General features: G+C 67.6%; 51 protein-coding genes, 2 tRNA genes and 3 pseudogenes (1 of these 56 cut by a window edge). 26 read left to right on the top strand and 30 right to left on the bottom strand.

All coding sequences use genetic code 11. From position 1 onward, the window contains the following. On the bottom strand, positions 1-1,020 hold the 5' portion of the coding sequence (locus tag ACTWPT_RS44760; RefSeq protein WP_443183633.1) for an AbfB domain-containing protein. Its footprint begins 921 nt before the window's first position; 1,020 of the gene's 1,941 nt are visible here — the first part of the coding sequence; its start codon is at positions 1,018-1,020; the stop codon falls past the left edge of the window. 85 nt (positions 1,021-1,105) lie between these two features. Here ACTWPT_RS44760 and ACTWPT_RS44755 point away from each other — a divergent pair, with 85 nt between their 5' ends. Then, on the top strand, positions 1,106-1,255 hold the full coding sequence (locus ACTWPT_RS44755; RefSeq protein ID WP_443183632.1) for a hypothetical protein: 150 nt from the start codon (positions 1,106-1,108) through the stop codon (positions 1,253-1,255). Here ACTWPT_RS44755 and ACTWPT_RS44750 read toward each other — a convergent pair. Together ACTWPT_RS44750 and ACTWPT_RS44745 are read right to left on the bottom strand one after the other, a co-directional pair. Beyond that, complete coding sequence (locus tag ACTWPT_RS44750) at positions 1,252-1,542, bottom strand: FAD-dependent monooxygenase (protein ID WP_443183631.1); 291 nt, start codon at positions 1,540-1,542, stop codon at positions 1,252-1,254. The two genes, ACTWPT_RS44755 and ACTWPT_RS44750, sit on opposite strands and share 4 nt — an antisense overlap. Before the next feature lie 31 nt (positions 1,543-1,573). Next, positions 1,574-2,287, bottom strand: a pseudogene (locus tag ACTWPT_RS44745) (MFS transporter); the annotation flags it as partial. A gap of 102 nt (positions 2,288-2,389) precedes the next feature. On the opposite strand from ACTWPT_RS44745, the gene ACTWPT_RS44740 reads away from it, so the two are divergent. Next, the gene (locus tag ACTWPT_RS44740; RefSeq protein ID WP_443183630.1) at positions 2,390-2,971 is read left to right on the top strand and encodes a tyrosine-type recombinase/integrase; all 582 of its coding nucleotides are present in this window, start codon (positions 2,390-2,392) and stop codon (positions 2,969-2,971) included. Positions 2,972-3,011: 40 nt separating this feature from the next. Here the strand turns inward: ACTWPT_RS44740 and ACTWPT_RS44735 are convergent, their stop codons facing one another. Then, positions 3,012-3,554: an SMI1/KNR4 family protein gene (locus ACTWPT_RS44735; RefSeq protein WP_443183629.1), complete on the bottom strand. Its 543-nt coding sequence runs from the start codon at positions 3,552-3,554 to the stop codon at positions 3,012-3,014. A gap of 54 nt (positions 3,555-3,608) precedes the next feature. Between ACTWPT_RS44735 and ACTWPT_RS44730 the strand changes: the two genes are divergently transcribed. Continuing rightward, the gene (locus tag ACTWPT_RS44730; protein ID WP_443183628.1) at positions 3,609-3,965 is read left to right on the top strand and encodes a hypothetical protein; all 357 of its coding nucleotides are present in this window, start codon (positions 3,609-3,611) and stop codon (positions 3,963-3,965) included. A 3-nt stretch (positions 3,966-3,968) separates the two neighbouring features. Further along, positions 3,969-4,835, top strand: a complete 867-nt coding sequence (locus ACTWPT_RS44725) for an alpha/beta fold hydrolase (protein WP_443183627.1) — start codon at positions 3,969-3,971, stop codon at positions 4,833-4,835. Positions 4,836-4,843: 8 nt separating this feature from the next. Here ACTWPT_RS44725 and ACTWPT_RS44720 read toward each other — a convergent pair whose 3' ends face one another. From ACTWPT_RS44720 to ACTWPT_RS44705, 4 genes are read right to left on the bottom strand one after another with little or no spacing between them, the layout of a single operon-like run. After that, positions 4,844-5,905: an amidohydrolase family protein gene (locus ACTWPT_RS44720; RefSeq protein ID WP_443183626.1), complete on the bottom strand. Its 1,062-nt coding sequence runs from the start codon at positions 5,903-5,905 to the stop codon at positions 4,844-4,846. Continuing rightward, entirely contained in the window at positions 5,902-7,413 is a 1,512-nt protein-coding gene (locus ACTWPT_RS44715; protein ID WP_443183625.1) for an aldehyde dehydrogenase family protein, read from the bottom strand. Before ACTWPT_RS44715 ends, ACTWPT_RS44720 begins: the two co-directional genes overlap by 4 nt. Continuing rightward, complete coding sequence (locus ACTWPT_RS44710) at positions 7,413-8,105, bottom strand: nuclear transport factor 2 family protein (protein ID WP_443183624.1); 693 nt, start codon at positions 8,103-8,105, stop codon at positions 7,413-7,415. Before ACTWPT_RS44710 ends, ACTWPT_RS44715 begins: the two co-directional genes overlap by 1 nt. 15 nt (positions 8,106-8,120) lie before the next feature. Next, a complete protein-coding gene (locus ACTWPT_RS44705) occupies positions 8,121-9,569 on the bottom strand; it encodes a carotenoid oxygenase family protein (protein ID WP_443183623.1) in 1,449 nt (482 codons plus the stop codon). A gap of 187 nt (positions 9,570-9,756) precedes the next feature. Between ACTWPT_RS44705 and ACTWPT_RS44700 the strand changes: the two genes are divergently transcribed. Next, positions 9,757-10,320, top strand: a complete 564-nt coding sequence (locus ACTWPT_RS44700) for a nuclear transport factor 2 family protein (protein WP_443183622.1) — start codon at positions 9,757-9,759, stop codon at positions 10,318-10,320. Between the two features lie 114 nt (positions 10,321-10,434). After that, on the top strand, positions 10,435-11,214 hold the full coding sequence (locus ACTWPT_RS44695; protein ID WP_443183621.1) for an IclR family transcriptional regulator: 780 nt from the start codon (positions 10,435-10,437) through the stop codon (positions 11,212-11,214). An 8-nt stretch (positions 11,215-11,222) separates the two neighbouring features. Here ACTWPT_RS44695 and ACTWPT_RS44690 read toward each other — a convergent pair whose 3' ends face one another. Genes ACTWPT_RS44690 through ACTWPT_RS44675 form a run of 4 tightly spaced genes read right to left on the bottom strand, consistent with a single transcriptional unit; the run spans position 11,223 to position 14,750 of the window. Beyond that, positions 11,223-12,062, bottom strand: a complete 840-nt coding sequence (locus tag ACTWPT_RS44690; protein WP_443183620.1) for an ABC transporter ATP-binding protein — start codon at positions 12,060-12,062, stop codon at positions 11,223-11,225. Beyond that, positions 12,059-12,904, bottom strand: coding sequence for an ABC transporter ATP-binding protein (locus ACTWPT_RS44685; protein ID WP_443183619.1), 846 nt, complete (start codon positions 12,902-12,904; stop codon positions 12,059-12,061). Before ACTWPT_RS44685 ends, ACTWPT_RS44690 begins: the two co-directional genes overlap by 4 nt. Further along, the gene (locus ACTWPT_RS44680; protein ID WP_443183618.1) at positions 12,901-13,752 is read right to left on the bottom strand and encodes an ABC transporter permease; all 852 of its coding nucleotides are present in this window, start codon (positions 13,750-13,752) and stop codon (positions 12,901-12,903) included. Before ACTWPT_RS44680 ends, ACTWPT_RS44685 begins: the two co-directional genes overlap by 4 nt. Beyond that, entirely contained in the window at positions 13,749-14,750 is a 1,002-nt protein-coding gene (locus tag ACTWPT_RS44675; protein ID WP_443183617.1) for an ABC transporter permease, read from the bottom strand. Before ACTWPT_RS44675 ends, ACTWPT_RS44680 begins: the two co-directional genes overlap by 4 nt. 182 nt (positions 14,751-14,932) lie before the next feature. Here ACTWPT_RS44675 and ACTWPT_RS44670 point away from each other — a divergent pair, with 182 nt between their 5' ends. Beyond that, positions 14,933-16,582 (top strand): ABC transporter substrate-binding protein, encoded by a 1,650-nt coding sequence (locus ACTWPT_RS44670; RefSeq protein WP_443183616.1) that lies wholly within the window; start codon positions 14,933-14,935, stop codon positions 16,580-16,582. A 34-nt stretch (positions 16,583-16,616) separates the two neighbouring features. Here ACTWPT_RS44670 and ACTWPT_RS44665 read toward each other — a convergent pair whose 3' ends face one another. After that, on the bottom strand, positions 16,617-18,050 hold the full coding sequence (locus ACTWPT_RS44665; protein ID WP_443183615.1) for an alpha/beta hydrolase domain-containing protein: 1,434 nt from the start codon (positions 18,048-18,050) through the stop codon (positions 16,617-16,619). A gap of 142 nt (positions 18,051-18,192) precedes the next feature. On the opposite strand from ACTWPT_RS44665, the gene ACTWPT_RS44660 reads away from it, so the two are divergent. After that, positions 18,193-19,668, top strand: a complete 1,476-nt coding sequence (locus ACTWPT_RS44660) for an amidase family protein (protein ID WP_443183614.1) — start codon at positions 18,193-18,195, stop codon at positions 19,666-19,668. Between the two features lie 25 nt (positions 19,669-19,693). Here ACTWPT_RS44660 and ACTWPT_RS44655 read toward each other — a convergent pair whose 3' ends face one another. Beyond that, on the bottom strand, positions 19,694-21,337 hold the full coding sequence (locus ACTWPT_RS44655; RefSeq protein ID WP_443183613.1) for an amidohydrolase: 1,644 nt from the start codon (positions 21,335-21,337) through the stop codon (positions 19,694-19,696). Continuing rightward, on the bottom strand, positions 21,324-21,707 hold the full coding sequence (locus ACTWPT_RS44650; protein ID WP_443183612.1) for a nuclear transport factor 2 family protein: 384 nt from the start codon (positions 21,705-21,707) through the stop codon (positions 21,324-21,326). The genes ACTWPT_RS44655 and ACTWPT_RS44650 overlap by 14 nt, the downstream gene beginning before the upstream one ends. 498 nt (positions 21,708-22,205) lie before the next feature. Here ACTWPT_RS44650 and ACTWPT_RS44645 point away from each other — a divergent pair, with 498 nt between their 5' ends. After that, on the top strand, positions 22,206-23,243 hold the full coding sequence (locus ACTWPT_RS44645; RefSeq protein WP_443183611.1) for a Gfo/Idh/MocA family protein: 1,038 nt from the start codon (positions 22,206-22,208) through the stop codon (positions 23,241-23,243). 384 nt (positions 23,244-23,627) lie between these two features. Here ACTWPT_RS44645 and ACTWPT_RS44640 read toward each other — a convergent pair whose 3' ends face one another. Continuing rightward, positions 23,628-24,269 (bottom strand): TetR/AcrR family transcriptional regulator, encoded by a 642-nt coding sequence (locus ACTWPT_RS44640; RefSeq protein ID WP_443183610.1) that lies wholly within the window; start codon positions 24,267-24,269, stop codon positions 23,628-23,630. Between the two features lie 229 nt (positions 24,270-24,498). On the opposite strand from ACTWPT_RS44640, the gene ACTWPT_RS44635 reads away from it, so the two are divergent. The 4 genes from ACTWPT_RS44635 to ACTWPT_RS44620 all read left to right on the top strand — a co-directional run bounded on the left by ACTWPT_RS44635 (position 24,499) and on the right by ACTWPT_RS44620 (position 26,564). After that, positions 24,499-25,107 carry a saccharopine dehydrogenase NADP-binding domain-containing protein gene (locus ACTWPT_RS44635; protein WP_443183609.1) on the top strand — a complete coding sequence of 203 codons (609 nt, stop codon included), beginning with the start codon at positions 24,499-24,501 and terminating at the stop codon, positions 25,105-25,107. Further along, positions 25,098-25,886: an MBL fold metallo-hydrolase gene (locus ACTWPT_RS44630; protein WP_443183608.1), complete on the top strand. Its 789-nt coding sequence runs from the start codon at positions 25,098-25,100 to the stop codon at positions 25,884-25,886. Before ACTWPT_RS44635 ends, ACTWPT_RS44630 begins: the two co-directional genes overlap by 10 nt. 213 nt (positions 25,887-26,099) lie before the next feature. Beyond that, a complete protein-coding gene (locus ACTWPT_RS44625; protein ID WP_443183607.1) occupies positions 26,100-26,300 on the top strand; it encodes a hypothetical protein in 201 nt (66 codons plus the stop codon). Positions 26,301-26,372: 72 nt separating this feature from the next. Then, on the top strand, positions 26,373-26,564 hold the full coding sequence (locus ACTWPT_RS44620) for a hypothetical protein (RefSeq protein ID WP_443183680.1): 192 nt from the start codon (positions 26,373-26,375) through the stop codon (positions 26,562-26,564). Here ACTWPT_RS44620 and ACTWPT_RS44615 read toward each other — a convergent pair. Genes ACTWPT_RS44615 through ACTWPT_RS44605 form a run of 3 tightly spaced genes read right to left on the bottom strand, consistent with a single transcriptional unit; the run spans position 26,503 to position 29,038 of the window. Further along, positions 26,503-27,174: a hypothetical protein gene (locus tag ACTWPT_RS44615; RefSeq protein ID WP_443183606.1), complete on the bottom strand. Its 672-nt coding sequence runs from the start codon at positions 27,172-27,174 to the stop codon at positions 26,503-26,505. The genes ACTWPT_RS44620 and ACTWPT_RS44615 overlap by 62 nt on opposite strands. Further along, on the bottom strand, positions 27,171-28,688 hold the full coding sequence (locus ACTWPT_RS44610) for a WXG100-like domain-containing protein (RefSeq protein ID WP_443183605.1): 1,518 nt from the start codon (positions 28,686-28,688) through the stop codon (positions 27,171-27,173). The genes ACTWPT_RS44615 and ACTWPT_RS44610 overlap by 4 nt, the downstream gene beginning before the upstream one ends. A 20-nt stretch (positions 28,689-28,708) precedes the next feature. Beyond that, complete coding sequence (locus ACTWPT_RS44605) at positions 28,709-29,038, bottom strand: hypothetical protein (protein WP_443183604.1); 330 nt, start codon at positions 29,036-29,038, stop codon at positions 28,709-28,711. A 934-nt stretch (positions 29,039-29,972) separates the two neighbouring features. On the opposite strand from ACTWPT_RS44605, the gene ACTWPT_RS44600 reads away from it, so the two are divergent. Next, positions 29,973-33,434, top strand: a complete 3,462-nt coding sequence (locus ACTWPT_RS44600; protein ID WP_443183603.1) for a protein kinase domain-containing protein — start codon at positions 29,973-29,975, stop codon at positions 33,432-33,434. Between the two features lie 15 nt (positions 33,435-33,449). After that, positions 33,450-33,966, top strand: a pseudogene (locus ACTWPT_RS44595) (aminoglycoside phosphotransferase family protein); the annotation flags it as partial. Positions 33,967-34,110: 144 nt separating this feature from the next. On the opposite strand, the gene ACTWPT_RS44590 reads toward ACTWPT_RS44595, so the two are convergent. Further along, complete coding sequence (locus ACTWPT_RS44590) at positions 34,111-34,359, bottom strand: GntR family transcriptional regulator (RefSeq protein WP_443183602.1); 249 nt, start codon at positions 34,357-34,359, stop codon at positions 34,111-34,113. 84 nt (positions 34,360-34,443) lie between these two features. Between ACTWPT_RS44590 and ACTWPT_RS44585 the strand changes: the two genes are divergently transcribed. The 4 genes and pseudogenes from ACTWPT_RS44585 (at position 34,444) to ACTWPT_RS44570 (ending at position 35,815) form a co-directional block, all read left to right on the top strand. Beyond that, positions 34,444-34,602 carry a hypothetical protein gene (locus ACTWPT_RS44585; RefSeq protein WP_443183601.1) on the top strand — a complete coding sequence of 53 codons (159 nt, stop codon included), beginning with the start codon at positions 34,444-34,446 and terminating at the stop codon, positions 34,600-34,602. 195 nt (positions 34,603-34,797) lie between these two features. Next, the gene (locus tag ACTWPT_RS44580; RefSeq protein WP_443183600.1) at positions 34,798-34,998 is read left to right on the top strand and encodes a hypothetical protein; all 201 of its coding nucleotides are present in this window, start codon (positions 34,798-34,800) and stop codon (positions 34,996-34,998) included. After that, positions 34,998-35,213: pseudogene (locus ACTWPT_RS44575) on the top strand (GntR family transcriptional regulator); the annotation flags it as partial. The gene ACTWPT_RS44580 and the pseudogene ACTWPT_RS44575, both read left to right, overlap by 1 nt. Then, on the top strand, positions 35,150-35,815 hold the full coding sequence (locus ACTWPT_RS44570; RefSeq protein ID WP_443183679.1) for a site-specific integrase: 666 nt from the start codon (positions 35,150-35,152) through the stop codon (positions 35,813-35,815). The pseudogene ACTWPT_RS44575 and the gene ACTWPT_RS44570, both read left to right, overlap by 64 nt. A gap of 103 nt (positions 35,816-35,918) precedes the next feature. Here ACTWPT_RS44570 and ACTWPT_RS44565 read toward each other — a convergent pair. The 7 genes from ACTWPT_RS44565 to galU all read right to left on the bottom strand — a co-directional run bounded on the left by ACTWPT_RS44565 (position 35,919) and on the right by galU (position 40,497). After that, positions 35,919-35,995: transfer RNA gene (locus ACTWPT_RS44565), tRNA-Ala, on the bottom strand. 49 nt (positions 35,996-36,044) lie between these two features. Beyond that, positions 36,045-36,641: a divisome protein SepX/GlpR gene (sepX, locus tag ACTWPT_RS44560; RefSeq protein ID WP_443183599.1), complete on the bottom strand. Its 597-nt coding sequence runs from the start codon at positions 36,639-36,641 to the stop codon at positions 36,045-36,047. Between the two features lie 123 nt (positions 36,642-36,764). Beyond that, entirely contained in the window at positions 36,765-37,418 is a 654-nt protein-coding gene (locus ACTWPT_RS44555) for a GNAT family N-acetyltransferase (protein ID WP_443183598.1), read from the bottom strand. A gap of 47 nt (positions 37,419-37,465) precedes the next feature. Then, positions 37,466-37,945, bottom strand: a complete 480-nt coding sequence (locus ACTWPT_RS44550; RefSeq protein WP_443183597.1) for a MogA/MoaB family molybdenum cofactor biosynthesis protein — start codon at positions 37,943-37,945, stop codon at positions 37,466-37,468. After that, a complete protein-coding gene (gene moaC / locus ACTWPT_RS44545; RefSeq protein ID WP_443183596.1) occupies positions 37,945-38,424 on the bottom strand; it encodes a cyclic pyranopterin monophosphate synthase MoaC in 480 nt (159 codons plus the stop codon). The genes ACTWPT_RS44550 and moaC overlap by 1 nt, the downstream gene beginning before the upstream one ends. Next, on the bottom strand, positions 38,421-39,608 hold the full coding sequence (gene glp, locus ACTWPT_RS44540) for a molybdotransferase-like divisome protein Glp (protein WP_443183595.1): 1,188 nt from the start codon (positions 39,606-39,608) through the stop codon (positions 38,421-38,423). The genes moaC and glp overlap by 4 nt, the downstream gene beginning before the upstream one ends. Then, entirely contained in the window at positions 39,595-40,497 is a 903-nt protein-coding gene (gene galU, locus ACTWPT_RS44535) for a UTP--glucose-1-phosphate uridylyltransferase GalU (RefSeq protein ID WP_443183594.1), read from the bottom strand. Before galU ends, glp begins: the two co-directional genes overlap by 14 nt. A gap of 24 nt (positions 40,498-40,521) precedes the next feature. Here galU and ACTWPT_RS44530 point away from each other — a divergent pair, with 24 nt between their 5' ends. From ACTWPT_RS44530 to ACTWPT_RS44505, 6 genes are all read left to right on the top strand, one after another. Next, on the top strand, positions 40,522-41,091 hold the full coding sequence (locus ACTWPT_RS44530; RefSeq protein WP_443183593.1) for a 5-formyltetrahydrofolate cyclo-ligase: 570 nt from the start codon (positions 40,522-40,524) through the stop codon (positions 41,089-41,091). A gap of 23 nt (positions 41,092-41,114) precedes the next feature. After that, positions 41,115-42,620, top strand: a complete 1,506-nt coding sequence (locus tag ACTWPT_RS44525; RefSeq protein WP_443183592.1) for a potassium/proton antiporter — start codon at positions 41,115-41,117, stop codon at positions 42,618-42,620. 69 nt (positions 42,621-42,689) lie between these two features. Next, the gene (locus ACTWPT_RS44520; protein ID WP_443183591.1) at positions 42,690-43,001 is read left to right on the top strand and encodes an FmdB family zinc ribbon protein; all 312 of its coding nucleotides are present in this window, start codon (positions 42,690-42,692) and stop codon (positions 42,999-43,001) included. 16 nt (positions 43,002-43,017) lie between these two features. Further along, positions 43,018-43,572, top strand: coding sequence for a hypothetical protein (locus ACTWPT_RS44515; protein WP_443183590.1), 555 nt, complete (start codon positions 43,018-43,020; stop codon positions 43,570-43,572). A 193-nt stretch (positions 43,573-43,765) separates the two neighbouring features. Beyond that, a complete protein-coding gene (locus ACTWPT_RS44510; RefSeq protein ID WP_443183589.1) occupies positions 43,766-44,572 on the top strand; it encodes an S-methyl-5'-thioadenosine phosphorylase in 807 nt (268 codons plus the stop codon). After that, the gene (locus ACTWPT_RS44505; RefSeq protein WP_443183588.1) at positions 44,569-45,162 is read left to right on the top strand and encodes an RcpC/CpaB family pilus assembly protein; all 594 of its coding nucleotides are present in this window, start codon (positions 44,569-44,571) and stop codon (positions 45,160-45,162) included. The genes ACTWPT_RS44510 and ACTWPT_RS44505 overlap by 4 nt, the downstream gene beginning before the upstream one ends. A 32-nt stretch (positions 45,163-45,194) precedes the next feature. Here ACTWPT_RS44505 and ACTWPT_RS44500 read toward each other — a convergent pair whose 3' ends face one another. Next, positions 45,195-46,262: a D-alanyl-D-alanine carboxypeptidase family protein gene (locus ACTWPT_RS44500; RefSeq protein ID WP_443183587.1), complete on the bottom strand. Its 1,068-nt coding sequence runs from the start codon at positions 46,260-46,262 to the stop codon at positions 45,195-45,197. Positions 46,263-47,234: 972 nt separating this feature from the next. Between ACTWPT_RS44500 and ACTWPT_RS44495 the strand changes: the two genes are divergently transcribed. Next, positions 47,235-47,307: transfer RNA gene (locus ACTWPT_RS44495), tRNA-Arg, on the top strand. A 630-nt stretch (positions 47,308-47,937) separates the two neighbouring features. Here the strand turns inward: ACTWPT_RS44495 and ACTWPT_RS44490 are convergent. Both ACTWPT_RS44490 and ACTWPT_RS44485 read right to left on the bottom strand, forming a co-directional pair. Further along, positions 47,938-48,981 (bottom strand): hypothetical protein, encoded by a 1,044-nt coding sequence (locus ACTWPT_RS44490; RefSeq protein WP_443183586.1) that lies wholly within the window; start codon positions 48,979-48,981, stop codon positions 47,938-47,940. 81 nt (positions 48,982-49,062) lie between these two features. Then, positions 49,063-54,840, bottom strand: a complete 5,778-nt coding sequence (locus tag ACTWPT_RS44485) for a DNRLRE domain-containing protein (protein WP_443183585.1) — start codon at positions 54,838-54,840, stop codon at positions 49,063-49,065. Positions 54,841-56,425 lie beyond the last annotated feature (1,585 nt).

Below are 56,425 nucleotides of genomic sequence, written 5' to 3'. Positions count from 1 at the left end.
GGCGTCACCGTTGAGATCGAAGCAGTTGATGCCCATGTAGCGGAGCTTGGGAAGGTTGACCGCTTTCAGCACGTGGCTATCGTTCAACCCGTTCCTGCCGATCGACTCCAGCTCAGGCGCGTTGAAGTAGCGCAGGCGGGAAGCGTCGTCGAACGCGAAGTCGTCAATGGTCCGCACCCGCGGGAGGTTGACCTTCGTCAGGTACTGGTTGCGGCGGAACGCGTTCGCGCCGATCTCCGTGACGCTCGGCAGGTAGAGCACGCTGAGCTTGGCGTACGGCCCGTGCCCGAACGCCATCGCGCCGACGGTGCGGGCGGCCTTGAAGCTGACCGAGGCGAAGTTGTGGTTGCTGAAGGAGCCGGGTTTGATGTCCTGCAGATCGTCCAGCACCAGGTGCCTGACCCACGACCCCCACCAGCCGTTGTGCCACAGGTACGGCGAGCGTCCGCCGCGTGCGATCTGCCCGGCGCAGGCCAGCCCGGAGTCGGGGGTGCATTCGGTCCCGCCCTGGAGGGATCGCAGGTTGTAGATGTGCAGCCGGTTCAGCTTGGTCAGCCCGAGCCCGCCCGCGCTCTCGGCGTTGCCCACGGTCTGCACCGCCGTCAGGTCGGCGTCGTTCAGCGCGGTCCCGCCGGTGAGGTAGAGCGCGATGCCGGTGCTGCGCGCGAGCTCCGCCCGCGCTTTGACGAGCTGCGCCTTCAGGGGACGCTGTGCGGCTTGGGAGACGTCGTAGCGCAGTGTGAACGTGTCCGGTGGCAAGGCGTGGTCGCCCGGCTCGGAGGGCCGGTAGGTGTAGGTCTCCTTCCTGTTCAGTTCTCCGTCAGAGGAGAAGACGGGATCGACCCCCGGATCCTTGGCCGGATCGGCCAGGCCGGTGCCGCCGTGCAGCGCCACCGAGGTGCCGGTGCGCACGGCTGCGGCGGCCGCCGGCCCTTGCGCGCCGTAGACGGCGGCCGCCGTCGCGAGCGCGGCGAGGGCCAGGTGGCGGGCTGGGGGTTTTCCGAAACCCTTGTCGCTCATTGCTGCCTTACTGTCGCCGCCCCCCGTGTGGAGGCTCTCGTGAGAGGTGACGCTACAGGTGGGCGCGGATAACAGAAATGTTCGTGTGCCGCGCCACGCTGTCTCGGGCACGGTCCTGGCTCGCCAGGTGGGTCTCCTCGCCGATGACGGCGACGAGCTCGACCTCCGGGTCCGCCTTACGTGCGGCGGCGAGGTGTCGGGAGGCAGGCTCGATTTCCTGGACGTGGACGTTTAGAAGTCGCCCGGGGTGCGGCCGAGGGCGTCCGTCGGGTCCGCTGGGTTGGCGCCTTCGACGGGGCCGACGTACAGCTCGAGCTGGCTGCGGAAGCGTTCCACGGCGGCGCGATCGAGGCCGCGCCTATCGAGACTCTGCGCGGTACGCGCGTGCAGCGTCCCCGCCTTGGATGCCCCCGACGGCACCGCCAGCCGTTCGAGCACGAGCGGCCGGACGCCCTGCAGCCCAAGCTCAGCGGCCAGCAGCGTGCCCACAGGTCCGCCGCCCACGATCGTGACGTCGCACATCACAGCTCCTCCCAGACACAACCAACGGGTTTCAGGCCAGCGTCGGCTGGGCGATTCGCTTCCCGGCGAAGGTGAGCGCGACCGCGGTGCCGAGCAGCATGCCTGCCGCGGCGATGAACACCGCCGTACGCAGGCCGGTTGCGAGCGCCGCGCCGGTCGCCTCGCCCAATCCGCTGGCGGCCACCAGCACGGCCAGGCCCAGCGCCGAGCCGACCTGCAGCGCCGTGGAGGCCAACCCGGAGCCCACGCCTTGCTCGCGGCCGGCGATGCCGGTCGCGGAGGCGATCCACATGCCGGTCCAAGTGAGGCCTTGGCTGATCCCCATGATCACGATCCCGGGCAGGACGTTCACGTATGAGCCATCGGCGCTGACGCCGAAGGCCACCAGCGCGGTGCCCGCGGCCCCTCCGATGGTGCCGATGAGCAGGGTCAAGCGCATCCCGATCCGGCCTGCCAGCCGCCCGCCCAGTTGGGTGCCGAGCGCGATCAGCAGCGCGGGAACCAGGAAGGCCAGCCCGGTCGCCACCGCACCGTAGCCGAGGACGGTTTGGAAGTAGACGGTCAGGAAGTACGGCAGCGCGTTGAGCGTGACGCCGAAGACCAGGATGACGGCGATGGCCGAGCTCAGGCTGCGGTTGCCGAGCAGACGCAGCGGCATGAGCGCATCGCCGCTGCCCTTTTCGACCGAGACGAACGCGGCCAACAGCACGGCGGCCAGCACGACGCTGCTGAGGATTGACGGCGAGGTCCACCCGGATTCAAGGCCCGATGAGCGCGAAGGCCAGCAGACTCACCCGGCCGTGGCCAGCACAGCGCCCGGCACGTCGAAGCGGCGGACGCGTCGAACGTGCGACGGGCATCCCGAAAGATCACCAAGCAAGCGGGACTCGGAACCGCCTGGAGTCCCCGCGAACTGCGTCACTCGTTCGTCTCCATCATGAGTGACCAGGGCGTACCCATCGAGACCATCGCCGATCTCGTCGGGCACGCGGGCACCAGCGTCACGGAAGCGGTCTACCGGCACCAGCTCAGGCCAGTGGATCACCAAAGGTGCCCAGACCATGAACACCATCTTCGGCGACAGCCGACACGGGTAGAGAGTCCGAGTGAGATGGCTCCCCGATTGGCTCCCATCGACTCCCAGACAAGGGAAAAGGGGCTCCGGATGAACTCCGAAACCCCTTGTTACCTGCAACTTCCTGGTGGAGATGAGGGGATTCGAACCCCTGAACCCTTCGATGCGAACTATGCGCAGTTCCTCGGCCTTTGCTGTGTTCATCTAGGTCAGGCGTGTGCTAGTGGCTGTGAGTGTGTGCCGGTGTGTGGATGCGTTGCTGTATTTCTCTGCTGTACAGCACGACGGCTGTCGGGCCTGGCCGTGGGGCATCCTTCGGCAGGGCCGCGGCTGGCCGTGGATCGCCTGGCTTGACATGCACGGCATCTGCGTGCGCCCGCCGCGCGGACTTCACTTACCGGCACATCGCGTCGATGAACTCCGAGAAGCCCGGGAACTCCTCTCGCGCCCCCGCCACGATCTCCGCCGCGGAACGGCGCCTCCCCGGCGCGTACCGCTCTGCGATCGCCTGGAATGCCTCGTTCGGCTGCGTCTCACGACCTGGGTCGGCGAATGCCTCTGCCGGGCCCAAACCCTCCGCAAACAACCAGAGCAGATCACCGAGATCGCGAGCTACCACGCCGCATTCACCCTCGGAACCGAGGTAGACGACAGGCTGCTCGATGATTGACATACCAGGTCGAACCAGCCAGAAACCGATATAGTCGCCTGCCCCGGTAGTGCCGAAAAAGCGGAATTCGCTGCCATCGACCTCGTCGTTACCGGTCCACAGGCGAAACCACCACGCGGTCCTCTCCGGCGCCTCGAACCGCTCGTACAGCCCGAAATCACAACCGCGGGCCTCGTCGGCTTCTTCGTCCCGCTCCCACTCAAAACCAACCTCGGCCACCTCGGCCAGGGCTACGGGTAGGGCCAGATGCTCAGTTGTCTCCGTCATCCCGAGTGACTAAGCCACTCCACATCCGGTAGCCGATCTGAGTGCGTTGCTGCAGTGGAGGATCATCATGGGTCATGGGAGGGCGCGAGCGAGGCGCGGTTCAGCGCCACCGTCCCGATCTCCGAGGTCGCCAAGACCGCCACGTACACCCGCGCGTACGCCGAAGCCAACGGCTTCCTCACGCTGCTCAGCGACGGCCGCGTGCTCACCGGCGCCTACGCCCTCGGCCCCGAGGCGGGCGAATGGCTGCAGCAGGCGACCGTGGCGATTCGCGCCCGGATCCCGCTCGACGTGCTGCGCGACACCATCCAGCCGTTCCCCACCTTCTCGGAGATCTACATCGCCGCGCTCAAGGGTATGTACGACCAGATCGCGGCGACCGGGCGACCGGTCCGGCAGGCAGCGTCTTGAAACATGCGGGGGAAAACAATGGTGCGTTACCGCACGCTGACGGTCGACGGCCTCGACATCTTCTACCGCGAGGCCGGGCCGGCCGACGCGCCCGTCCTGCTCCTGCTGCACGGCTTTCCATCCTCGTCGCGCATGTACGAGCCGCTGTTGCGGCGCCTGGGCGGCCGGTGGCGGCTGATCGCGCCCGACTATCCGGGGTTCGGGCACAGCAGCGCTCCCGCGCCGGCCGACTTCGCCTACACCTTCGACCACCTGGCCGAGGTGATGAACCGCTTCGTGGATGCGCTCGGCATCGACCGCTATGTGCTTTACATGCAGGATTACGGCGGCCCTGTCGGGTTCCGCATGGCCATGGCGCGGCCCGAATGCCTGGACGCGCTCGTCGTCCAGAACGCCGTGGCCCACGACAGCGGGCTGGGGCCGCTGTGGCAGGCCCGGCGCGCGTTCTGGGCCCACCGCGCCGCGAACGAACCGGCACTGCGCGAGAACTTCCTCTCCCTTGCCGCCACCCGGGCGCGGCACCTCGGCTCCGATCCTGCGATCGACCGCTATGACCCGGATCTATGGACTGACGAGTACGCCTTCCTGACCCGGCCAGGACAGGCCGAGATCCAGCTGGAGCTGTTCTACGACTACCGCACCAACGTGGCCGCCTACCCCGTCTGGCAGCGGTGGCTGCGCGAGCACCGCCCCCGCACGCTGGTGCTCTGGGGACGTTACGACGAGTCGTTCCAGGTGCAGGAGGCCGACAACTACCGAGCCGACCTCCCGGAGGCGCAGGTGCACCTGCTCGACGGCGGCCACTTCGTCCTCGACACCTGTGCCGACGAGGCGGCCGAGCGCATCAGAGCTTTCCTGGACAAGCAGTGACGGTCGTCTCAGCTTCGGCCCCGGCCGCAGGGGCCTTGGCTCGGCACGTCGAGTCCGAACAGGTCGACGGCGTTCGTCTGGTAGAAGCGGCGCAGCTCGTCGGGGCTGATCGGCAGCGCGTCCTGAGCGACGACTTCCTCGGGTGCGTATTGGTAGGGGTAGTCCATCGCGTACATCACTCGGTCCGCGCCGACGACCTCCCGGCAGAACATGATCGCCGGAGCCCACGCCATCCCACTGGTGGTGAGCCAGATGTTGCGCCTGAAGTACTCGCTCGGCTTCAGCTCCAAGGGTCTGGAGCCGGCGTACCGCTTGGCCCGGACCTGGACACCGTGCATGTAGTCCAGGCGGTAGAGCCAGTACGGCAGCGCCTCGCCGAGATGGCCGACCACGACTTTGAGCCCGGGAAAGCGGTCGAACACGCCGCGTACGATCAGCCGGAGCAGGTGCATGCCGGTCTCGACGCCGAAGCCGAAGATCGCCCCGTCGAGACCCGCGTCGAGCAGTGGCTTGATCATGGCCGGGGGCGGCGTCTGCGGATGCAGGTAGATCGGCGCCCCGAGTGCCTCCGCCGCTTCCAGGATGGGGAAGAACCGCTCCTCGTCCAGGTAGTGGCCCTTGATGTGGGAGTTGCAGATCAGCCCCTTGAGCCCGAGCTCCTTGACGCCGCGTTCCAGCTCGGCGACGGCCGACGGCGCGTCCTCGAACCCGACCGCGGCCAGCCCGGAGAACCGGTCGGGGCGCCGGCGGCAGGCCTCGGCGATCCGCTCGTTGGCGATGACGGCGATCTCCCTGGCCCTGGCCGGGTCCAGGATCTGGGTACCCGGCGTGGTCAGCGACAGGACGGCGTGCCCCACCCCGGCCGCGTCCATGTCGGCCAGCCGTTCCTCCCCCAGGTCCTGGAGGCGACGGCGGACGGTCCGCGGCTTCTCGGCCTCGCTGCGCAGGTAGAAGCCCATGAGGCTCTCGAAACCGGGATCCACGCCCGGCTGGTCGAGGAGCTCGAGGTACATCGCCACCATCTCGGGCGGCGCGTACGCCTCCTCGGTCGCGACGCGCACGTAACTCATTCAGCCGTTCCTTCCGTGGTGAGGTTCATCCAGCGGCCGATCCCGGGCAGCTCGTCACCGACGAGGTGGACGATCGCATGCTCTTCCGTGCACGCGGCCAGCGAGTGCTCACCGTGATTGCGGCCGAGACCGGACTGCTTCATCCCGCCGAACGGGACGGAGGCCACCGAGGCGCCGACCCGGTGCGTGTTGATGAAGGTGTTGCCTGCCTCGATCCGCCGGGCGACCGTCTCGGCGTGCGCGGGATCGTCGCTCCAGACCGACGAGCCGAGCCCGTATTCCGTGCGGTTCGCCTCGGCGACCGCCTCTTCGTCGGTGTCGAAGGGCAGCACCGGCAGGATCGGCGCGAACTGCTCCTCGACCACCAACTCGGCGTCCCGCGGCAGCCCGGTGACGAGGTGTGGGTCGACGTAGTAGCCCGCGTCCCATTTGGCGGACGCCGCCCTGGTGCCGGTCCTGTGCACCTGTGCGCCCGACCGCTCGCTGTCCGCCAGGAGCCGCAGGGCGCGCTCGTATCCGGCGCCCGTGGTCACCGGGCCCATGTGCGCGCCGGAGTCGAACGGGTCGCCCACGACCAGCCCGGCCGTCATCGCGCGCAGGCCCTCCACCAGCTCGGCGTACTTACTGCGGTGGGCGTAGATGCGTTTGATGTTGTAGCAGATCTGCCCGCTGGAGCTGAACGATCCGGCGATCAGCTCGCGGAGCAGGGCGTCGGTGACGGTCGCGGACTCCAGGACCAGGGCGGGGTCGTTCCCGCCGAGTTCGAGCGAGACCTTCTTGACCGTGCCAGCTGCGGCTTGGAGGACCTTGCGGCCGCTGGCGACGCCGCCGGTGAACAGCACGCACCGGATCAGCGGGTGCCGGGTGAGCGCCTCCCCCGCTTCCGCGCCGGTCCCGGGGACGACGTTGACGACGCCGGGCGGCAGCAGCTCGGCCAGCCTGTGCAGCATCGCGGTGACGGCGAGCGGAGCGGCCTCCGGCGGTTTGACGACCACGCTGCAGCCGGAGACCAGCGCCGGGGCGATCATGTTGAAGGTGAGGTAGACAGGGGTGTTCCACGGTGAGATCACCGCGACGGGGCCGACGGGGACACGCCGTACCTTCGCCGCCCGCGCGGGCCTGGAGGTGGGCAGGTCGCTCAGATCCAGCTCGCGCTCGGCCAGGTCGGCCAGCCCGGCGAAGGCACGCAGCAGCCCGGCCGCGCCAGAAGCGTCGAACGCCGACTCGGCCAGGACCTTTCCCACCTCCAGCGAGATGGTCGGCGCCAGCTCAGGAGCCAGCCGTTCGAGCTCGCCGGCGGCGGCCAGCATCAGCTCCGCCCTGGCGGTGGCGCCGACCTCCGCCCAGCCGCGGAAGGTGTCGTGCGCCGCCAGCACCGCGGCGTCCACCTCCGCCGCGTCCGAGCGGGCGTAACGGCCGACGACCTGGGCGGTGTCCGCCGGGTTGATCACCTCGTCCCACCGGGCGCCGTCGGTCGCCTTGCCGCCGGCGAACCCTGTCGCGTCCATCACAAGGCCTTCCCTGCGGCCGGGTCCCACTCCTGGCCGGTGACCGGATGCGGGTAATGGAAGGGGACGGTGTCGGCGGCGGGGAACAGATCGAAGTCCCCGACGATCTGGTCCGGCCCCAGCGGGTCCTCGGGAAAGGTGCGAGTGGGGATGATCCAGGTCATCGGCTGGGTCCTGGCCCAGCCCTTGTCGAAATCCCCATGCCAGATCGGGCGGTATTCCAGGCGCAGGAACTTCCAGACCTCGTCCTCGCGCACGTAGGTGTTCTCATAGATCCCGCCCTCCCACCACTGCTCGTAGGAGACCTTGCCGGGGAAGGTGCCGCGCGCCGACTCGTGCAGCCCGGCCTGCATGAAGCAGCGGAACCGCCCTCGGGCCGTCCGCAGGTCGGGCGCCACGCTCACCACGTCCTGGAACTGCGGGTGATCGAGCAGGAAACCATGCACGGGCCCGTTGTGCGCCACCGTGCCGTACTTGCCGCCGAACCGTTCGATGAACAGCCGGTCGATGCCCGCGCGCCCTTTGTAGAGCCCGCCGCAGAAGTAGGCTTCTCCGTCGTCGCTGAAGAGCGCGGCCACCTCCCGGTAGTGGCACTTGTCCAGGTAGTAGCCGTACTTGTGCTGAAGGTCGCGGATCTCCTGCCGCGCCTCCAGGACGGCGATGCGCCGTTCGAGCGCCGGAAGGTCGGACATGACGGATTCCTTTCGTTAGTCGGTACGGCCGGCGAGTTCGTCGGCACCGACCCAGTTGCCGTGCAGGCCCATCCGGATCCGCATCGGCAACGACAGGGTGCACACCGGCTCGGCGTCGAGCCTCTGGGCGTCGAGGATGACCAGGTCGCTGCGCATCTCCGCGCGACGGCCGACGATCACGAACACGTAGCCGTGGCCGGGTGGCGCGTCGGAGGCGCCAGGGACGAACACCGGCTCGCCGACCGTCGAGTCCTCGCCCGGCCAGTAGATCTGCTGCCGCCCACTGTCCAGGTCGATCCCGCTGAGCCAGCGGAAACCGCCGCCGGGCCGGCTATGTCCGCCCGGCCCGTCGAGCAGCGCCATCACCCCCCAGGAGTACGGCAGCGTCTCCTGCCGGTCGTCCATTCGCGGGAACTCCCCGGCGAAGCGGCACAAGCGGAACTCGGTGAACCCGCGGGTCGCGTCCTGCGTGTCGACGGTCCACCGCGACAGATACCCCTTGGCCCGCTCCGGGTCGTACGGCGCGCCCGTCACGTCGGGGAACCAGGGGAAGTAGTTGGCCGCCCCCACCGGGGTATCGATGTGGATGAACCGCCCGTCGTCGTAGGCGCCCATGATGTGGCTGGCGAAGCGGTTGGACCCGGTGAACCAGCGCAGGTCCGCCGCCGTTCCCTTGCGCGGCAACACGCCGAGGTGAACCGGCTCGTGCGGGTCCCACTTGAAGTGGGACTCACCCTTCTCGATCCACTCCAGCTCGCTCCGCAACGGGATGATCGGGAAGACGACGAAGTTCTGGGTGACCGCGAAGTCGTGGACCATGCTGGAGTAGGGCGCCTGGAACCACGTCTCGTGGATCAGCCGGCCGTCGCGGTCGGCCTCGTAGTAGACGATGTCCCGGGTGGTCTCGCCCTTGGCCGCGTAGCCGAAGAACACCATCTCGCCGGTGACCGGGTCGAATTTCGGGTGCGCGGTCGAGGTCGCCGAGGTGAGTGTGCCCTCGAAGTCGTACTCGCCGAGCGTCTCCAGGGTGACCGGATCCATGATGACCGGTGGCGAGTCCTCTTTGGCCACGTACAGCTTGCCGCCGTGGAAGAACACGTTGGTGTTGGCGACCCCCCGGCTGACCCCTGCGACGGACGGATCGTCGGTGAACGGGTTGCGGTACGCGCCGAAGAGCGCCCTGCCCGCCGCCTCCTCGGCGACGAACCGAGGCGTGCGCACGTAGCGGCTCTTGAAGTCGACCCGTCCCCCGTCGAACCGGAAGGCGATGATCATGCCGTCGCCGTTGAACAATTCGAGGTCGTTCTCGATGAACGACGGCCACTGCCGGTCGATCACGCACTTGTAGTACGTCCCCGCGAGATGTTCCGGCACCTCACCCTGCGTCACCTGGACTCCACGCAGATCCGCCTCGACGCGCATGGGGGCGTCGAACGGATCTTTGGGCGTGGGAAAGCCGACCATAGGACTCCTTGAGGACACGGGCGTTGAGAACGCTTTACCTGCGACACAGAGCAGTGAAGAACGCCGCGACGGCCCGGCGACGGAACGGCATCCTTCTTTCTGCTCCACGGAAAGCCGCGACAGAGAACCGGACGTAGACCAGGAAAACGGCCCATAACATCAGACAACTGAGAAGTAGGGAGCACGCATGACCATCACGAGCGAGGAACTGATGGCACGCCTGCAGCATGCGGAAGCGCGGCTGCAAAGGCTCGACGACATCGAGGCGATCAAGAGTCTGCACCGCCGCTACATCCGCAAACTGGCCGACCGTGACTGGGACGGCATGGCGGACTTCTTCACCGACGACGCGGTCACGGACATCCGCTGGCATGGACGCACCGAGGGCAAGCAGCAGCTCATCGAACAGGTCTTCGACGAGCTGCACAAACTCGTCAAGAGCGCCGACGGCTACATCCTGTCCTCTCCCGTCATCGAGATCGACGCGGGCGCCGACGTCGCCTATGGCGAGTGGACGTGGCATCGGCACATCTGCGAGTTCCGTACGACTGGTGGATACATGCGCGTCTGGGGCCCCTGGCTGGAGGGCCGCTACCGCTGCCAGTACGAGCGCGTAGGCGGCGAGTGGAAGTTCAAGGACATGTGGTTCCGGGTGGTGCTTCCCGATGCCGATCCGGAGCAGCATGAGATGCGCGAGCGCATCGTCGGCGCCGAGCCCCACGTCACGGGCGAGGGGATCACACAGCGCTGACCAGCACTTTCTTGCACAATGTAAGGAACATCCCCTTTGCCCTTGTCTGGGTGGATGTTAGCCTGCGAATCAGGCTTGTCAGCGGTGGCGGCAGCCTGCGCCCGAGGAGATTGCATGACTCTCAACACCGTTGATACCGAGCCCGTGTACCACATCGCGTCGGTCGGGCGAGCGTTGACGTTGCTGTCCGCATTCTCACAGCGGCACCAGCTGACGGTGTCGGAGGCCGCCGAGCTGCTGGGCGTCGCGCCGTCGACCGCGCATCGGCTGCTTCAGATGCTGATCCATCACGGGTACGTCGTCCAGGGTGACCGCCGGGTCTATGTCCGTGGCCCCGCGATGCAGTCGCTGGCGTCGGGCTCCTCCCGTGGCGAAGACCTCCAGGCCATCACGATGCCCCTGCTGACGTTGCTGCGCGACGCGCTCCGGGGGACGGCGAGCCTGCTCACGCTCGAGGGGAACGGCGCACGCTTCCTCGTCTGCGCCGAGTGGCGCGACAAGACCGAGATCGCCGTTTCCCGGGTCGGCTGGCTGCTTCCCGCCCACACCCTCGCTGCGGGCAAGGCGATGCTCGCCAGTCTCTCGACCGCCAAGATCGACGCGCTGTACCCCGATGGCGTGCCGATCACCCGGTTCAGTCGCGTCTATTCGATGGCCCAACTGCACCGTGAGCTTCGCGATATCCGCAGCCGCGGCTACGCGCGCAGCAGGGAGGCGCACGAGGACGTCCACGCCATCGGCGTCGTGCTGCCCATGGGCGCCGGCTCGCCGGCCATGGCCGTCTCCCTCGCGTGGGACGCCTCCCGCTTCCCGGTCGCCCAGGAGCAGGAGGCGACGCAGTTGATGCGATCGACGGCACAGGAACTCGCCGACGCCGTGAAGAGCGCGGGCTAGAGAATCGGTCACGGGGCGCGCCGCTCTGGCTTCCACCCATCTCGGGGAACGGAGTCCCGCAGCAGGCGGGTGTACGGGTGCTGCGGCGCGTCGAGCACGGCTGCCGTAAGTCCTCGCTCCACGATCTCGCCTGCCTGCATCACCACCACCTCGTCGGCGATCTGCCTGACGACGGCCAGGTCGTGCGTGACGAACAGGTAACTGACTCCGGTCTCGTCGCGCACGTCGGCGAGCACGTTCAGCACCTGGGCCTGAACCGACATGTCGAGCGCGGCGACCGCCTCGTCGAGGATCACGACCCTCGGCTCGGTGGCCAGGGCTCGGGCGATGCAGACCCGCTGCCGCTGGCCGCTGGACAGCTGGGCGGGCAGCGCGCGGAGCACTCCCCCGTCCAGCCGCACGAGCTCGAGCAACTCCGCTGTCCGGGCCGCCCGCCTCCCGGCGTCCCACGGAAAGTGCAGCCGCAGCAACTCGTCGAACGCCTTGCCGATCGGCTGCCGTGGATCGAGAGAGCGGTAGGGATTCTGGAAGACCATCTGCATCTGGCGGGCGTAGGCACGCCGCTGCCGGGTGCTCGGCCGCGCGGGCCTGGACTCGCCGAAGTACGTGATGCGCCCGGACGTGGGCACCTCCAGGCCCATGATCATCCTGGCGACGGTGGTCTTGCCCGATCCGGATTCGCCGACGACGGCGAGGGTCGTCCCCGTTTCGAGCCGGAAGGAGACGTCCTTCACCGCGACGACCGGCGGTGTTCCGCGCCTGATGACGCCGTGGTGGCCGAACGTCTTGGTCAGCCCGCTCACCTCGATCGGGGCGACCGTGGTGAACTCGTCCGCTTTCACGGTCATGCGTACCTCTTTTCGAACGCCGCGGACGGGACAACCGGCAGCCGGTGCTTGCGTTCGGTGATGCTCGGGCGGCAGGCGAGCAGTGCGGCGGTGTACGGCTCGGCGATGTCACCGGCGTACAACTGCGCGGGGGTGAGGCTCTCGATCAGCCGGCCCCGGTACATCACCAGGACCCGATCACACGTCGCGGCCACGAGCTCGATGTCATGGCTGATGAAGATCATGGCGGCGCCCCGCGCGCGACGGACTTCGTCGAGCAGGGCGACGACCTCCGACTGCGTGGTCACGTCCAGGGCCGTGGTGGGTTCGTCGGCGAGTATCAGCTTCGGATCCCGCATCAGCACCGAAGCGATCATCACCCGCTGCAGCATTCCGCCGGACAGCTGGTGCGGGTACAGGTCCAGCGCCCTGCCCGGATTCCGGATGTCGACCTGCGACAGGAGCTCCTCCGCCCGCTCGCGGGCGGCCCGCCTCGCCGACCGCGACTCACCCCGGTACGACTCGGTGAGGAGGTCCCCGATGCGCCGCACCGGATTGATCGCCGCGTGCGGATCCTGGAAGACCACACCCACGTCATCGCGGCGGTACGCGCGCAGTTCGCGGTCCGAGAACGACGGCACCGAGTCTCCCGCGAAGCGGATGTCGCCCCGGACCTGTGCGCGGGCAGGCAGCAGCCGCGTGATCGCGCGGATGGTCATCGTCTTGCCCGAGCCCGACTCGCCGACGACGCCCACGGACTCACCCGCCGCGATCTCCAGGGAGACACCCCGCAGGACCTCGAGCGGCTCGCCTCCGCGTGTGACACTGACGCGCAGGTCTTCGATCGAAAGCTGAGCCGTCATCCCGCACGCTCCTCGCTCCGTGAGGAAAGGGCGTCACCCAGGACGATGACGCTCACGACCGCGACCACGAGCGCCCCGCCGGCGTACAGCGACTCCTGCGGGAAGCCGCGCACGATGCTGCCCTGGCCCGACTCGATCATCGTGCCCCAGTCGGCCGTCGGCTCCTGCACGCCCAGTCCGAGGTAGGAGATGCCGGCGAGCTCGACCATCGCGTAGCCGAACGACGTGGTGGCCTGGGCGACGATCACCGGCCACAGGTTGGGGAGCACATGGAACGCGCAGATGCGGACCGATCCCATGCCCTGGATGCGCAAGGCGTCCACGTAGGGCTCGTTCACCTCGCGCAGCGCGGTCGATCGGACCAGCCTGCCGATGACGGGGACGAACGCGATCGACACGGCGAGCGCCGCCGAGCCGAGCCCGGGAGAGAGCACGGCCACGAACATGAGCGCGAGCAGCATCGACGGGAACGAGAAGACCACGTCGAACACCCGTCCCACCAGCGCGTCCACCCAACCCCGCCGCCATGCCGCGACCAGCCCCAAGGCCGTGCCGGCCACAGTGGCCGTGAGCGAGACGATGAGCGGCCCGAGCAGCGCCGTACGGGAGCCGAAGATCAGCCTGGAGAAGAGGTCGCGGCCCGAGCCGTCGGTGCCGAGAAGATGCTCGGCGGAGGGCGGCTGGAGCACCTTCAGCACGCTGCCCGCGTCCGGATCGTGGGGCGCGATCAGCGGCGCGAACACGGCGACGCCGACCAGTACCGCCGACACCGCGAGCGCGCAATGGCGCAGCATCCGCGACCGGCCGGCCGCCTCACTCGTGCGGCCTTGTGCAACGAGCGCCGTCACCTGGCCTCCATGGTCCTGGTCCGTGGGTCGATGGCGGTGTAGAGAACGTCGACCAACGTGTTCACGATGAGAAAGGCGGCGATGATCAGGACGCCCACGCTCTGCACGACCGGGTAGTCCTTCCTGGTGATCGCCAGCACCAGCAGGGAGCCGACCCCGTCCAGCCCGTACGCCTTTTCGACGATCACGGTGCCGGCGACCAGCGCGGCCACGACGATCCCGCCGATGGTGGTGATCGGCAGGAGCGCGTTGCGGATCACGTGCCGCCGCAGCACCTCTCCCGGCCTGAATCCCCGCGCGACGGCCGTCACGACATGGTCTCGCCGGCTCTCCTCGATGATCGACGCGCGCGTGACACGGGCCATGGCCGCGCTGCTCGACAGCGCGAGAGTGATCGCCGGCAGGGTCAGATGGTGGAGGCTTCCCCAGAATCCCTCCCCGCTGCCGAACACGGGGAACCAGTCCAGATAGAGCGAGAACACCGTGATCAGCCCGATGGCGATCACATAGGACGGCGTGGCCAGGGCGATCGAGAGGATGATCGAGATGCCGGTGTCCACGTGCTGCTTCGAGCGGGCGGCGAGCAGGCCGGAGAGGAAGCCGAAGGCGATGACGAGGACGCTGCCATATACCACGAGCATGAACGTGGTCGGCAACCGCGCCGCGACCATGGAGCTGACGTCCTGGCCGAACACGTAGGACGTCCCGAGATCTCCGGTGAACACACCTGACAGCCAGAGCCAGTACTGCACCACCACCGGCTGGTCGAGGTGGAACCGCGCCTGGAGCCGGGCCACCGCCTGTGGGTCGGCCGCGCGCTCGCCGAGCAGCATCGTCACCGGATCGCCGGGCGCCATTTGCAGGAACACGAAGGACAGGAAGCTCGCCACGAGGAGCGTTGCCGCCATCTGCGCGATCCGCGACGTCACCGTCCACGCGATCGCCCACGTCGCCCGCCGGGGCGCGAGGTCGAGGGGGGTGAGTGCGTCAACGCTCAATCGAGCCTCCTGCTGGGACGACCAGGGATGTCTGGGCCGTACCATAGGCAGCCGGCATCCCCATATGAACTGCGCGAGCGGCAGATTCTGCCCTACGGAAAGCCGCAGTCGGCCTCGGGCATCGGCTTCGTCCTCGCCCTAGATTCCGGGAATTCCCGGCCCTTTCAGTGAGGAAGGCAGCTATGAACGTCCGGCTATCCACTCTTCCCGTCGTCAGGCGGAGGCGGCCGATCCTCGCGCTGATCGCCGCCGGCATGGTGACCGTCTCGGGATGCGCGGGCGCGACGCCGAGCCCGGCGAGCGCACCCGCCGACGCGGCGCAATGGATCACGTCCACGCCGCCCGCGAAGGGCGCCCTCGACAGCGTCTCCTGGAACCTGCTGCTGGAACCGGCCAAGCTCGATCCGGCCGAGTCGGCCAACTACGGCGAAAGCGTCGTACTGTCCAACCTCTGCGAGAGCCTGCAGACGCTCAATCCGGACTTCTCGATCAGCGACGGCCTGGCCCGCCTGACCGCCAACCAGGAGCGCACCGAGCTCGTTTACACGATCGATCCGAAGGCCCGTTTCTGGGACGGAAAACCGGTCACCGGCGAGGACGCGGCGTACAGCCTCACACGGGTGTGGAAGCCCACGGGGGTGCCGTACTGGAGCACCTATTTCTCGGCTGTGACCAGCATCGAGGCGACCGGCGAGCGTGAGGTGACGCTGACCTTGCGGCACGCCGACCTGCTCCTGGAGAAGCTGCTGGCCACCTCCGCCGGCGCCGTCGTGGAGAAGGCGTACTCCAAGGCGCACCCCGCCTTCGGCACGCCCAAGGATCCCCCCATGTGCTCGGGCCCCTACCGGTTCGTCTCGTGGAAGGCCGGGTCCAGCGTGACGATCGAGCGCAACGACGCCTACTGGCGCGGGGTCACCGCGAAGACCAAGAAGATCGTGTTCTCGTTCCTTCAGGGCGACGCGACGCAGACCACCGCGCTGACCGGCGATGCCGTGCAGGGCATGTTCCAGCCGCCGTTCACCGGGCTCGGCAGGTTGGAGGAGCATGGCAACGTCTATTACGGCAAGACCCTGCTCACGTTCTACCTCGTCCCGTCGAAGAAGCCCGGGCCCTTGCAGGACGTCCGCATCCGCAAGGCCCTCTTCCTGGCCCTCGACCGGAAGGCCGTGGCGGGCACCGCCTTCTCCGGTGCGGCTCTGCCGGCCCGCAGCCTCGTGCCGGATACCGCCTACGGCGACGTGACCCCGGCGCGCAGCGAGGGCACGGGCGGCAGCCCGGCGGAGCTCGAGCAGGCCAAGGAGCTCGTGCGGCAGGCCGGCTCGCCAAAACAGCCCATCGTGCTGGTGGCCGCCACAGGCATCACCGAGTCCATGAACCAGACCTTGCAGGCGCTGGTCGAGGCCGGCAAGGCGATCGGGCTGAACATGGTCTTCAAGCCCATCACCCTGGGCCAGTACTACGGAATGTTCGGCGACCCCAAGGGCTGGAAGGCCGTCGACGGCGACGGCTTCGGATCCCAATGGAACCTGCCCGTCGCCGACCCGCTCGCGCAGTTCCACATCTGGGGCGCACCGGACGACCCGTCGAACTACGGCGGGTTCACCGACCAGCAGGCGAGCGAGCTGATCGAGCGTGCGCGGGCGGCCTCGGACACCGGCACTCGTGACCAGGTGCTGTCCCAGGCGGACCGGCGGCTGTTCGACCAGCTGCCCTGGTTGCCGATCGTGGAGGTCGCCAGCACGGTTTACCTGAACCGCGAGGTGACCGGAGCGCCCGCGTCCTTCGTCAACTGGTACTACCCGTGGGCGGCGCACCTGGGTGCGGCCAAGTAAGACCGAGGGCGATGCCCCGGCATCGCCCTCTCCCTCACCCCCAGTGTGACGGGACACTCCGGCAGAATTCGTCGACCGCCGCCGCGGCGTCCTCAGGCAGGTACCACCGGTCGGCGACCAGCCTCGCCACCGTGCGCCGGGCCCGCTCACGCAGTTCCTCCGGCGAGCCGTACCGGCGGCGCAGTTCGGCCGGGTCGAACGGCGTGTGGGTCCAGGCGCCCATCGCGATCGGACCGTCCGGATCACCGGCCATGCGGCGAACCGGCACCTCGACGTCGAGATACCTTACGCCGCCCATCGCATGCCCGGCCTCGTTGGTGACGCAGGAAACGCCCGTGTAGTCCACGCCCTGCGGATCACGCTCCAAGCCCGGCGCGACCCGCATACTGATCGGATCGGCTCGGGGCGGCGGAGTTCCGTCCGTCCAGGCGATCAGGTTGTCGATCGCGGCTGCCAGCAGATACGCCGTCGCGGCGTGCCTCGGGCACCCCTCGGCGGGGGCCGACCCCGCTGCGCGGTGGTCGTCGATCCGGCCGGCATCGTCGAGCAGGCCGCTCTCGTGCCCTCGCGCGGGAATCTGATAGCACCGGTACAGGTCGCCGGCGACGTCACTGTCGGCGCGCTGGTGCCACAGGTGCGAGACGGCTTCCTCCTGGCTCATGAACTCGATGACGGGCACCCGGGACCCGCGGACGACCCGGCGGGGATCGTCCATGGCCACCTGGGCGAGGGGGGTGACCGGCCGGAGCCTGGCGTCGAACTCGATCTCGCCGTCGCGGTCCACGTTGACGTAGCCGTACGGGCCGAAACCGCCGCTGGACACCCCGATGAGGTAGGCGTCGCAGATCCCCTGCGCCAGCTCCTCGCTGTGCAGGTCGTGCAACCCCTCGGAGAGATAGGTGCGCAGGAAGCTGCCCGACTGCGACCAGCCGGTGAGCAGCGTCCGGTCGGGCCGGCGGAGCCCAGGCAGCAGTCCCGCGGCCTCCGGACGCCGACAGGCCGCCGCGACCGCTCCGATGAGATCCCAGACCGCACCGTCGTGCGGGAACGACAGCGCCGAGTAGCGTCCGCCCGGCATGTCGCGCAGCGCGTGAGCCGTGACCGCCTTGCAGGTCACACCGACATAGGCGACGCCGCGCCGGACGATGTGGCGGGCCGTGTCCGGCCAGTACATCGGGAAATCGTTCCCGGTCGAAGGGTTGAGCAGTTCGATGTGGACCTCGCCGCTGAAGTCCTCGTCACGGACAGGCCGGATCGTGAGCACCCGGGTCGTGTACGGGACCGTCCGGCCATGCCGAGGCGGTCTCGAGGCGCCGTCGGTGTAGAGGCGCGCCTCGCCCGAGACGGTGAACTCCTCGATCTTGTACGCCGCATTCTCCAGCTGTGACCCCTGCCAGCGCGCGGGAGACAAGAACGCCTCCGAGGCCGCGTCGCCCAAGGCACGCACGTCGTGCAACGGGAACTTCATGGTCGCAACTCCTTGGTAGCCGGAGCTCCGTAGCGTAGGCGCGTCCGGCCCCTCGGCTCCCGCTTCCCCGTCCAGGTTCCACCAGGCAGAAACGGCCTTGATCACAGTCAGTGCTGCCAGGATGACCTGCGATGATGCCGCCATGGCTGATCGGATGGACACCTTCGCGACGGCGGTCGAGCTGCTCGCGGCAATGGACACGGGCGAGCTCACCAGCACGGAGCTCCTCGAGGCCTTCCTCGCCCAGATCGAGGATCACTCGTGGGTGAACGCCGTGGTCACCGTCGACGTGGACCGGGCCCGGGCCGAGGCCCGGCTGGCGGACGCCGTACGGGCGTCGGGACGGCGCTTCGGGCCGCTCCACGGCCTGCCGATCACCGTCAAGCACGACGTCAAGGTCGCGGGGATGCCGTCGACGTACGGCTCGGCCACGCTGCGCGACTACGTGCCGGACGAGGACGCCGAAGCGGTCGCACGGCTGCGACGTGCCGGCGCCATCGTCTTCGGCCGGACGAACCTGCCCGAGTTCGCGAAGGACGGCCAGTCCTACAACACGTTGCACGGAACGACGGCCAATCCATGGAACGGCGACCTCACCCCAGGCGGCTCGTCCGGCGGATCGGCGGCGGCTCTCGCTGCCGGGATGACCGGCCTGGAACTGGGCTCGGACATGGGTGGCTCCATCCGTATCCCCGCGAGCTGGTGCGGCGTGACCGGCCTGAAACCGACATGGGGCATCGTGCCGGTGTCGGGCGGCGTGCCCAGCCCGGACGATCCTCCCGGCGCGGAACTCGTCGTTCCCGACATCGCCGCCGCGGGCCCCATGGCGAGAGGTGCCGCCGATCTGGATCTCGCGCTCACTGTGCTGTCCGGACGCGGCGGACCAGCGCTGGCGCCTCCTCGCTTCTCGGCTCACAGGCAACTGCGCGCCGTCGTGTGGCTCGACGACGACGTCCTGCCCACCGCTTCCACGACCTTGACGGTGCTCGAGGACGCCTGCCGAGCTCTCGAAGCCGACGGCGCGTGCATCGACTACAAGAAGCGGCCGAACGTGACCTTGAGCGAGTCAGAGGAACTCTTCGAGATCCTGTTCATGGCGGATGTCACCGGCGGCATCGGCGCCGGCGACTTCGAGGCTTTGCGCCGGCAGCTGGCGGCGCAGCGTTCAGCCGACCCGATGCTCGCCTGGCACCACCGTGCCCTTGAGCTCACCCATCGCGAGTGGCTGGAGCTGCAGCGACGCAGGCTCCGGATCATGGCGGCGTGGGAGGAGTTCTTCACCGACGTCGACGTTCTCCTGACTCCCACGGTCTTCACGACCGCTCTCGCGCACGACCACAGCGAGCCCGTCTGGGAACGGACCTACCTGGTCGACGGCAAAGCGCGGTCCTGGCGGCCGAACCTCACCCGCTGGTGCGCGATGCCCGGGGTCTCCCTCCTCCCGGCGACCACGGTGCCCGTGGGGCGCACCTCCCAGGGACTGCCCGTCGGAATGCAGGTCATCGCGGGGCGGTACGCGGATCGCAGCACGATCCGCGCCGCCATGCTGATCGAGCAGACACTGGGCGGATTCGCCCGGCCACCGATGAACCCGTCCACTCAGCGGCCCGCGGGGTGACCGACGCGCCCTGAGCAACCGCCGCTCAGCAGCCGGCGCGATGGACGACCTCGCCTCGCACGACGGTCGCCCGCACGGAGACCTCGGCGATGTCCGATGCCGGAACGGCGTGCAGGTCGCGGTCGAGGAGGACGAGGTCGGCGACCTTGCCGACCTCGATCGTGCCCACGTCGTTCTCGGCGAAGTTCGCGAAGGCCGAGCCATAGCAGTAGTGCCACAGCATCTCGTCGAGTCCCAGATGCTGCGCCTGGTCGAGTGGCGGAGCCATCTCACCGGGTTCGGCACGGTTGACGCCGACATGCACGATCTCGAAGGGGTCGAACGTCGTCACGGGCCAGTCGCTGCCCACGGCCATCGGCGCTCCGGCCTCCTGCAGGCTCCGGAACAGGTACTGCCAGCGCGCCCGTTCCTCCCCGACAAGTACGACCAGCGGATCATCGCCGGTCGGCGCGCGGTGCGCCCACCTCGGCTGGGCGTTCACGATGACGCCGAGCCTGCCGAAGCGTGCAATGTCCGCTGATCGCAGCAGCGTCACGTGGGCGATCTGGTGCCGAGCGTCCCTCGACCCGTTCACCTCTCGGGCGGCTTCAATCGCGTCGAGTGCTTCGGTGATCGCGCGATCACCGATGGCGTGCACGTGCACCTGGAAACCGTTCGCGTCCAGCCGGGTAACCGCCTCGGCCAGAGCGTCGGGGGCGAGCATGGAGATGCCGTGATCTGGTTCGGCGCCGGGGCGACGCGCCAGGTAAGGACTGGACAGCGCCGCCGTACGGGATTCGCACACCCCGTCCTGGAAAATCTTGACCGTTCCCACTCGGACGAGTGGATGCACTCGAGCGGTGTCGCGGGCCTTGACCAGATCGTTGATCTGCTCCAGGCCCCGGTTCCGGTCCCAGCGCAGCGCCAGGGAGACCGTGGCGCGGAGAGCGCCTTCGAACGCGGCGTCGAGGTAGGCGTCGAGCATGGGCAGGTCGTGGGGGTCATATCCGACGACCGCATCGTGCCAGCGGGTGATCCCAGCCGCGAAGAGCCGCGGCTGCACGACGAGGAGAGCGTTCTTCAACTCGTTCTTCGTCGGCGGGGGAACCAGGCTACGCACGAGTTCCATCGCGGTCTCATCGAGCCTGCCGGTCGGTTCGCCGTCAGCGTCACGTACGATGCGCCCTCTCGGGGGGTCCGGCGTGCTCCGTGTGATCCCGGCTCTGACGAGGGCCGCCGAGTTGACCCAGGCGAAGTGCTGGGAGTATTCGACCAGGAAGGCGGGACGATCGCCGGTCACCTTATCGAGGAGGCCGCACAGTCTGGTGGCGTCGGGGAATCTGTCGAGGGCCCAGCCACCACCGAGGATCCAGCCCTGCGGAACGCGCTCAGCGTAGTCCGCAACCAAGCGCTGATAATCCTCGACGCTTTCGCCAGACGTGAGGTCGCAGCGCAGTGCGTTGAGGGCGCCGATGAGGGGATGGATATGCGCGTCGTGAAAACCGGGCAGGACCGTCGCCCCTTCGGCGTCGATGACCGACGTTCCCTTACCGATCCAGTCCTTCACCTCGTGATCGTCGCCGATGGCCACGATCCGGTCGCCGCGGATCGCGACGGCCTGCGCGCGCGGCACGCCGGCGTTCAGCGTGCGGACCTCCGCGCCACGGATGACGAGACTAGGGTGCGTCAATGTAGGCGATCCTTCCGTACTCGAAGAGGTATTCGACCCGCCCCGAGACCGTGTACGGCGGCCCCGCCTGCATCGGCCCGATCGGGCATTCCGGCCAATCGCGGAAGACCCGAATCTCCGTCGTGATGGTGGCGCTCAGTCTGTTGCCGTCGAACTCGATGTCGCTCGCTGAGATCTCCTCGTCGAAGTAGGTCCACGCCTCGCGATAGAAGGCGAACATGGCAGCCCGCCCCCGCATCGCCGGCATGACAGAACCCCAGTCGAAGACGAGCTCGGGCGATAGGTAGGTCTCGAGTTCGTCGAAGTCGTGCGCGTTGAATGCCGCCACATAGCGGCGGTACAGGGCCTTCAGATCACGCGGTTCGCTCACCCGTGAGCCTTCCTCTCATCGGCCACTTGCGGTATTACGCCACATCGCCAGTAACCGGCCGGCACCCACGCGGGCGCTTTCTGTCTGGTGGAATCACCTCATGGCCGGTCGGCCTCTCCGCGCCCGCATGCCCCACCGGAGCTTCGATGACGCCGCACGGCTGGCAGTCCGGAGCATGGGACGCACGTCCCAGCCCCCACACGCCGGCCGGCCACGCGCGAGGCTCGGCGTGTGGCCGGCAGCTGTCCCTTGCGACAACTGTCACCGACGTGGACCTATGCGCTCGCGAATATGGCCTGGACATCAAGTGGGAGGAAGAGCTAGCCGTGACTTCGCGGAGGAACTCGTCCCCCGCCGGCGGCGGACCGCACGTGCGAAAGGCGCTCGCCGGGTGATCGCGTCCGCGGCCTGGTAGCGGTTGGCGCCTCTGCCCGGGAAGGATGGCACTGCCGGTGACAGCGTGACCGGCCCTGGACGCGGCTGAGAGGAAGACAACTCGTGATCACACCGTTGCGTATGGGACTGGTGGGCTACGGCTTCGGTGGCCGGTACTTCCACGCGCCGCTGCTCGCCTCCGCCCCGGAGTGCGAGTTCCTGGGCGTGGTCACCAGGAACTCACCCGAGCGCCGCGAACAGGTCGGCAAGGAGCTCGGCCTGCCGACGTACGCCTCGCTCGAGGAACTGGCCGTGGCCGGCGCCGAGGCGGTGGCGATCTCGACGCCGGCGGACACCCACATGCCGCTGGTGCGCCAAGCCCTCGGCCTCGGACTCGCGGTGGTGTGCGACAAGCCGTTCGCGCTCGACGCCGACGCCGCACGGGAAGCCGTGGAGCTGGCCGAGCGGCTCGGCGTGACGCTGACGGTCTACCAGAACCGGCGTTGGGACTCCGACTTCCTGACGCTGCGGAAGCTGATCGACTCCGGGGCGCTCGGCACGCTCACGCGCTTCGAGTCCCGGTTCGAGAGGTTCGCCCCCGAACCCGGCCCGCCGGCCGCCGGCGGCGGCACCCTGCGCGACTTCGGCAGCCACCTGGTCGACCAGGCGCTGGTGCTGTCAGGACCGGTCGAACAGGTCTACGCGGAGGTGCACCGCCGCGACGGCGAGGATGGGCTCGACGACGACGTCTTCGTCGCACTGACGCACCGGAACGGCGCCCGGTCCCACATCTGGGGGAGCTGGCGGCAGGGCGCGCCGGGCCCCCGCTTCCGCGCGGCGGGGACCTCCGGCACGTACGTTGTCGACGGACCCATGGACGGGCAGGAGGGCCTGCTGATCAGCGGGGCGACGCCCGCGTCACTGGGCGACCGCTGGGGAGCCGAGCCGGAGGAACGATGGGGCAGGGTGCAGCGCGGCGACCGCGTCGAGCGCGTGCCCTCCACGCGTGGTGCGTGGGACACGTTCTACCCGGCGTTCGCCGGCGCGGTCCGCGGCACCCGGCCGGTTCCCGTTGACCCGTGGGACGCGGTGGCGACCGCCACCGTCCTGGACGCCGCCCGCGCCGGCGCGGCGAGCGGTCAGGTCGTGCGCCTGCCGTAGCGGGAGTCCCGGCCGCCTGCGTCTCTGGTTCCCCGAATGGTGGCCCACCCTTCTGATCAGCACGATCGGGATGGCCGCCGCGCTGGCCATCGGTGGCCGATGGGTCAACCTTCCCCGCCCAATCGAGCGCGGGTATGCCGCCTTCACCACAGCGTTCGCCGGAGCATGGCTCACGCTGGCCGCCTGCCTGGGGCCGTTCACCACGCCCCTACCCGCCGTCCTGGGCATCGGCTCGCTCGTACTGGCCGTGCCCTGGTGGGCACACCGCCGGCGGCGTGCCCGCGTACGGGTAGAGCGCACGCTAGCCGCCTGGCCGGACATCCTCCCGCGGCTGTGTTCACCAGCTTCTAAGCGAGGATCTCGCATGCGGAAAGCCTTGGGGAGTCAGTCCCGCAGAACAGAAGAGAGCTGGCCTACCGTTAGTGAACGCAACGCCAGCTCGGCGTACTGGTGGGCGATCTCGTCGGCGGTGAGGCTGCCGCCTGGGTCGTACCACTGGTACACGGTGTCGGCCATGGTGACCAGCGCGTAGGTGGCGACTGTCACGTCGGTCACCTGGAAGTCCCCACTATCTCGGCCGGCTGCGATGATCCCCCGCGGGATGTCCACGATCCTGTTCTGCAGTTCAGCCAGTTCGGCGCGCTGGGCCGGGCTGAGGTTGTCGCGGTAGCCGGTGGTGCGCAGCGCGTCGTAGCTGGCGGCGCGCGTTCGGTCGGTGAGTTGCGCCCGTACATGCGCGGTGATGTAGGACGTGAGCCGCTCCGCGGGTGTGTTGCCGTGTACCTGGACTTGCATGGTCTGGAGGAAGTCCTCGAGGCAGTTGCGCAGGAATTCGACCAGGATCGCCTGCTTGTTCTCGTAGAACCAGTAGATCGACGGGGCTGCGATCCCCACGCGTTCGGCGATGGCTTTGACGCTGGTCCTGGCGTAGCCGCGCTCTACGAACAGGGCGGCGGCATGCTTCAGGATCTCGGCGCGGGTGCCCGGGTCTCCGATTTTCCGGTCGAGACCGGACGCGGGAGCCATAGGGCGGATGTTACCAAGCGGCCCAAGCCGTCCCTTGCACGGACACGACCTTGACAGGTGTGGGGTGGGACCACATAGATTCTCCCTAATGACGTTAGGGATAAGTTGAGGCCTCGGGACTGGGTGGGTCAGCGCGTGCGTGGTGCTCGCCCCCGTCGTCGACGCGGTGTCGCCGCCGTACGAGTGCCGCGTTTGCCCGAATGTTCGGCTCGGTCGTCGCCGGCCGCGAATGAAGGGGAACGATGGGGCGGGTAGTGGTCTTGGAGGCTCTGGCCGGATCGGCCAGGAGATCGTCGCGGGCCTGGCCCGTTGCGGCGCTAGTGTGACCGTGGCCGACCTGCGTCCTCCCGCGGAGGCGGGCGCGTTCGTGCGGTGCGAAGTGACCGACGAGGCAGCCGTGCGGCAGACGCTGGAGGACAGCGACCTGGTGGTGCACGCGGTGGGTCCGTACTACCGGTACGGCGACCGCGTCGCCGCCGCGCTGGCGGCGGGTGTGCCATACCTCGATGTGTGCGACGACGCAGACGTCACCGAGGCCATCCTCGCCCTCCATGACGCTGCCCGGGACGCTGGGACGCCGGTGGTGACAGGTGCCGGCTTCAGTCCCGGGATCGTCAACGCCGTAGCGCTCTGCCTGGCCGGACGGTACGACGAGGTGGAGGCCACCGGCGACCTCAGCCGAGACGAACTCAGAGCCTGGTGCGCCGCCCACCTGACCGACGCGAAAACGGTCGACGAGGTGTACCTCGTCGAATACATCCCGCTGACCCCGATCGGCAAACCCGACCGGCACCGGCTGGCCGGTCTCCTCGGCACGGAACAGGACACATGGACGTAACCGCCACCTATATCGGCACCGCCACGGTCTTGCTGCGGATCGGCGACCTGACCGTCCTGACCGACCCGGCGCTCGACCCAGCCGGCACGGTCTACGACTATCCCGTCCCGGTGCGCCGCACGAAGGATCCCGCCGTCGGCGCCGCCGACCTTCCCCCTGTCGACGTGGTGCTGCTCAGCCACGACCAGCACCCGGACAACCTCGACCATGCCGGGCGGGCGCTGCTCGCCTCGACGGGCACCGTGATCACCACGGGCTCGGGCGCGACCCGGATCCCCGGAGCCGTCGGCCTTGACCCCTGGCAGAGTTGCGAGCTCTCCGGTGGCCGCCAAACCGCCCGGGTCACCGCGACCCCGGCGCGGCACGGCCCCGAAGGGATTGAACCGTTCGCCGGTGACGTGATCGGATTCGTGCTGGAGATTCCGGGGGCATCGGCCGCCCTGTACGTCTCCGGTGACACCGTCTACTACGACGAGCTCGACCGGATCGGCGAGCGCTTCACCATCGGCACCGCCTTCCTACACCTCGGTGATGCCCGCGTCCCTGCCCTCGGCGACTTCTCCTTCACCTTGGACAGCTCCGAAGGCGCCCGACTCGCGCGATCACTGGACGCCGCGACGGTCGTCCCAGTGCACTTCGACTCATGGGAGCACTTCAACGAGGACCCCGGGCGAATCTCCGGCACATTCGCCGACGCCGGGCTCGCCGACCGTCTGCACTGGCTGCCGCCCGGTGAGCCCTATCGGCTCGCCTGGCCATCTCTCAATGTCAGCGGGTGATGCCAATTTAGAGCGCCGAGGGGTCGGCTCGCCTGAATATCGACGCCGCTTCTCGGCGAGCTGATTGCCCAACGCGATCAGCAGCCGCTGAGCGCGACGCCGAGCACTCCGGCGAGGCGTTCAAGCGGACTGCCGACTCCGGAGAAGCTCCGAAGTCGATCTACGCCAGTGGTGGACGGCTCCGGAACCAGTTTTGCCTCTGGCATGCGACGCGTGGCGGTCGCCAGCCGCGACCGGCCGAAGAGCAGCAGCGCGGCCGGCAGCCGCCCAACGCGCGGCAGCGCGCCAGTGGCGGGCTGCCTTGATGCGATCTTCCCCTGCAAGGATGGCTGGGCGGGCTACGTCTGGGTCGTCACTCCAGAGGGCAAGAAGACCCGCAAGTGGTGCTACGGCAAGACACGCGAAGACCCATGAGAAGTGGCTCCGGCTTCATGAGCAAGCCCGCAAGGGTCCTGTCGCGACCAAGTCCCCGAGACGACGGACTATCTGTCCTACTGGCTACGCGAAGTCGTGGAGCCGAACCTAGCTCCTGCGACGGCCGCGACCTATGAGACGTTCTGCCGTCTCTACATCGGCCCCGCCCTCGGTAAGAAGCAGCTCGACAAGCTGGAGCTGATCAGCGCACGTTGTCGTTCTGCGGTTCCTTGCCAGCTTGATCGCGCCCGCTCTCGCCGATGATCACTCCGGTGCCGTTGGCGACCTTCTTGGTCGGCAAGCTCCCGGCTTCCACGCAACTCGCCCCCGCCGGTAGTGGCGGTGGCCGCTCGGGCAACAGATCGGAAACCGGCTCGTGCGAGCTCGGTGCGCGCATCTCGATGGACATCTCGACGTTGCCGGACAACTGCCCGAGCCCTTCCGCGATGGCGAAGTACGACACCCCGTCGACAATCTTGTACGCGTGTGCGGCGAATGACCACGTGTCCCAGGCGCCGTCCTGAGGCGGGTTGGGATCATCGGACATGCGAGGTGGCAAGCAGACGGTGGCGTAGACCGTCCAGCCGCTGTCACGCAGTTTTCGCATGCCTTTCACGGCCCATTGCCGCGCATCGTCAGCCGGAGCCGCGGCCGGCTGGTCGGCCAAGACCACCGTCACCACGCCACGGGTAGCAGGCAGCTTGTCCGACTTCCGGAACGCAGCCCTAGCGGCCGGCTTTTTGATGGCTTCACGGACGAAGGGCTGTGACAGCATGACCTCGAGCTGCTCATGATCGGCTTGCGTGGTGGCGCTCGAGGCGAAACACCCGCTCAGCAACAAGCAGATCGACGCCAGCAGGAATCGTCGGGTCATTTGGGCGTCACCACGCCCTGCACGTGTGTGTAGCCCAGCCCCGAGACATTGCCGTTGCGGAAGTCATCCTCGCTGACGCGGACCATCTCCGCGGTCAACGGGTTGTAGAAGATCAAGTCATCGTCCTCGTGGCCGACGAGCAACACATAGTGGGCAGGGTAGGAGTCCCCGATGAGGACCGGCACCGTGTGGCCCGCGTCCACCGCGCCGACGGCATCGTTGAGTGCGGGATTGACCGAACCGGCCGAGGTGTCGTCGACGAGCCGCCAATCGTATTTCGCGCCGAAGGAGTCGGCGTGCTGGTTCATCTCGTCGGTCAGCCCCCATGGGCTGGTGCCCAAGCTCTGCGGCCACACAGTGTTGGTGGAATCGTGGATGCGGTTCTGCTCAGCGGTGAACTTTTCCCGGAGTTCGGTGGGCGACAGCGAGTTGCCGTTTTCATCTGTGGTCAGGCTCAGTGCGTACAACGGGTCGTTCATGGCGCGCGCCACCATGATCGCAGTCGAGCCGCAGGTCGTCTGATTCTGCTGCTCCAGCTCGACGCCGTTGACGGAGACCGTCCCGCTGCCGTTCGGGTCGACCAGGCTGAGGTGCTCGCGTAGCCAGATTTCGCTCTTGCCGTGAATGACCGTGGCGAATGTGGTGATGTCATCGATCGAGTGCCCGGCCGCGAGCGCCTTCATCAGATAGGCCCGCTCCGCCTCAGAGCCCGCGCCGTCGAGAAGCCCCTGCATGCGAGCGCGATCCGCCTCCGACAGAGCGTCCATCTTCGCCGCCGCCTGGGCCAGCTGCGTCGTAGTGAGGATGCCGCCCTCTTCCTGTGCGATGCCGTCGATGCCCGCGTTCGCCAGGAGGACCGCGTCGAAGGCGTCCACGTGGCGCGACCGGACTGCGCCTGCGCGCGCCTTGCCCTGTACGTCACGCAACCCGCGCTGCAGTGCGTCCGACGCGGCCCAGAGTTCCTCGAAAACCTCGACGCCGCCGTAAATCGCCCCGATGGCCTTGCGGACCTCCTCGACGATGCCGCCGTCATCGTCGAGCGGCCATACGCTGTCCCAGACATTGCGCAAGAGGTCCTGAGCGCTGTCGAGCTGGCCCAATGCCTCGCTCAGGCGTTGCCGGTGATGGCCCAGCTCCTTCTTCAGCCTGCGGACCTCGTCGGCGTACTCCTGCAGCAACGTGTCGGCCTTGCGCATGGCCGGTGCGGCGGTCTGCAGCAGGTCGTCGGTCGCTATGAGTGCGGCGAGCGCCTCCGTGGCGGCGTCGCCCTTCCACACCGATGGGACCGACGACCTCGTATGGTCGATATCGGTGCCGGCCGCGTCCAGGGCGGTCGCCATCTTGCGGAAGGCCTTGCCCAGCTCGTCGATGCCGTCCGGATTCCCCGGCACATCCCGGAATAGCGAGGTCACCGTACATATGGCACTGACGATCTCGCCGATCATCGTGACCGGGTTGGATATCGACGTGAGAAAGCTGGCGACCTGCTTGAGCCGGTTGATCGCGGTCGTCACCTGCAGGTAGTCGTCCGAGGTCATGTACCGCCACCCGAGGCGTACGGCTTCCGGGCGGCTATGTAATCATCGACCGACTTGAACCCTTGGGCTGACGCATGCGTCGCCAGGCACCACTGTTCGAGCACCTCGATATAAACGCCGATCTCTTTCTCCCAGACGTCGCGCACGGCGACGACCGCTGCGGCGGGATCAGTGAGCTTGAATTCATCCTCAGGCGTTTCGAGCACCTCTTTCCAGTCACGACGGGAGATGCGGAGGTCGTCGGCTACATCGCAGATAGCCCTGGCCTTCCGCTTGATGGCGCCATGCGTGTACAGGACCTCAGATAAGCTCATGTTTACTTCCATGGGTATATCTTAAAATGCGGCGACGAATGGGAACATGGCGCTTTTCTCGAGGTGAATGACAAACGTCGGAACAGCCTACCGCCGTCCCATCGGCCACGCCACGTCTGTGACCGGTGAAGCGATCGACATACCTTGGTGGTGATGCCGCAGGCGCCGCCGCTGCTCACCGCCGCCTCCAGCGCACGCTGGGGACTCATTGTAATGGGCGGGGCCGAATTGTGCCGGTCGCTCCGGGTGATCCCCGATCTTCGGTGCACTGCAGAGTTGCGTTGCATGTAACGATGCTGTCAATCACAAATATGCGAAGCAACGATGTTTACAGGGTAAATCCAAAAGGAATTGTTGCAGAACGTCTGCCGATGAATGCACGCACTCCTGCACCTTGATCGGTCACGGGTCAGGGCTGAAGCGTTCTCGGTTGGTGGGACGCGCAAGGGCCTGAGACGGCCGGTTGGCTGAAGGCACCTCCGGGGTGCGAATGACAAGTGGGGATGCGGCGGGCGATGTGGGCCGGAAGGTATCGGTCCGCGACGTAAGCGCGCGGTACCGGCGGCCAGCCGGTACAGTCCTCCAGGTCGTCGACCGGTTCGCAGCGGGCGCGTCGCTGGGTGCGCAGCCGCTCGCGTTCGGCGTCGGTGATGCCGGTCAGTTATGTGATAGGGACGCCGCTGCGCTGGTATTTCACGCTGAACAGGTAGGGCATGTCACGCGGGCAGCTCAGGTAAGCCATGTACGGGCCATCCCTCCAGGCGCCCTTAGACCGTGTCCTATGTGGTGAGCCGGATGAATCGCTTGTAGCAGCACAGTGCACCGCGGCAGAACGACTCCGCCCCACAACGGATCAGCACGTAACACCCCACGCAGCTCGACGACAGGTGAGGATCGGCCAGGCGGGCGGCCGAACCATTCGCCGCATGTGCGCGTCTCATCGATCATGAGTGCGTTGCTGGGAGAGGACCCGCACACGATCGGCGGCTACTGGCTGGCCGGCCGCCTGGGGCAGGGAGGCCAGGGCGTCGTTTACGAGGCTTACGACGGTGAGGGTGCTCGGGTGGCGCTCAAGCTCCTGCACGCGGACGGCGGCCGCACGCAGCTGGACCGGTTCGCCCGGGAGGTCGAGGCCGCGCGAAGGGTGGCCTCTTTCTGTACGGCTCGGGTCTTGGACGCCGATCTGGCGGGCCCGCGGCCGTACATCGTCAGTGAGTACGTCAGCGGGCCCAGCCTGCGCACAGCCGTACGGGATGGGCGATCGTTCGCGGGGGATGACCTGCACCGGCTGGCCACGGCGATCGCCACCGCGCTGGCCGCCGTTCACGAGGCTGGGGTGATCCACCGCGATCTGAAGCCCGACAACGTCCTGCTCGGTCCGGACGGCCCACGGGTGATCGACTTCGGTATCGCGCGCACCGAGGAGATGTCGCTGACGTCCACCGGGCTCACCGCCGGCACACCCGCCTACATGGCGCCCGAGTCGTTCAGCGGGCGGCGGGCGGGCGCGCCGGGCGACGTGTTCGCGTGGGGCGCTGTGGTGCTCTTCGCCGCGCAGGGAAGGGAAGCCTTCCCCGGGGACAACGCCGCTGCGGTGATCCACCAGGTCCTGTCGGCCATACCCGACGTGGGCGGGTTGCCGCCCGTGCTGCGCCCGCTGGTGGCGGCGGCGCTGGCCAAGGAGCCGGAGTCGCGGCCGACGGCCCGGGAGTTGCTGCTCGCCCTGGTCAGCGGGAACGGCGAGGCGGCCGGGCTGTTGCGTGCGGGCAGTGAGCGGGCGCGGCAGATCGCCTCGGACGAGGGCCGGGATCCGGGGTTAGGGACGATCGCCGAGGACGCCTACGCCGCACTCCCGGAGGCGCAGCGGCGACTGGTGCCCGGAGTGTTCCTACGGCTGCTCACCCTCGACGAGTACGACATGGAGACGACCCGCCCGGTCCCCGTGGCCGAGCTGGAGTACGGCGGGCAGGACCTGAAGGAGATCCTCCGGGCGTTCTCCTACGTGCTCTCCGAGCGTGACGGCCAGATGGTCCTGACCCGCCCCGCCGTCCTGCGCGCGTGGCCTCGCCTACGCGGCTGGGTGAACGAGGAGAAGGCGGGCCTGGCGGTCGTCGCACAGCTCGGCCAGGCCGCCCGCCACTGGGATGACAACCGTCGCGGCGACGGCGACCTGCTGCGCGGCAGCCGGCTGCAGGCGGTCGAGAGCTGGGCTGTCGCCGAGCGCCGCCATATGACGCTCACCAGGCTGGAGCGTGACTTCCTCGACTCCAGCCGCCGGGCGCTGATCCGGTCCAGGAGGCTACGGCGAGGCGCGCTGGTCACGCTGGTCACGTTGCTCGTCGTCGCTCTCGCCGGCGCGGTCTCGGCCGTGAACGCCGCGGGCGACGCCAACAGGGAGCGACAGCGGGCGGAGGCACAGAAGCGGCAGGCGTTGTCCAGGCAACTGGCGATGCAGAGCGTCCGGCTCGTCGGCACCGAGCCAACGGTCGGGCACCTGCTGGCGGTCGCGGCCTGGCGGCTGGCGCAGACCAAGGAGGCCCGCCACAGCCTCCGTAACGCGCTCGCCGCGCCCGCCGTTCACGCTCGGCCCGGCCCGGCGATCGCGCTGGCCTTCAGCCCCGACGGCAAGGTCCTCGCGACCAACGGGGACGAGGGCGTCGTGACACTCCGCGACCCCGTCACTCACCGTCCGACCGGCTCCCTGACCGGCCAGAAGCAGATGGTCACCGAGGTGGTGTTCAGCCGCGACGGCCGGCTCGTCGCGGCGGTTGCCGAGGACGTGCGGATCTGGGACGTCGCCACGCGCGAGCAGCTCGGGGAGCCGCTTCGGGGCCGCGGCACCGTGGCGTTCAGCCCGGACGGCAAGCTCCTGGCCACGGGCGGCGACAGGGTGCGGGTGTGGGATGTGGCCACGCGCGAACAGGTCGGTGATGCGCTCCCCGGAGCCAACGCCGTCGCCTTCAGCCCGGACGGGAGGCTGCTGGCGACCCACTCCTCCCGCGACACCGAGGCCCGGGTTTGGGAGGTGGCCTCGCGCAGGCAGGTCGCCTCGCTCGAAGCGCACTTCAATCCCGCCGGTACCAGCCACGTCGCCTTCAGCCCTGATGGGAAGCTGCTGGTCACCGGCAGCCACGCGTTGCGCCTGTGGGACGTCGCCACGTGGCGGCCGATCGGCAAGCCGCTCATGAACAGGCAGATCGTCGGCATCCGAGTGGCCTTCAGCCCGGACGGCGCAGTCCTGGCGGCCACGAGCGACGGCGGCCGAGCCCGGCTGTGGAATGTGGCCACGCGCCAGGAGCTCGGTCCCAGGCTCTCCGGTCACACGATCGCCCTGTACAGCGTGGCCTTCAGCCCCGACGGGAGACTGCTGGCCACCGGCGGCGTCGATGGGCTGTGGCTGTGGAGCCCGTTCACACACCGGCAGCTGGGACCGCCCCTGCCCACGACGGGCGCCACCGCGCGCGCTGCGACGTTCGGCCGGGATCGACGGAACATCCTGACTTCCGACGCGCGGCAGGTCACGCTCTGGGGCCTCGGCTCACGAAAGCCGATCTTCACCATCACGCCGGGGCAGCACATCAACACCGCGGTGCGGAGCCCGGACGGTGACACGCTGGCGATCGGGCTGGAATCCGAGCTGACCTGGTGGGATGTCGCCAGCCGACGCCAGGTGAGCTCGGTGAGAACTCCCAGCCACGTCATCGTATCGGCGGCCTACAGCCCGGACGGGCGGGTCCTGGCCATCGCGCTCACACCGGACCCGCGGACCGGTTCGAAGCCCGAGGTGTGGCTCTTTGACACGCGCACCCATCGCCGGATCGGCCGGATCGTCCGCACCGAGAACATCATGCAGCTGGTCATCAGCCCCGACGGCAGATACCTGACCATGGTGGACATCGGGGAGAACGCCCAGCTGTGGGAGTTGTCCACCCAGGTCAAGGCCGGCCCGCCCATCACCAGGGCGAGAAGCGTCGCCTTCTCCCCGGACGTCAGGACCCTGGCCGTGGCCGGCACCGCGGGAACGCGGCTGATCGACCTGGCCTCCCGCAAGCAGCTCGGCCGGGACCTGGGCGGGCACTCCGGCGTGATCACCGCGGTGGCCTTCAACGCCGACGGCGCCACCCTCGCCACCGCGAGCGACGACAAGAGCGTCCGGCTGTGGGACGTGGCCACGCACGAACAGGTCGGCGCCGCTCTTCCCGGCCGCAGCAGGGTCTCCGTGGTGGCGTTCGGCGACGGCGTGCTGGCTACGGTGAGCGATGACGACACGTTCCGGGTGTGGGGCGTGGCCGAACCCGCGGACCTGGTGGCCGCCGCTTGCGCTCGCGCCGGCCGTACGCTCAGCGCCCAGGAATGGGAGCAGTACCTACCCGGCGAGCCCTTCCAGACGGTGTGCGTGCCGTCCTGAGCCAGGCGGCCCGCGCAGTACGTCGCGCTACTTACCGAACTGGCCAGGATCGGCGCTGAGGAGAAGGTGCGAGCGGCCCTGCCAGCACCACAAGAAGATCGGTGGCGGCAGTTCGCAGCCGACGTCCGCACCGAGTTATTCGGGCTCATGTTCGATGGCGGGCGCCAACGAGCCGAGCGAGAGCTCGCGGCGCTCGACAGCCTTCCCCACATCACCGATGCGGTGGTCCACGGTGATCTCGGCGCCGAGAACGTCCTCTGGGAGCGCAAGGACGGACTGCCAGTGCTCAGGCGGGGTGATCGATTGGGATGAGGTCACGATCGGTGACCCCGCCGAGGACCTGGCGGCCGTTGACGCCAGCTACGGCACGCATTTCTTGAATCGGGTACTCACGCTTGGCGGCTGGTCGGACAGCACGATGGCCACCCGCATCGCCATCATTCGCACAACCTTCGCCCTGCAGCAGGCTCTATCCGCGCACCGGGACGGCGACGAAGAACAACTGGCGGACGGTCTGACCGGCTACCGCTGAATTCATCCCCCGGCCCCACCGTGATCGTCTTCTACTCCCATCACTGGTGTTGACGGACAGCACCCGATCTCCGAAGACGCGGAAGAGCCTCTCCAAAGGCGCTCATACCTGCAACAACCCGATGATCGTTTCCGGTCACAGCACTTAGTCGGGAGCTTCTTGGTCCCGAGCGGCTACAAACGACCCCAAGCCGGGTTCGGTGTAGATCAAGCCGTCTTCGCGCAACTTGGCAACGGCCTTCTGTGTCGTGGCGACAGCTAGGCCGAACTCATCCATCAAGGCCATGACCGATGGCATGCGCTCCCCTGGAGCGTACTCACCCGTCTTGATGCGCTCTGCGAGGATCTCGTAGAGCTGCTTCCACCTGGGGACACTCGGCTTCCAAACGATCACCTAGGCACGATAGGGGCGCTATGCGTTGCACTGCATCGCTCGCATACTAGCTGCACTAGGTATTTCAGGTCTACTATCCAAACCATGGAGATACCGGAGTTTGACGTGTGGAGGGACAGCTTCGGCATGCTCCACGCCAGGCATCGACCGTTCGGCGTCGAAGTGCAGGCGGAGCATCCGCGCTACCTCCGTCTCCTCGCCGCACGCGTCCTCTACATCTGGTTTGTGGGGGATCGGTCATGACCGACCGCATCGCTCTCGCGGTCCTCCGAGACGTCCGCCCCGCACGTCCCGTACATCACCGTCAAGATGGCTCGTGACGTATCCATTCATTCGCATCACGCTGCCCGGTATGGGCGTCTTCGTGCCTCAGTTCCTTCCCCATTTAGCGGGGCGTGATCGGGCATGGCGCGAGATGCATGGAGCCGGGATCATCCCGTGGCGTACAAGGCTTCCCTGCTGGGTGAGCAGCATGCGGAGTGCAGGGCGCTTTCCAGAGTCGAGTTTTTCGACGCTTTCGATCTGAATATCACTGACTCCCGTCAGGGATACAGCGCCACAGCGCTGTATCACGAATATCTGCGCTCTCGCCTTCGGGCGAGGATGCAGCCTGTTGATCGCATCGAGGAAGGTGCGTGATGGGAAGCCGGAGAGCGCAGGTGACGACGCACCATATGAACGGAAACACACTCGCTTTCATAGAGATTGCGAATCAATTGCGTGCTCGAATCGACATCGGAGATTACAGGCCGGGCGATCTCCTTCCGTCTGAATGGCAGCTGTGCCATGAATTCAACCGCAAGCGCACAGCAATTCGACGGGCTCTCGCGATGCTGGAAGGCGATGGCCTAATCACCACGATGCCCGCAAAAGCCTCACCACGGGCATCCGCACCGAGGAAGCCCGCGCGCTGCGCTGGGACCACGTCGTCGCCTGGATACCGAACCTCAAACAGTGGCGACCCGTCACCGAGGTGGGGTTCAACCACAAGAAGTTCGCCATCTACGTATGGCGCGCCGACCGAGAAGGAGGTGACACCAAGACCCGCAAGTCACGCCGCACGCTGGAACTGCCCAAGCTGGCGGCCGAGGCCCTCCGACAGCACCACACCCGCCAAGCCGCCCAGAAGCTCAAAGCAGGCAAGGCATGGCAAGATCACAACCTGGTGTTCTGCACGAGCGTCGGCACCCAACTGGACGCGTCCAACGTGCGGCGGGCATTCCGCAAGATCACCAAGGAAGCGGGGATCGGAACCGCCTGGAGTCCCCGCGAACTGCGTCACTCGTTCGTCTCCATCATGAGTGACCAGGGCGTACCCATCGAGACCATCGCCGATCTCGTCGGGCACGCGGGCACCAGCGTCACAGAAGCGGTCTACCGGCACCAGCTCAGACCGGTGATCACCAAGGGTGCCCAGACTATGAACACCATCTTCGGCGACAGCCGACACGGGTAGAGAGTCCGACTGAGATGGCTCCCCGATTGGCTCCCATCGACTCCCAGACAAGGGAAAAGGGGCTCCGGATGAACTCCGAAACCCCTCTTGACCTGCAACTTCTTGGTGGAGATGAGGGGATTCGAACCCCTGACCCCTTCGATGCGAACGAAGTGCGCTACCGGACTGCGCTACATCCCCAAGGACTCGACCAGATTAGCAAACCTTTGAGGGTCCTCGCGCCACCGTTTCAATCCCCCACGGCTCGCCTGGGCGGCTCCGCGTACTGGTCGAACAGCACGTCCTGGTGCAGCGACGCGAGTTCGATCACCTCTGCCGGCGGCTCCTCGACAACCCTGCGACGCTCACGCGTCCGCCGCAGTCGCTCAGCGCGCGCCTCGCGGGCCCGTGCCCGGCGTTCGCCGTCCACCTGTACGGCGACCCGCAGGAACCCCATGTACGCCAGCATGATGACGATGGACGGCGCCACCCCCCACCACGGGATCATCTGGACCGCCGCCGTGACGACCGAGGCCAGCACCAGCAGCGTGGTGAAGAACAGCAGCCGGCGGCGGCGGGCGACGATGATGGCGCGGCGCCGCAGCCGGAACTGGCGGACGTCGACCTTCTCGACCTCCGATGGCGGCGGCGCGGCATCGTCCTCATCGGAGCCCTCCGCGGACGGGGGCTCCAGGTTGTCGAGGTCGGGCAGCTGGTGCTCGCCGGTGTAGTACTCCTCGAGCTCGGCCAGCTCGGCGAGGTTCGTCTTGTCCTTGCGCAACCACATCGGAATGAGGACGCACAACCACATCACGACGATGGCGAGATAGAGGAGGACGCTGCTCACGGCCACCTCCGGGCAGCACAAAGACGCGAGTGTGTTCGTTGCGTCTTCAATGTGCTCACGTCACGCACCGTAAGACCGCGTGTTCTGATTGACGAGCATTCGGTGCGGTGTGTCGCGAGATCGTCAAACCTCTTCGACGGGAGACCCCCCACGAGCGGCCGACTCGCGGGCGCGACGCCACTGCACAAGCAGCCCGCCGGGCACGTCCTCGACGGTCAACGCGTAGCAGATGTGGTCGCGCCAGGCTCCGTCGATGTGGAGTTGGCGACGCCGAATGCCTTCTTCCCGGAATCCGAGCTTCTCAACCACCCTACGGCTGGCTTGGTTCTCGGGGCGGATGTTCGCCTCTAGCCGATGCAATCCGGTGGTGAAGAAGCAATGGTCGACGGCCATGGCGAGGGCGGTAGGGGTGATCCCCCGGCCGGCCAGGGCGCCGTCGATCCAGTATCCGACCTGGGCGGAACGGGCAGATCCCCACACGATGGCGCCCACGGTCAGCTGCCCCGCGAAGCGCCCCTCGTACGTGACCACCCACGGCAGTGCCAGCCCTTGCCTGGCCTCGCGCCGCAGGGTGCCGACCATGGAGATGTAGGGGCCGAGCCCGGTCCTGAACAGCGGCGTCTCAGGATTGCTCGGCTCCCAGGGGCGCAGCCAGTTCGCATTGCGCAGCCTGGTCTCGCGCCACACGCGTACGTCGCTCAGCCGCAGCGGCCGGAGGCCTACCGGGCCTTCGTTCAGGGCCGCCGGCCAGCCACGAAGTCGATCCACATCTCTCATCATCCCCCCATCGGGCATGATGCCGCCACGCGCGTTTCGAATCACGGTCAGCGCGGGTGATCGCCGCCCCGGATCTGGTCGACCGCGTGCCGCAGGATCGGGGCGAGTACGGCCACGCCATCGCGTACGCCACCGGACGATCCGGGCAAATTCACGATCAAGGTGTTGCCTGCCTGACCCGCCAGCCCACGGGACAGTACGGATGCCGGCACCTTGTCCCGGTTCGCCATCCTGATCGCCTCGGCGATGCCGGGAATCTCCCGGGAAATCACCCGGGCGGTCATCTCCGGCGTCAGATCCATCGGCGTCAGCCCGGTCCCCCCGGTGGTCACGATGACGTCGTAGCCGTCCGCCAGCCCCTTGCGTAGCGCCGCCTCGACGGGGTCGCCGTCCGGCACCACCAGCGGGCCGTCGACGTCCTCGCACCCGGCGTCGTCGCGAAGCAGCTCGACCAGCAACGGTCCTGATTTATCCGCATAAATCCCGGCCGACGCCCGGTTCGACACGGTGATCACCAGCGCCCGCATCAGCTCTCCGGCTCCCTTGTCCAGCGCCCGGTCTTCCCGCCCAGCTTCTCCTCCACCCGCACATCGGTGATCACCGCGCCCGGATCGACCGCCTTGACCATGTCGATCAGGGCCAGCGCCGCCACCGAGACAGCAGTCAGCGCCTCCATCTCAACACCGGTACGGTCGGCCGTCTTCACCCGGCACGTGATCGCCACACCCCAGTCCTCGACGTCCAGGGTGACCTTCACCCCGTGCAACGCGATCGGATGGCAGAGCGGAATGAGATCAGGAGTCCGCTTCGCCCCCATGATCCCCGCGATCCGCGCCACCCCCAGCGCGTCGCCCTTGGGCACCTCTCCCGACCGCAACAACGCGACCACCTCGGCCGACAGCAGCACCCGCCCGGTGGCCACGGCACTACGCGCCGACACGTCCTTGCCGGACACATCCACCATGCGCGCGGCGCCCGTTTCGTCGATGTGCGTCAATTCGCTCATAGCCGGATCACCTCCACCTCGCTCCCGCCGGGCACCTCTGTCACGTCCTCGGGCACCATGATCAGGGCGTTCGCCGAGGCCAGAGCGGCCAGCTGGTGCGAGCCCTGCCCGTGCACCGGCGACACGGTGCCGTCGGCAGCGAGCACGCCCCGCAGGTACGACCGCCGCCCCGCGGGCGAGCGCAACGGGCCCGTGACGTATGCGGTCACCGTTTCCGGCAGACCGCTGGGCAGCCCACGCATCTTGGCGAGCGCAGGGCGTACGAACAGCATGAAAGACACGAACGACGACACCGGATTGCCGGGCAGGGCGAAGATCGGCACCTGGTCCTCACCCAGGACGCCGAACCCCTGCGGCATCCCCGGCTGCATGGCGACCTTCTCGAAACGGACGGTGCCCAGCGGCGACAGAGCCTCCTTGACCGGCTCGTACGCCCCCATCGACACCCCGCCGCTGGTGATGATCGCGTCGGCCCGCACCAGGTGGGTGTCGAGCCGGTCGAGCAGCACGCTGGGATCGTCCCCGACGGAGCCGGCCCGGAAGCCCTCCGCGCCCGCCTCCCGCACCGCGGCCGTCAAGGTGAAGCTGTTGGAATCCCAGATCTGCCCGGGGGCCAGCTGCCCGCCCGGCTCCACCAGCTCGGCGCCCGTGGAGATGACGACAACCCGAGGCCGCGGCCGCGCCAGCACCCGCCGCCGTCCCACCCCGGCGATGATCCCCAGCTGCGCCGGCCCGATCACCGTGCCCGCCTTGAGCACGACCTCACCGGCCTGCACGTCCTCCCCCGCCCGGCGGATCGCGTTGCCTTCCTGCACGGGACGGTCGATCGTCACGGAGACCGTCCCCCCGTTCGTCCACTCCACCGGTACCACGGCATCGGCGCCGGCCGGGAGTGGAGCCCCGGTCATGATGCGTACGGCGTGCCCCGGCCCCACGGCCCGCAGCTCATGGGACCCGGCCGCCACGTCGTCGATCACCGGCAACGTAACCGGAATATCGGAAACATCCGCCGACCGCACGGCATACCCGTCCATGGCCGAGTTGTCGAACGGCGGCAGCGGCACCGGCGACGACACCTCCTCGGCGAGCGTGGTCCCCAGCGCCTGCTCCAATTCGAGCTCCAGCGGCGCCAGAGGACGCACGGTGGCCAGGATCTCGGCCAGATGCGCGTCAACCGATTTCATCGAGGAACTCCCGCAACCAGGGCACGAACTCGGGGGCCAGATCCTCCCGATCCGCCGCGAACTTCACCACGGTCCGCAAGTAATCCAGCTTGTCCCCGGTGTCGTACCGCCGCCCCCTGAACAGCACCCCGTGCACCGGGCCACCCTCGTGGGAGCCGCGCGCCGCGAGCGTGCGCAGCGCGTCGGTGAGCTGGATCTCGCCCCCACGCCCCGGCGGGGTGTCCTCCAGCACCTCGAACACCGCAGGATCGATCACATAACGCCCGATGATGGCCCAATTGGACGGCGCCTCGTCGACCGGCGGCTTCTCCACCAGATCGGTCACCCGCACCACGTCGTCCTCGGCGGTGGCCTCGATGGTCGCGACGCCGTACAGCGAGACCTGCTCCTTGGGCACCTCCATCAGCGCGATCACGCTGCCGCCGAACGTGTCGCGTACCTCTATCATGCGTTTGAGCAGCTCGTCGCGCCGGTCGATCAGGTCGTCGCCGAGCAGGCAGGCGAACGGGTTGTCGCCGACGTGCTGCTTGGCGCACAACACCGCGTGGCCGAGCCCCTTCGGCTCGCCCTGCCGCACATAGTGGAGCGTCGCCAGCGAGGCGGGCTCACGAACCTGGGACAGCCGATGCTCGTCGCCCTTCGCCTCCAGGGCCTCCTCCAGCTCGAACGCACGGTCGAAATGGTCCTCGATGGAGCGCTTGTTCTTGCCGGTGACCATGAGCACATCGAGCAGCCCGGCGGAGGCGGCCTCCTCGACGACATACTGGATCGCGGGCTTGTCGACGATGGGCAACATCTCCTTGGGTGTCGCCTTGGTCGCCGGGAGGAACCGGGTGCCCAGACCCGCGGCGGGCACGACGGCTTTCGTCACAGGGTCGAAGTCAGCCATGAGTAGACCCTAGTGGAGGGACCTGTGGACAAGCTGAACCTGCGCCGCGAGCTGAACGCGGCGCGTAGCTCACTCTCCCCCGAGCAGCTGCGGGCAAACGCCATCAAGGTCCGCGAAACGCTGCTCGAGCAGCCGTGGGTCCAGATGGCCGGTCTGGTGGCCTGCTACTGGTCGACGGGGTTGGAGCCGGACACGCACGGGCTCGTGTTCGCTCTCTGGAAACACGGCGCCACGGTGATCCTTCCCGTCCTGCGGGAGGACTATGACCTGGATTGGGCAGTGTACGACGGGCCGGACACGCTCGCGCCGGGACGCTTCGGGATCATGGAGCCGGTCGACGCACGCCGCGGCGTCGGCGCCATCCGCACGGCCGCGCTGGTGATCGTGCCCGCGCTGGCGGTCGACCGGCGTACGGGGGTTCGCCTCGGCCGCGGCGGCGGCTCGTACGATCGTGCCCTGGCCAGGGTCGGCCCGAACGTTCCAACGGTGGCCTTGCTGCACGACGGCGAGCTGATCGACGGCATCCCCGCGGAGCCGCACGATCGACGAGTCCGATATGCCATGACACCAGCGGGACTCACTAGTCTTATGTGAACGAAAGTACGAGAGGGGGCCAGATGACGCTTGATGTCTGGCTCCTTATTGGTGCAGTCATCGTCATAGCGGCCATTGCGTCCGTACGTGTCGCGCATCGCATGGGCCTGCCCAGTCTGCTCGTGTATCTGGGCTTCGGTCTGATCCTTGGGGAATCCGGGTTCGGGATCCTTTTCGACAACCCGCACGTGGCGCAGCAGATCGGCCTCACCGCGCTGGCGGTGATCCTGGCCGAGGGCGGACTCACCACGAACTGGTCCCATGTGCGGCGTTCGGTCCCCTTGGCCCTGGTGCTGGCGACCGCAGGCGTGACGGTCAGCATCGTCGTGGTGGCGCTGGCCGCACAGGGACTGCTCGGCCTCAGCCCGAACACGGCACTGATCCTCGGCGCGGTGCTGGCCTCCACGGACGCGGCGGCCGTCTTCTCCGTCCTGCGGCGCTTGCCGCTGCCACCGCGGCTGGCCGGCGCCCTGGAGGCGGAGTCCGGCTTCAACGACGCCCCCACCGTGATCGCCGTGGTGCTGCTCAGCGGGGCGTCGAACTCGTCGCCGACGTTGGGAACGTTCCTCCTGGAGACCTCCGTCGAGCTGATCATCGGCGCGGCGGTCGGCCTCGCGGTCGGCCCGGCGGGCGCGTACGCCCTGCGCCGCGTCGCGCTCCCCGCCTCCGGCCTCTACCCCATCGCCGTCCTCGCGCTCACCTTCGTCTCGTACGGCGGCGCGGTGCTGCTACACGGCTCCGGCTTCCTGGCCGTCTACCTGTCGGCGCTGATCCTGGGCAATTCGCGGCTGCCGCACCGGGCGGCGACCAGGGGTTTCGCGGAGGGCGCCGCCTGGCTGGCGCAAATCGGGCTGTTCGTCATGCTGGGTCTGCTGGCCAGCCCCAAGGAGATGCCGTCGGCCGTCATACCCGGCCTGATCACCGGTACCGTCCTGGTGCTCCTGGCCCGCCCGCTCTCCGTGCTGGTGAGCTCCCTGCTGTCGTGGGCGTTGCGTATGGGCTGGGTGAGCTGGCGCGAGCAGGCGTTCCTGTCGTGGGCCGGGCTGCGCGGCGCGATCCCGATCGTGCTCGCGACCATCCCCTGGGCGTTCGGCGTCGACGGATCCAAGGAGATCTTCAACCAGGTCTTCGTGATCGTCATCGTGTTCACCCTGCTCCAGGGGCCGACGCTGCCGTTCGCGGCCCGGCTGCTCAGGGTGGGCGCTCCCGGCGAGGCACACGATCTCGCGGTGGAGGCCGCGCCGTTGGAGGAGCTCAAGGCGGACCTGCTGCAGGTTCGCGTGCCGCCCGGCTCGCGCCTGCACGGCGTGGAGATCTTCGAGCTGCGCCTCCCGGCCGGCGCCCAGGTGACGCTGATCGTCCGCGAAGGCAAATCGTTCGTGCCCACCAGCACCACCCGGGTCAGGGTGAACGACCAGCTCCTCCTCGTCACCACCGCCTCGTGCCGCGACCAGGTGGAGCGCCGCCTGCGGGCCGTCAGCCGCAGCGGCAAGCTGGCTGGTTGGTACGGGGAGCGGGGATTGGAATAGGCGTTTGACCCAATCGGTTAGCATTAGCAGTCCCAACGCTGGAGTGCCAGACTCTGAAGGAGGAGCCGCGTGCCGACTTACCAGTACGCCTGCAACGACTGCGGTGAGCAGCTCGAGGTCGTTCAGAAGTTCAGCGACGATGCGTTGACGGTGTGCCCCAGCTGCGAGGGCAACCTGCGGAAGGTGTTCTCCGCGGTGGGCATCGTGTTCAAGGGCTCCGGCTTCTACCGGACCGACAACCGCACGTCGTCCCCCTCGTCCACTTCTTCCAACGGGTCGTCCTCCAACGGGTCGTCGAAGTCTTCGGAGAGCAAGTCCTCCTCGGACTCCTCCAGTTCCTCCAGCTCCTCCACCCCGGCCCCCGCCGCCGCCTCCAACTGAACGGCTCCTTCCTGCCATGGGAGAGGACGGACCGGACCAGCACGCCGTGATCATCCCCGGCGGCAGGGGCGGCCCGTACGCGGGCTTGCTGGCCTACGCGAGCGCAGTCGCCGCCCGACGTGGCGCCAAGATGGAACTGATCTGGTGGACGCCGCCGGAAGACCGCCCCATGGTGGAGAACTGGCCGTGGGTCCACGATCAGGTGACATCCGTCGTGGAGAAGCTGCCCGCCTCCACCACGCCTCTGCTGATCGGCAAGTCACTCGGTTCGTACGGCGCCGGCGTCGCCGCCGCCCGTGCCCTTCCTGCCGTCTGGCTGACGCCCTTGCTGACGAAGCCCGCGTGCGCGGAGGCACTGAGCCGGGCCACCGAGCCGTTCCTCCTGGTCGGCGGCACCGGGGACGATTACTGGGACGGCGGGCTGGCCCGGGAGCTGACGCCGCACGTGCTCGAGGTGGCGGGCGCCGACCACGGCATGATGGTGCCGGGGCCGCTGCGCGGATCCGCCGACGTTCTCGGCCAGGTGCTGACAGCCATCGAAACCTTCCTCGACGACGTCGTCTGGCGCTAGCCAGGGCACCCAGCATGTGGCGCTGATCCGAGCGGCCGAAGCGTGTGGCGCTGGTACGCGCGGCCGAAGCGTGTGGCGCTGGTCCGAGGGGCGGCCGGAGCGTGCGGCGCTGGTCCGAGGGACGGCCGGACTTATCCACAGAACAGCGTTCGGCCAACCCACGCCGCTCCCCGATCCGACTAATCTCAGCGCCATGGTCACTCGCGCAGACATAGGCGTCATCGGAGGCTCAGGCTTCTACTCGCTCCTCGACGATGCCGAGGAATTCGAGCTAGCCACCCCCTACGGCCCTCCCAGCGACGTCGTCACGGTCGGACGCATCGGCTCGCGTTCCGTCGCTTTCATCCCTCGCCACGGCCGAGATCACCGCTTCCCGCCGCACCGCATCCCCTACCGCGCCAACCTCTGGGCCCTGCGCTCGCTCGGCGTCCATCAGGTCCTCGCGCCGAGCGCCGTAGGATCCCTGCAAGCCGAGTACGGTCCGGGTGCCATGGTCATCCCCGACCAATTGGTAGATCGCACATCTGGCCGCGTCCAGACCTACTACGACATAGATGGCGCCGTCCACGTCTCGTTCGCCGACCCATACTGCCCGTCGGGCCGAGCGGTGGCCGTACGAACAGCCCGCACGGGCGACTGGGAAACCGTCGACGGCGGCACGCTGGTGGTCATCGAGGGCCCGCGCTTCTCCACCCGGGCAGAGTCGCAGTGGTTCGCGGGCAACGGCTGGTCGATCGTCGGCATGACCGGTTTCCCCGAGGCGGTCCTGGCCCGCGAGCTGGCCCTGTGCTACACGTCGCTCTGCCTGGTGACCGACCACGACGCCGGGGTGGAGGCGGGCCAGGGCGTGACGCATGACGAGGTCCTCGAGTTCTTCGCCCAAAACGTCACCCGCATGCGCACCTTGGTGGCGGAGACCGTGCAAGCCCTGCCCGAAGAACGCACCTGCCCCTGCGGCTCGACCCTGGACGGCCTCAAGCTTCCCTTCGACCTACCGTGATCCAATCCTGGCTGAGCCGCTACGGCCGTCGCCGCCGCCTCGCGGCGGCCACGCTCGCCGCCATAGCCGTCGTGGCTGCCTATTTCGCCACCCGCCCATCCCCACCCACCACGGTTCTGGTGGCGGCCCGTGACCTACTACCCGGCCCCCTGACCCCGTCAGACCTCCACCCGGTCCCCCTCAACCACCCCCCAGACGGCGCCGTACGCACGACAACGGCCGCAGCCGGCCGCTATCTGACCTCCCCCATGCGCAGAGGCGAGCCCTTGACGGACGCCCGCCTCCTGGACTCCTACCGTCTCCCACCAGGCCTGGTCGCCACCCCCGTTCGCATCTCCGACCCGGAAGCGGCGAAACTCCTCTCTCCCGGCTCCAGGATCAACGTCCTGGCAGCCTGGGAGGAAACCCACGCGGCCCGCACCATCGCAGAAGACACAAGAGTGATCACAGCCGCAGACCGACAACAAGACGACAGCCACGGAACACTCATCGTCCTGGCGACAACCCCGACCCAAGCAGCAGAACTGGCCGCCGCCCAAGCAAGCGCCCGCCTCTCGATCACCATCATCACGGACCCTGACTACCAGTGATAGCGGAGCCCGACGAAGCTACAGAGACGGAGTTAGAGAAGCGTATCGATCTTGGGGTCGTACTCCCAGTGCCACGGCTCGAACGGGCTGCTGTAGGCCCAGGACGGATGGAACCACCCATACTTCTTGGAGTTCCGCTCCATCCACACGAACTCAGCGGAGCCCGCTCTCTCCACCCCGCCACACAGGTCCACGGCCAGCCCGAGCCCGTGGTTGCTCCGCCCCGGCACGGCGGCGAACCCCGGCCGCCGATAGTAAATGGACTGCTGCGCAGCCAGGCTCCGGTAGGCGTCGGTAACGCACATGGGCTTCCCGAACCGCTTGCGATAGGCCTCGTTCAAGCTCACGAACGCAATGGTGGCGTCGGCCCGCAGGCTGAACCCCTTCTGCTGCAACGGGCAGAGCATGCCCTTGGGGATGAGCCCGTTGGGAAACTCCCCAGCCGTCGCGGCCCGCAACGGATCGCACCCCAGCGCCGCCCGCCCCACTTTGTCGATCTTGATGCCCAGCTTCACCAACGCCGCGGTCAGCGACTTCACGATCTTGTCCGACCGTTGCCGCAACGTATCGACCTCGGCCGCCAGCTGCGCCTCAGCCAGCAAGTTGCCGGCCCGGAGCTCCTGAGCCTCGGCCGCCAGCCGCTCCGTCTCCTTGTAGAGCGCACTGGTCTGCTCAACAGCCTGCTGCCGCACAGCGACAATCTGGGTGGCATCGGTCAAGGCCCGCAGGGTCCCCTCATCCGCCCCCTCGGCCAGAAACGGCAGAACCCCTCCTGCCGCGATCGGCTGCTCATACAACAACTCGACCATCTGCGACACGGGCTGCCGCATCACCGCGAGCCGCCGCTCCAGCTCCTGCAGCGCGGTCAGCTTGGTCTTGAGCTCCTTCTCGGAGGCCGCGATCGTGCTCCGACGTTTCTCAAGAGCCTTGGTGGCCTCTTCGAGCTCCTTGGCCGACCGCTCAGCCTCTTTCCTGAGCTCACCAAGGTCCGCCGGATCCCGCAGTTCCTGAGCCCGTGCCTGCCGATTGGCCACACCCCGAACCTGAGCGTGAGCCTGACCCGCCACGGAAGGCACCAGAAGAGAAGCCACCACCGCCATGACTACCGCGATCAGACCCGCTGATCGAGGGGCTGGCACGTTCGACTCCTCCGTATGCAAACTCGTTACCTGGGTCAGGCACGCACGTTACTACAGCCCCCAGAGTGTCCGGACCGAACTCCGAGGAGCTGTTATGAGACAAAAAACCCACATTGCACAGCCACCCCCCACAACCAGCCATATCCTCACGCCGGCCCATTACCTGGAGCCCCCGCTTCTCGATCGCCACAACCACCACCCAACCCCCAAAATCACCCCTCCACGCAACCCGGACCGCCCCGCTTGACCGAAGCGCGCGCCTTCCCGCCCCCGCACCCTCCGAGCCACAACAGCCAGCCCAGACCACCACCAGCCCCAGCAACCTCAAATCCCCGGCATCAAACTCTCCGAAAACGCCTGAGCACCTTCTTGCTCCTCCTGCCGGCACAGCTCCCACAACCAGGTGTCCACCCACTCCTTCGGACACCCGGCCCAGGGCCGCGTAGGAGCAGGCGTATAGGGCTCCTCACCAACAGACCGCGGACCAGGATCGGCAGCGACATCCCCCGCCCCACCCCGAGGCACCTTCGCCAACACCCTCACGGGCGCCGGCACAACAGCCTCGAACATGCGATCAGGACGAGCCGGCGCAGGCACGAGCCTCGGCCCGAACGCCAGCCCGCTCCCACCGCCACCACCCGCCATACCAGCGGACGCGACACCATTCTCAAGCCCTCGCACCTGGCCCACCAGCAATCCCCCGGCAAGGATCGCCGGCGCCAGCAACGCCCCGAACAACACAACGGGCCGCCGCCGCACCTGCCTGCACCGCCTCTTGGTCACAGGCAGACGCTATCCACGGCGGGTCCCCGCGAATCTGATCAGTTGCCATGCCTTTACCGCAGCTCAGAGCACCCATAACCCACCCCGCCAAACTCTTCCCAGACCTACGTCCCACGCAGTGCCAGACTTTCGCTAGGCTTACGGGAGTCCGCCTCCGTAGCTCAGGGGATAGAGCACCGCTCTCCTAAAGCGGGTGCCGCAGGTTCGAATCCTGCCGGGGGCACTCATCTCGACCAGGCATTTTGGCCTCTGACCTGCGGTTTCTCGGCCGCAGGTCTCTTTGCTTTCTGGACCCTTGGTAGGCCCCCGAGGGCACCCACATGCAGCCATAGGACCTTGATCACGGGATATATGCGGGATGATCTTGGAGGCGTTCCCGACACACGGCATCTACTGACCAGCGGGGCTAGCTTCGATTCGGCAGAGCTGAAGGCACTACCCTGGTCCTGGAGTGCGCGGCCGAGGCGATGTAGAGGTCCTGTCTTCTCCACCGCGCGGCCATGTCAGGTACCGCCCCCGGTCCCGGCCGTGGCGATGGGCGCCCGCCTTGTTGTCGGCCGCGCTGATAAGCCGCGCGGGGGCGTCGAAGCCGCCGGTGTATGGCCCCTGCCAGGTAGAGGCGAAAGAGTATCGTCGCGCTCCTAACCCTGGACTGTCGACGACAGCGTGAATGCCTGTCCCGCAGGCGACGGCTGAATGTTGACCCCCTCCCCTCTTTGGAGGGTCGTCAAGGTGGACAACTGGGCGGAGATCCCCCAGGTTCGGTCCAGGCCGAGCCCGGAGACCACGACGACATCCCTAGGATAGAAGGGTTCGTCCAGCACGACGGCCGCAGCCGCACCTACGGGACTGGTCAGGAGTGCGTCATGGCGCGGACCCACTCTCTGGCGGCAGGCCACTCCTCCGACAAGGCGAATCTGGCATAGGTGAGCCCGTCGAAGAAGTGCGCACCCTCGTTGAGCGAACGCAAACTGTGGCGGATTGCGTTGACCGCGAGCCAGCGCCGCCAGCCTGTCTCGTCATCCTCCCGAACGGCGTATAACGTCCCGGACCACCTCTGGCCGAGGTTTTCCCACTCTGCTCTCACCTCTTCCAGCAGACCGGCGTCGATGGGCAGCCCCTTGTGCGCCGCTCGTACGGCAGGGGCGATGAAGGCCAGGTCAAGGTCGAAACGTTCGATCAAATCGTCCATCAGCCGGAGAAGAATTGCACGGCGGTTCTCCTCCGGCGTGAGACGAAGTCGCGCGTCGAGTTCTGGTTCGTGATGCCACAGGCCGATGGGGGTGACCTCCTCGCTGAAGGGCAGATCGACCACGGCCACCTGACGGGGTTGGTCGAACCAGTCGCTCGATAGGCGGGCTCCGGTACGCGCTTCGATGACCGCCATGACGGCTGCCTTTTGCGCAGGCCAAGGAGCGCCAGCCGCTCCTTCCAGCGCTGCCGCCGCATCCTGCAGTGTTGCAGGATCGGGGCCGTGCAGCGCACGCGGGTCCAGTTCGGGGATCACCGCAAGCCGGCGCCCGTTGGCCGCGTACTCGAGAAATTTCCCACCGGTGAGGTTCCAAGACACGTGCCACACCTGCGCGTCCTGGCTGAGCCATTCCATGACGGGCACCCGCGCAGCGTAGCTGAATCCGCCCGGTTCGAACAGCATGATCGACCCGCCGGATTCACCCAGATAGATGGCCGCGCCCTCCACGGATTCGGCCTCCTCGTCGAACTCCTCATCCGACTCCACCAGGATTGGACACCCGCCGCCGATCAGCCGCGAGGCCACAGATTGAGGGGACAAGGGCTCTCCGTGCGGACGGACAACGGTCCAGCCAAGCCCGTCCCCGATCCAGGGGACCGACTGAATGAGGCTGACGTAGTAGTCCACGGCCTTGTGAAAGCTCATATGCGTCCCATGCCCTCAGTTGGTGAGTGATTTGAACGGAAGCCGCCGTGGAGACGGGAGCGTTTCCACGGCGGCGTGCGGTCAGTTGTCGGTGCCCAGATAATACGGAGACGTCATATCAATGTGTCCTGGCCAGCAGTTGTTCTCCATTCTCGGCAGTGGCTGCGGAGCGCCGGTATCCTCGTCGTCGCCAACGAACCTATTGAAGAAGACGTCCTCGTCCAGCATCCTGTCTTCGCGGTAGAAACGACGGATCAGCATTCCCGCCTTGTAGTTCGGCCCTGTAATCCCTCCGTTCATGGCACAGACGGACAGGTTACCGTTCTTGTCTTCGGCAGTGGAGCGATTGCCTACGGAGGCGAACGGGTATTCGTCGCACTCCTGAGGAATTGATGCCAGGCTGTAGCCAGGCCACAGGCTGTGACATCTCGTGCCCGAGCGGGCTCTGTTGTTGTCGATGTTGCCGCGCCACCGCCAGAGATACTGGCTGGGGTCAGGGCGGCCGGACCCCTTCACGGCACAACCTGGAATGTTCTTGATCGTTCGTGTCGGGAAGGTGTTCTGCTGGTTGTAGCACGCCTTCCAATAATGGACGTACGCTGGCTCGTATCCCGCGTGTTGCTTCCACATAATCGAGGGCACGGTGGGCAGCACGCAGCCACCCGTTGTCCGCGATACGTAATCCGCGTTGTCGCACCTGGCATTGAGGGAATGTTCGACCGTGCCGTAGGCGAAGCGGAGTTCGTGGTTGACCTGACCACCGGGAGAGAGTTTTGCGTATGGCTTAAAGGGACAATTCGAAATTCGCTCGGCGTTGGGCACGCTGGCGTTCGCCCGGTTAGTGCGCATCGTCGGCGCGTGTGCCGCGTCGGCACGGAACTTGAACGTGGCGATGTTCTTCCAGTTGCCGGTCTCGTCGTATGCGGCGTCGTCCCATGCGTCGACGTCCAGCTCGATGCTGTTCTGCTGGCCAGTGACGTCACGGCAGGAGAGCTGATTCCGTTCGGGCCGTATTCCCACGGTAACCCCGAAATGGCCGATCATCCACTCGGGAACGAGTCCGCTGTAGTCTCCCGCCTCGATGTACACGTCGAACCAGATATCGCGCGTCGTGGCCCCTGAATCCAGCCCACGTTTGCCGTCGTAGGTCTTGGCGATGAAGAGGAGCGTTCCCTTCCAACCGTTGCTGTCGTTTGCCGCACTGCAGTCGTCATCGTCATCGCAAGTCTGGCTGGTGACCACCACCTCGTGCTTGAGGCAACCGCTGAAGCGGTTCTTCATCAAGCCGTGCGTACGTCGCGTGCCGTATTGGTCTGCGCACGTGCCCGCATCTATCCGATCGTATCGACTGGCAGTGGCGGCGACGGCTCTCGGCTTGGCCGCGGCGCCGCCTTCGGATGGGATCTCAGCAGTGGGGCCGCCGTCCAGCAGCGCGTAGACCTCATCGGCGCCGAGTTCCCGGTTGAACACCCAGACCTCGTCCAAGCTGCCGACGAGCGCCGTACCCAAGGTCATCGGAGCCGTCGCGTTCCAAGACGGGAAGCTGATCGCCGAGCCTCCAATGTTGGCGCCATTGAGATAGAGGGCTGCGTTTCCGGACTCTCTCGAGTAGACCGCGACCAAATGGAACCACTCGTTGACGGGCGGTTTGACCCCGGACCGTACGCCTTCTGCAGTGGCGTTCGGGTCGTCAGCACTGGTGATGGTGAACACCAGGCCATGGTCGGGATCGTTTCCGAGGCGGAAAGGCGCCTGATGCGTGCCTCTCTGCTCCACGAAGGTGTAGGTTCCGTCCCTGTCGGCGAGCCGGAGCCATGCGGCGACGGTGAAAGTCTGATCCGTTTGAAGAACCGGTCCCGCGGCCCGAGCGAAAGGCACCTTGCCCGCCTGGCTCACCTGCACAGTGACCGCCTGCCAGTCCGCCCATGCGGAATTCTGCTCTCCGGCGACCGCTCGGGCACGCCAGCGAATCTTCCACCCATCGATCAGCTTGTCGGCCGGCACCACCACGGTTGCGACGGAGCCGGAAAGGACATTGTCCACCGCACCGGCCCAGATGAGACCCGTGCCTTGACCATCGGACGCAGTCGGATCGTGTTCGACTTCGAACTCGGCCCGCAGCGCCCGCCCCTGCGGATCGGTGACGGTCGCCTTCATCGTCGGCGTGGTCACTGTGGTGACCGTAGTGCCGCCCACCACCGAAGAGGGTGTCATGGTGAGATCACCCACGTTCGGCTTGGGCAGCGCGATCGTGAGAAGCTGCCAGTCCGACCAGGCGGAGGCGGCAGTGGCGGAGACCGCGCGGGCCCGCCAGCGCACCTTCCACCCATCCGCCAACGTGTCCGCCGAGACAGCGATGCTCGCCTGGGTGCCGGCCGGAACGTTGTCGGCGCTACCGGTCCAGATCTGGCCGGTGCCCTGCCCTGCGGGTGCGGCCGGATCGTGCTCGACTTCGACCTCGGCGCGCAGTGCGCCGCCGGCCGGGTCGCTCACCTGGGCCAACAGCGCCGGAGTGCGGGTGGGGGTGACAGTGGCGCCGTCCACCTGCTGGGACGGACTAACCTGCAGCGCGCCCACGGCCGGTTCGGAGACCGGGTCCGGCACATCGACGGTCAGTGCCTGCCAGTCCGACCACGGCGAGCCGACCGTGGTGGCGGTATTCACCGCCCGGACCCGCCAGCGCACCTTCCACCCGTCAGCCAGCTTGTCCGCCGGGACGTCGAGGCTTGCCTGGGTGCCGGAGGCGATGTTGTCCACGCCGCCGGTCCAGATCTGGCCGGTGCCCTGCCCGGTCGCGGCGGGGTCATGTTCGAGTTCGAACTCCGCCCGCACCGGCTGAGCGGCCGGATCCGTGACCGTGGTGCGCAGGGCCGGGGTCAGGCTCGTGGCCACGGTGACGCCGTCCACCACCTGGGAGGGGGTGACCTGGAAGGCGCCGACCGTCGGGTTCGGCACATCGACCGTGGCCGTCTGCCAGTCCGACCACGCCGAGGTGGTGGACGCGGTGGCGTTGGCCGCGCGGGCCCGCCAGCGGATCTTCCATCCGTCGGTCAGCATGTCCACGGGGACGCTGGCCGTGGCCTGGTCGCCGGAGGTGACCGCCGGCGAGGTGCCGGCCCAGATCTGGCCGCTGCCCTGCCCGGTCGCGGCCGGGTCGTGCTCGACCTCGAACTCGCCGGTCAGGCTGCCGCTCGCGGTGTCGGCGACCGTGGCGGCGAATTGCGGGGTGAGCGAGGTCGTCACCGTCGTGCCGTTCACGGTCTGCGCCGGCGTGATGGCTGGGGCGGAGACGGTCGGCGTGGAGGCCGGGCCGCTGGTGGTGATGGTCAGTTTCGGCGGGCTGCCGAACTCTTCGGTGTTCTCCGCCGAGGTGTAGACCCGGTAGTTGTTGATGTTGGCCTCGCCGGGGGACTTGAGCACCAGGCCGTGGTCGGCGGCGCCGGCGGCCCAATCCTGGGCGATGCCGGTGACGTTCCACTCCATGCTGTCCGGCCAGGTGGTGCAGTCCATGGTGACGCCCTTGAAATTGGTGGAGGCGTCCTCGGTGGTGAAGGCGGGCTTGTTGGCCCAGTACGCGTTGTCCGGGTCCCAGGCACCGGTCAGCCGGGCGACCTGGATGCCGTTGGCGAGCGCGGCGCCGCAGTTTTGGGCGTCGATGGTGTTCATCGACAGCTTGGCGTCGGTGACGGTGGAGCCGGTCAGGTTCGGGGTGTCGAACTTCAGGTGCACCCGGTGCTTGAACCCGCCGGTCCTGGTGCCGGCCATCATGTACGCCGCCGTCGGGTCACTCGGATAGTCCGCATCGCTGTCGGAAGTCACCTCGACATCGGCGTTCACCGGCAGCGTGACCGCCGCGGCCACCCGCACTGGGTAGGTGGTGCCGGCGCCCGCCAGGAACGCCTGGTCCGGCTTGACCACCAGCTCCGTACGGCCGTCCTTGGCGACCACATCCGTGCCGGCCTCGCCGCGCTTGACCGACGCCGGGCGGTCCTTGCCGCTGCCGTCCGACACGATCGGCCGCGTCCCCGCCGCGACCAGCTTCTTGTCCTTGTCCTTCAGCAGCAGCCGGCCACCCTTGCCCTCGGACAGGGTCAGGCCCTCGTCATCGACGCCGATCCGCAGCTCCAGCGGCTTCGACGGCCTCTGGCGCAGCACCACCTCATACCGGAACCCGGTCGGCAACACCGTCACCACCAAGTCGGCACCCACGCCCGCGGCGTCGGTGAACGCGGCGACATTGCCCTTGACGGTCGGCTTGGGCAGCGGTGTCGGCCAGCGCAGCGCGTAGCTGTGTCCATCGGCGGTCATCTTGACGAAGGGGTCGGTACCGCCGTTGGAGATCTCGACCGCTGCACCGTTCGCGATCACCTTTGGAGTCAGCTTGTCGTTCTGCTCGTACAGGGAGGTGTCGATGGGGATCCACGTCCCGTTGTGCTTGACGCGTACGGGCCCTGCCGTCACCTCCGTGACGAAGGTCCCATCGGGCTGAGCATAGGTGATGCTCGTTTCCGACGTCGCTTCGGCGACCTCGACACGGCTGTTGCGCACAGCGGCCTGCTGCGCCGCAGCAACCCGAGCTGGATTGAGGCTCTCCGCGCCCGGACCGCTGCCCGTTGCCGCGCCGACGCCCACGTTGGTGAGCGCGGAGTTGCTAACTCCGGGAGTCCAGGCGACGCTACTGTCGACGGTGGCGGTGTGGTTGTTTCCGGACACGTCGGCGGCCGTGCTGCCGGAAGCCTCGTTGAAGGGCCATCGGGCGGTAATTCCTCCCACCGGCGCTTCGAGCGGGGTCAACTCGAGATCATCCGTGGAGACAGCGTAATCCTGATCGCTGGCGGCCCGGTATGCGAGGTCCTGCGCATTGGTGATCGGCTCAGGTTGTGGGAGCGTGTTGGAGACTCGCCCGGCGATAGCCCATTGATCAACTTCTTCTGGCGTCTGAGGCGGAGTCTCGTCCACTTCCTTGAGGTAGACCGACGCGACCGGGATCGAGAAGTCGACCGTGAGTCTGGGGCCGTGGGCGGGGTAGCCGCTGGTCTGCTCGCGGCTGCGGTAGCGGCGCCAGTTCCGCAGTTCGGATTCGTCACCTGCAGCCAGTTGGAATCCGTAGTTCGTTTCCCCGTCGGCCCAGGCCTGGACGATGGTGTCGACCGAGTGGATGAGGTCGTGCTCGTAGTTCATCGAGCCGGAGCAGTCGGGGCTGTAGGCCCCGGGCTCGGTATCCGCGCCCGCGCTGGTGACCGACGGCTGGTCGGACCACTGCAGGGTCAGATGGTCCCAGTCGGACGTGACCCGCCGAGCGGTGATCCCGGACCCGACGAACTCGCCGCAGTCGTTGGACAGGTAGTTCCACAGCTCCAGGTCGGCGTTCTGGATTCTGGAGCCCCAGAATGGGTCGCTGGCCTGGGGAAGCGGGAACTGGATGTAGGCGCGCCAGCGCTTGGCAATGCTGCTGGCATAGGACTTGCCGACCCACATTTGGTCGCGGTAGTGCATGTCCCAGCTGTCGGTGAGGTCCACGTCATTGATATACGTGTCCATGGGATCACCGGGAGGGCAGGGGTCACCCCCGAGAGTGCACTCGTACCAGTCGTCGTCGACGGCGGCCATGGTCACCGGGTACGTCGTTGCCGGGTCGGCGAGGAAGGCCGGGTCGGGACTGTACACCAGCGCCGAGCCGTCCAGGCTCACCTGCGCCCTGCCGACCCTGACGGCGCCGAGGTCGGCGTTCGCGTCGGCTGCGACCGCATCTAGCAGCGCCGCGGGCCGGATGCCGAGGCTGTACTTACCGTTGTCGCTCTTCAGCGTCGGCCGCCCCTTCGCGTTCTTGCCGAAGGAGATGCCCTTGGGCAGATCCACGGGGACGCGGAAGGTCACCGGTCCGGCGGGGCGTTGCCGGATGGCGATCTGCTGGCGGAACCCGGTCGGGGTGGCGGTGACGACCAGGTCGATGCCCTTGCCGTAGGCGGAGGAGTAGGTGGCGGTGCTGCCGTTGAGCGTGGGCTTGGGCAACGTGCGCGGAGCGTCGATCTGGGCGGCGATGTTGCCACTCTTGCTCTTGATCGCTTCGGTGTTGCCGCCGGGGGACAGCGTCAGGCTGCCTTTGGCCGCCTTGGGTTTGATGACTCCGTCTGCCTCGACGAGGGTGGTGTCGATCGGGGTGAAGCCGTCGCCGTTGGCGTTCTTGACCCGGATGGGCTCCAGGTACTGCTCCATCCGGAGGGTCTTGCCGTCGGGGTTGGCGTAGTAGGTGGTGCTTTCCGAGCGCAGTGACTCGATCTCGATGCGCCTGTTGTCCTTCTTGGCCTGCGCCAGCGCTTTGCTGGTGGGCGTGGCGGGAGCGCTCGGCGGCGTCTCGGGGGTGGGAGTGGTGGTGGGGGGTGGCGTTGGGCCCTGGGCGATCGCGGGCGCGCTCATCAGTGAGAGCGGCATGGTCAGGGCCGCGATCAGGGCAGCGCGGCGGCGCGTCCGGCTGGATAAGCCGGACGCTGTTCGTGATGGGTTCACTCGAGCCTTTCGAACAGATGTGGCAGAACGGAGTGATCATTACATAAGAGATGAATAAAGGTAAAGATCGTTTTCAGTAACGGTAAAGGTGCCCTCTGTGAGCAGGGCCCACCTGGAAGGCGAAGGGCCGGGGAATCGTCCACATCGACGATGACCAGAGTCCCTTTTACGTCCGCAGGGCAAACCGTCCCGCACAGCGGCGCACCGACTTGGTGGTCGTAACCGATAACTTGATCCACTCATCGGATAGGCCGCACTCTGGTCAATCTGGGACGACGTGGCGTTGACCATGGCCAACCTATCCGTAGCGGCCCCGGTGCTGTATTGCGTAGCTCGGGGCCGAGGAACTGATGGACAACCCAGCGACTCCGCACTCGCTGCGCCACCACCCGCAAGACCCGCGGCCACCTCAACCCCGCTTAACTTCGAAGAGCCACTTTTCCTCGCCGCTCATGTCGCGCAGCGACTCGCGAAGCAGGACTGCTACCTTCAGTGCGTAGCAGGCATACAAGGTGTACGCGGGAGAAGGGGTTAGGTAGTGTCCGGGGCGTGTGCCCAGATATTCGCCGAGTGGCTGTCGCCGCGGTGCTTGTTTCCCTCGGGCTTGCAACGGGTTGCACAGGCGACCCCGACAAGCCCACCTTGAACGAGGCTACAAAACAGCTCATCGCGGACGGCGACAAGCTCCTGAGCTCCAGAGAGTTGGCTGCCACAGGATCGGCGACTGCGACCGAAAGAGCCGATCGGGAGAGCGAAACAGGATGTGTGAAAGGTCAGGTCCAGCGATTCTTCCGTGCACAAGGCAATCTGAGAGGGCGGTCCGCGGGTCTATGCCCCTGATGTCGTAGTGTGATCGAGTGAATCTGTAGCGTTATGCCTGACTGGTGGGCGTGGGTGTGCTGAGATGGCCGGGTGAGTGAACGCAAGCCGTACGCGA

Origin of the sequence: Nonomuraea sp. 3N208 (genome assembly GCF_052245935.1) — a bacterium.
In the GTDB taxonomy this organism is placed as follows: Bacteria; Actinomycetota; Actinomycetes; order Streptosporangiales; family Streptosporangiaceae; genus Nonomuraea.
This window is presented reverse-complemented; position numbering and strand designations above follow the sequence as displayed.

Excerpts from the sequence above, each read along its gene's own strand:
- ACTWPT_RS44705 (WP_443183623.1), bottom strand. The coding sequence starts at position 9,569 with ATGGTCGGCTTTCCCACGCCCAAAGATCCGTTCGACGCCCCCATGCGC.
- ACTWPT_RS44670 (WP_443183616.1), top strand. The coding sequence starts at position 14,933 with ATGAACGTCCGGCTATCCACTCTTCCCGTCGTCAGGCGGAGGCGGCCG.
- ACTWPT_RS44600 (WP_443183603.1), top strand. The coding sequence starts at position 29,973 with ATGAGTGCGTTGCTGGGAGAGGACCCGCACACGATCGGCGGCTACTGG.
- galU (WP_443183594.1), bottom strand. The coding sequence starts at position 40,497 with ATGGCTGACTTCGACCCTGTGACGAAAGCCGTCGTGCCCGCCGCGGGT.
- ACTWPT_RS44715 (WP_443183625.1), bottom strand. The coding sequence starts at position 7,413 with ATGGACGCGACAGGGTTCGCCGGCGGCAAGGCGACCGACGGCGCCCGG.
- ACTWPT_RS44555 (WP_443183598.1), bottom strand. The coding sequence starts at position 37,418 with ATGAGAGATGTGGATCGACTTCGTGGCTGGCCGGCGGCCCTGAACGAA.
- ACTWPT_RS44510 (WP_443183589.1), top strand. The coding sequence starts at position 43,766 with ATGGTCACTCGCGCAGACATAGGCGTCATCGGAGGCTCAGGCTTCTAC.
- ACTWPT_RS44550 (WP_443183597.1), bottom strand. The coding sequence starts at position 37,945 with ATGCGGGCGCTGGTGATCACCGTGTCGAACCGGGCGTCGGCCGGGATT.
- ACTWPT_RS44685 (WP_443183619.1), bottom strand. The coding sequence starts at position 12,904 with ATGACGGCTCAGCTTTCGATCGAAGACCTGCGCGTCAGTGTCACACGC.
- ACTWPT_RS44690 (WP_443183620.1), bottom strand. The coding sequence starts at position 12,062 with ATGACCGTGAAAGCGGACGAGTTCACCACGGTCGCCCCGATCGAGGTG.
- ACTWPT_RS44710 (WP_443183624.1), bottom strand. The coding sequence starts at position 8,105 with ATGTCCGACCTTCCGGCGCTCGAACGGCGCATCGCCGTCCTGGAGGCG.
- ACTWPT_RS44605 (WP_443183604.1), bottom strand. The coding sequence starts at position 29,038 with ATGGAAGTAAACATGAGCTTATCTGAGGTCCTGTACACGCATGGCGCC.
- ACTWPT_RS44700 (WP_443183622.1), top strand. The coding sequence starts at position 9,757 with ATGACCATCACGAGCGAGGAACTGATGGCACGCCTGCAGCATGCGGAA.
- ACTWPT_RS44500 (WP_443183587.1), bottom strand. The coding sequence starts at position 46,262 with ATGGCGGTGGTGGCTTCTCTTCTGGTGCCTTCCGTGGCGGGTCAGGCT.
- glp (WP_443183595.1), bottom strand. The coding sequence starts at position 39,608 with ATGAAATCGGTTGACGCGCATCTGGCCGAGATCCTGGCCACCGTGCGT.
- ACTWPT_RS44585 (WP_443183601.1), top strand. The coding sequence starts at position 34,444 with ATGGAGATACCGGAGTTTGACGTGTGGAGGGACAGCTTCGGCATGCTC.
- ACTWPT_RS44725 (WP_443183627.1), top strand. The coding sequence starts at position 3,969 with ATGCGGGGGAAAACAATGGTGCGTTACCGCACGCTGACGGTCGACGGC.
- ACTWPT_RS44665 (WP_443183615.1), bottom strand. The coding sequence starts at position 18,050 with ATGAAGTTCCCGTTGCACGACGTGCGTGCCTTGGGCGACGCGGCCTCG.
- ACTWPT_RS44635 (WP_443183609.1), top strand. The coding sequence starts at position 24,499 with ATGAAGGGGAACGATGGGGCGGGTAGTGGTCTTGGAGGCTCTGGCCGG.
- ACTWPT_RS44640 (WP_443183610.1), bottom strand. The coding sequence starts at position 24,269 with ATGGCTCCCGCGTCCGGTCTCGACCGGAAAATCGGAGACCCGGGCACC.
- ACTWPT_RS44720 (WP_443183626.1), bottom strand. The coding sequence starts at position 5,905 with ATGAGTTACGTGCGCGTCGCGACCGAGGAGGCGTACGCGCCGCCCGAG.
- moaC (WP_443183596.1), bottom strand. The coding sequence starts at position 38,424 with ATGAGCGAATTGACGCACATCGACGAAACGGGCGCCGCGCGCATGGTG.
- ACTWPT_RS44630 (WP_443183608.1), top strand. The coding sequence starts at position 25,098 with ATGGACGTAACCGCCACCTATATCGGCACCGCCACGGTCTTGCTGCGG.
- ACTWPT_RS44525 (WP_443183592.1), top strand. The coding sequence starts at position 41,115 with ATGACGCTTGATGTCTGGCTCCTTATTGGTGCAGTCATCGTCATAGCG.
- ACTWPT_RS44695 (WP_443183621.1), top strand. The coding sequence starts at position 10,435 with ATGACTCTCAACACCGTTGATACCGAGCCCGTGTACCACATCGCGTCG.
- ACTWPT_RS44660 (WP_443183614.1), top strand. The coding sequence starts at position 18,193 with ATGGCTGATCGGATGGACACCTTCGCGACGGCGGTCGAGCTGCTCGCG.
- ACTWPT_RS44750 (WP_443183631.1), bottom strand. The coding sequence starts at position 1,542 with ATGTGCGACGTCACGATCGTGGGCGGCGGACCTGTGGGCACGCTGCTG.
- ACTWPT_RS44490 (WP_443183586.1), bottom strand. The coding sequence starts at position 48,981 with ATGAGCTTTCACAAGGCCGTGGACTACTACGTCAGCCTCATTCAGTCG.
- ACTWPT_RS44515 (WP_443183590.1), top strand. The coding sequence starts at position 43,018 with ATGGGAGAGGACGGACCGGACCAGCACGCCGTGATCATCCCCGGCGGC.
- ACTWPT_RS44615 (WP_443183606.1), bottom strand. The coding sequence starts at position 27,174 with ATGACCCGACGATTCCTGCTGGCGTCGATCTGCTTGTTGCTGAGCGGG.
- ACTWPT_RS44735 (WP_443183629.1), bottom strand. The coding sequence starts at position 3,554 with ATGACGGAGACAACTGAGCATCTGGCCCTACCCGTAGCCCTGGCCGAG.